45 protein-coding genes (2 of these 45 only partly in view) are annotated in these 57671 nt (G+C 71.5%); 10 read left to right on the plus strand and 35 right to left on the minus strand.

Annotated elements, in window-relative coordinates; translation table 11 throughout:
• A protein-coding gene (locus IF54_RS0107840; RefSeq protein ID WP_030315928.1) for a DNA-binding protein crosses the window boundary here: on the minus strand, positions 1-2178 show its 5' portion. It extends 1686 nt beyond the left edge of the window; the window shows 2178 of its 3864 coding nt (coding positions 1-2178); it begins with the start codon at positions 2176-2178; its stop codon lies off the left edge, out of view.
• A gap of 248 nt (positions 2179-2426) precedes the next feature.
• Between IF54_RS0107840 and IF54_RS0107845 the strand changes: the two genes are divergently transcribed.
• Positions 2427-3737, plus strand: coding sequence for a glycosyltransferase 87 family protein (locus IF54_RS0107845; RefSeq protein ID WP_030315930.1), 1311 nt, complete (start codon positions 2427-2429; stop codon positions 3735-3737).
• A gap of 218 nt (positions 3738-3955) precedes the next feature.
• Positions 3956-4738, plus strand: coding sequence for a serine protease (locus IF54_RS0107850; RefSeq protein WP_030315932.1), 783 nt, complete (start codon positions 3956-3958; stop codon positions 4736-4738).
• Positions 4739-5063: 325 nt separating this feature from the next.
• Here the strand turns inward: IF54_RS0107850 and IF54_RS0107855 are convergent, their stop codons facing one another.
• Complete coding sequence (locus IF54_RS0107855; RefSeq protein ID WP_030315934.1) at positions 5064-6446, minus strand: hypothetical protein; 1383 nt, start codon at positions 6444-6446, stop codon at positions 5064-5066.
• 95 nt (positions 6447-6541) lie between these two features.
• On the minus strand, positions 6542-9556 hold the full coding sequence (locus tag IF54_RS0107860) for a glycoside hydrolase family 3 protein (RefSeq protein WP_030315936.1): 3015 nt from the start codon (positions 9554-9556) through the stop codon (positions 6542-6544).
• Between the two features lie 183 nt (positions 9557-9739).
• Here IF54_RS0107860 and IF54_RS0107865 point away from each other — a divergent pair, with 183 nt between their 5' ends.
• The gene (locus IF54_RS0107865; RefSeq protein ID WP_030315939.1) at positions 9740-10240 is read left to right on the plus strand and encodes a hypothetical protein; all 501 of its coding nucleotides are present in this window, start codon (positions 9740-9742) and stop codon (positions 10238-10240) included.
• A 7-nt stretch (positions 10241-10247) separates the two neighbouring features.
• Here the strand turns inward: IF54_RS0107865 and cimA are convergent, their stop codons facing one another.
• From cimA to IF54_RS0107905, 8 genes are all read right to left on the minus strand, one after another.
• Complete coding sequence (cimA, locus tag IF54_RS0107870) at positions 10248-11852, minus strand: citramalate synthase (protein ID WP_030315941.1); 1605 nt, start codon at positions 11850-11852, stop codon at positions 10248-10250.
• A 482-nt stretch (positions 11853-12334) separates the two neighbouring features.
• Positions 12335-12937, minus strand: a complete 603-nt coding sequence (locus tag IF54_RS0107875; protein WP_030315943.1) for a TetR/AcrR family transcriptional regulator — start codon at positions 12935-12937, stop codon at positions 12335-12337.
• Positions 12934-13083 carry a hypothetical protein gene (locus IF54_RS42665; protein ID WP_159002095.1) on the minus strand — a complete coding sequence of 50 codons (150 nt, stop codon included), beginning with the start codon at positions 13081-13083 and terminating at the stop codon, positions 12934-12936. The genes IF54_RS0107875 and IF54_RS42665 overlap by 4 nt, the downstream gene beginning before the upstream one ends.
• Positions 13084-13092: 9 nt before the next feature.
• Positions 13093-14118, minus strand: coding sequence for an agmatine deiminase family protein (locus IF54_RS0107885; RefSeq protein ID WP_030315945.1), 1026 nt, complete (start codon positions 14116-14118; stop codon positions 13093-13095).
• A gap of 15 nt (positions 14119-14133) precedes the next feature.
• Positions 14134-15846, minus strand: coding sequence for an urease subunit alpha (locus IF54_RS0107890; RefSeq protein ID WP_030315947.1), 1713 nt, complete (start codon positions 15844-15846; stop codon positions 14134-14136).
• Positions 15847-15958: 112 nt separating this feature from the next.
• Positions 15959-16654 (minus strand): urease subunit gamma, encoded by a 696-nt coding sequence (ureA, locus tag IF54_RS0107895; protein ID WP_030315948.1) that lies wholly within the window; start codon positions 16652-16654, stop codon positions 15959-15961.
• 196 nt (positions 16655-16850) lie between these two features.
• Positions 16851-17939 (minus strand): branched-chain amino acid aminotransferase, encoded by a 1089-nt coding sequence (locus IF54_RS0107900; RefSeq protein WP_030315949.1) that lies wholly within the window; start codon positions 17937-17939, stop codon positions 16851-16853.
• A 254-nt stretch (positions 17940-18193) separates the two neighbouring features.
• Positions 18194-19237, minus strand: a complete 1044-nt coding sequence (locus IF54_RS0107905; RefSeq protein WP_030315951.1) for a 3-isopropylmalate dehydrogenase — start codon at positions 19235-19237, stop codon at positions 18194-18196.
• Positions 19238-19379: 142 nt separating this feature from the next.
• Between IF54_RS0107905 and IF54_RS0107910 the strand changes: the two genes are divergently transcribed.
• The gene (locus tag IF54_RS0107910; protein ID WP_030315953.1) at positions 19380-20942 is read left to right on the plus strand and encodes a purple acid phosphatase family protein; all 1563 of its coding nucleotides are present in this window, start codon (positions 19380-19382) and stop codon (positions 20940-20942) included.
• A gap of 173 nt (positions 20943-21115) precedes the next feature.
• On the opposite strand, the gene IF54_RS43880 is transcribed toward IF54_RS0107910, so the two are convergent.
• Together IF54_RS43880 and IF54_RS0107920 are read right to left on the minus strand one after the other, a co-directional pair.
• Positions 21116-21247 (minus strand): hypothetical protein, encoded by a 132-nt coding sequence (locus tag IF54_RS43880; RefSeq protein WP_020138683.1) that lies wholly within the window; start codon positions 21245-21247, stop codon positions 21116-21118.
• Positions 21248-21463: 216 nt separating this feature from the next.
• Positions 21464-22375, minus strand: coding sequence for a LysR family transcriptional regulator (locus IF54_RS0107920; RefSeq protein ID WP_051735359.1), 912 nt, complete (start codon positions 22373-22375; stop codon positions 21464-21466).
• 102 nt (positions 22376-22477) lie between these two features.
• Between IF54_RS0107920 and IF54_RS0107925 the strand changes: the two genes are divergently transcribed.
• Positions 22478-23467, plus strand: a complete 990-nt coding sequence (locus IF54_RS0107925; RefSeq protein ID WP_030315956.1) for an NADP-dependent oxidoreductase — start codon at positions 22478-22480, stop codon at positions 23465-23467.
• 31 nt (positions 23468-23498) lie between these two features.
• On the opposite strand, the gene IF54_RS0107930 is transcribed toward IF54_RS0107925, so the two are convergent.
• The 3 genes from IF54_RS0107930 to IF54_RS0107940 form a co-directional block, all read right to left on the minus strand.
• On the minus strand, positions 23499-24332 hold the full coding sequence (locus IF54_RS0107930) for an alpha/beta fold hydrolase (RefSeq protein WP_030315957.1): 834 nt from the start codon (positions 24330-24332) through the stop codon (positions 23499-23501).
• 66 nt (positions 24333-24398) lie between these two features.
• The gene (gene pruA, locus IF54_RS0107935; protein WP_030315958.1) at positions 24399-26030 is read right to left on the minus strand and encodes an L-glutamate gamma-semialdehyde dehydrogenase; all 1632 of its coding nucleotides are present in this window, start codon (positions 26028-26030) and stop codon (positions 24399-24401) included.
• A gap of 76 nt (positions 26031-26106) precedes the next feature.
• On the minus strand, positions 26107-27087 hold the full coding sequence (locus IF54_RS0107940; RefSeq protein WP_030315960.1) for a proline dehydrogenase family protein: 981 nt from the start codon (positions 27085-27087) through the stop codon (positions 26107-26109).
• A 128-nt stretch (positions 27088-27215) separates the two neighbouring features.
• On the opposite strand from IF54_RS0107940, the gene IF54_RS0107945 reads away from it, so the two are divergent.
• On the plus strand, positions 27216-28607 hold the full coding sequence (locus tag IF54_RS0107945; protein WP_030315961.1) for a PucR family transcriptional regulator: 1392 nt from the start codon (positions 27216-27218) through the stop codon (positions 28605-28607).
• Between the two features lie 36 nt (positions 28608-28643).
• On the opposite strand, the gene IF54_RS0107950 is transcribed toward IF54_RS0107945, so the two are convergent.
• The gene (locus IF54_RS0107950; RefSeq protein ID WP_030315962.1) at positions 28644-29234 is read right to left on the minus strand and encodes a TetR/AcrR family transcriptional regulator; all 591 of its coding nucleotides are present in this window, start codon (positions 29232-29234) and stop codon (positions 28644-28646) included.
• A gap of 76 nt (positions 29235-29310) precedes the next feature.
• Between IF54_RS0107950 and IF54_RS0107955 the strand changes: the two genes are divergently transcribed.
• On the plus strand, positions 29311-30840 hold the full coding sequence (locus tag IF54_RS0107955; RefSeq protein WP_030315964.1) for an MFS transporter: 1530 nt from the start codon (positions 29311-29313) through the stop codon (positions 30838-30840).
• An 8-nt stretch (positions 30841-30848) separates the two neighbouring features.
• On the opposite strand, the gene serA is transcribed toward IF54_RS0107955, so the two are convergent.
• The 6 genes from serA to IF54_RS0107985 form a co-directional block, all read right to left on the minus strand.
• Positions 30849-32438, minus strand: coding sequence for a phosphoglycerate dehydrogenase (gene serA / locus IF54_RS0107960; RefSeq protein WP_030315966.1), 1590 nt, complete (start codon positions 32436-32438; stop codon positions 30849-30851).
• A 230-nt stretch (positions 32439-32668) separates the two neighbouring features.
• Positions 32669-33667 (minus strand): ketol-acid reductoisomerase, encoded by a 999-nt coding sequence (ilvC, locus tag IF54_RS0107965; RefSeq protein WP_030315968.1) that lies wholly within the window; start codon positions 33665-33667, stop codon positions 32669-32671.
• A gap of 112 nt (positions 33668-33779) precedes the next feature.
• A complete protein-coding gene (gene ilvN, locus IF54_RS0107970) occupies positions 33780-34304 on the minus strand; it encodes an acetolactate synthase small subunit (protein ID WP_020139950.1) in 525 nt (174 codons plus the stop codon).
• A gap of 21 nt (positions 34305-34325) precedes the next feature.
• Positions 34326-36170: an acetolactate synthase large subunit gene (locus tag IF54_RS0107975; RefSeq protein WP_030315971.1), complete on the minus strand. Its 1845-nt coding sequence runs from the start codon at positions 36168-36170 to the stop codon at positions 34326-34328.
• Positions 36171-36377: 207 nt separating this feature from the next.
• Positions 36378-39365 carry a putative bifunctional diguanylate cyclase/phosphodiesterase gene (locus IF54_RS0107980; RefSeq protein ID WP_030315973.1) on the minus strand — a complete coding sequence of 996 codons (2988 nt, stop codon included), beginning with the start codon at positions 39363-39365 and terminating at the stop codon, positions 36378-36380.
• Between the two features lie 393 nt (positions 39366-39758).
• Positions 39759-40721, minus strand: coding sequence for a 2-hydroxyacid dehydrogenase (locus IF54_RS0107985; protein ID WP_199821188.1), 963 nt, complete (start codon positions 40719-40721; stop codon positions 39759-39761).
• A 76-nt stretch (positions 40722-40797) separates the two neighbouring features.
• Between IF54_RS0107985 and IF54_RS0107990 the strand changes: the two genes are divergently transcribed.
• Together IF54_RS0107990 and IF54_RS0107995 are read left to right on the plus strand one after the other, a co-directional pair.
• On the plus strand, positions 40798-41796 hold the full coding sequence (locus IF54_RS0107990) for an aldo/keto reductase (RefSeq protein WP_030315977.1): 999 nt from the start codon (positions 40798-40800) through the stop codon (positions 41794-41796).
• Between the two features lie 430 nt (positions 41797-42226).
• Positions 42227-43402 carry a PQQ-dependent sugar dehydrogenase gene (locus tag IF54_RS0107995; protein WP_030315978.1) on the plus strand — a complete coding sequence of 392 codons (1176 nt, stop codon included), beginning with the start codon at positions 42227-42229 and terminating at the stop codon, positions 43400-43402.
• Here IF54_RS0107995 and IF54_RS0108000 read toward each other — a convergent pair.
• The 7 genes from IF54_RS0108000 to IF54_RS0108030 form a co-directional block, all read right to left on the minus strand.
• Positions 43395-43628, minus strand: a complete 234-nt coding sequence (locus IF54_RS0108000; RefSeq protein ID WP_030315979.1) for a DUF6191 domain-containing protein — start codon at positions 43626-43628, stop codon at positions 43395-43397. The genes IF54_RS0107995 and IF54_RS0108000 overlap by 8 nt on opposite strands.
• Positions 43629-43662: 34 nt before the next feature.
• On the minus strand, positions 43663-46722 hold the full coding sequence (locus tag IF54_RS0108005) for a helix-turn-helix transcriptional regulator (protein WP_030315980.1): 3060 nt from the start codon (positions 46720-46722) through the stop codon (positions 43663-43665).
• 140 nt (positions 46723-46862) lie between these two features.
• The gene (locus tag IF54_RS0108010) at positions 46863-47051 is read right to left on the minus strand and encodes a hypothetical protein (protein ID WP_030315981.1); all 189 of its coding nucleotides are present in this window, start codon (positions 47049-47051) and stop codon (positions 46863-46865) included.
• 196 nt (positions 47052-47247) lie between these two features.
• Positions 47248-47850 (minus strand): hypothetical protein, encoded by a 603-nt coding sequence (locus IF54_RS0108015; protein WP_030315982.1) that lies wholly within the window; start codon positions 47848-47850, stop codon positions 47248-47250.
• A gap of 35 nt (positions 47851-47885) precedes the next feature.
• Complete coding sequence (locus IF54_RS0108020) at positions 47886-48458, minus strand: GNAT family N-acetyltransferase (protein ID WP_030315983.1); 573 nt, start codon at positions 48456-48458, stop codon at positions 47886-47888.
• Complete coding sequence (locus IF54_RS0108025) at positions 48436-50679, minus strand: MMPL family transporter (protein WP_030315984.1); 2244 nt, start codon at positions 50677-50679, stop codon at positions 48436-48438. The genes IF54_RS0108020 and IF54_RS0108025 overlap by 23 nt, the downstream gene beginning before the upstream one ends.
• Positions 50680-50884: 205 nt before the next feature.
• Positions 50885-51202: a hypothetical protein gene (locus IF54_RS0108030; protein ID WP_030315986.1), complete on the minus strand. Its 318-nt coding sequence runs from the start codon at positions 51200-51202 to the stop codon at positions 50885-50887.
• A 139-nt stretch (positions 51203-51341) separates the two neighbouring features.
• Between IF54_RS0108030 and IF54_RS0108035 the strand changes: the two genes are divergently transcribed.
• Complete coding sequence (locus tag IF54_RS0108035; protein WP_030315988.1) at positions 51342-52145, plus strand: SAM-dependent methyltransferase; 804 nt, start codon at positions 51342-51344, stop codon at positions 52143-52145.
• An 83-nt stretch (positions 52146-52228) separates the two neighbouring features.
• On the opposite strand, the gene gatB is transcribed toward IF54_RS0108035, so the two are convergent.
• The 5 genes from gatB to IF54_RS0108060 form a co-directional block, all read right to left on the minus strand.
• A complete protein-coding gene (gatB, locus tag IF54_RS0108040; protein ID WP_030315990.1) occupies positions 52229-53743 on the minus strand; it encodes an Asp-tRNA(Asn)/Glu-tRNA(Gln) amidotransferase subunit GatB in 1515 nt (504 codons plus the stop codon).
• A gap of 15 nt (positions 53744-53758) precedes the next feature.
• Positions 53759-53998 (minus strand): hypothetical protein, encoded by a 240-nt coding sequence (locus tag IF54_RS0108045; protein ID WP_020139935.1) that lies wholly within the window; start codon positions 53996-53998, stop codon positions 53759-53761.
• Positions 53995-55497 carry an Asp-tRNA(Asn)/Glu-tRNA(Gln) amidotransferase subunit GatA gene (gene gatA, locus IF54_RS0108050; RefSeq protein ID WP_030315992.1) on the minus strand — a complete coding sequence of 501 codons (1503 nt, stop codon included), beginning with the start codon at positions 55495-55497 and terminating at the stop codon, positions 53995-53997. Before gatA ends, IF54_RS0108045 begins: the two co-directional genes overlap by 4 nt.
• 5 nt (positions 55498-55502) lie before the next feature.
• Entirely contained in the window at positions 55503-55799 is a 297-nt protein-coding gene (gene gatC / locus IF54_RS0108055) for an Asp-tRNA(Asn)/Glu-tRNA(Gln) amidotransferase subunit GatC (protein WP_007384860.1), read from the minus strand.
• 169 nt (positions 55800-55968) lie between these two features.
• On the minus strand, positions 55969-57671 hold the 3' portion of the coding sequence (locus tag IF54_RS0108060) for a putative bifunctional diguanylate cyclase/phosphodiesterase (RefSeq protein ID WP_030315995.1). It continues 532 nt past the right edge of the window; the window shows 1703 of its 2235 coding nt (coding positions 533-2235); the start codon falls outside the window, past its right edge; its stop codon occupies positions 55969-55971.

Here is a 57671-nt window from a genome sequence, read left to right on the forward strand (position 1 = left end):
CGGGGTCTGCATGGCGTCCACGCCGGGGAGTGTCCTGGTCACCCGTCCGGTCCCCACGTCCCACAGCTCGACGCGGTCCCCGGCCAGCAGCGCGAGGGTCCGGCCGTCCGGGGCGACGGCGGCCGGGACGCCGTCCATCAGCTTTCCGGGGCCCGGCACGGAGCGGGTGAGCCGCCGGGTGCGCAGGTCCCAGATCCGGACCCGGTCCGCGGTGACGGAGACCACGGACCGGCCGTCCGCCGTCAGCCGGTGCACGTCGTTGCCGGAGCCGTCGAAACCGGCGTCCGCGCCCGGCACCGCGAACACGTCCTCGTCCCTCTGGGCCATCGCCCCGATCAGCGCCGACCGGGTCTCCGTCGTGTCGGCGAGCCGGGCGGCGGCCACGCTGAGCCGCATCGCGGTGCGCGGGTCGGAGTACCGCATGCCGTCCGCCACGGCGGCGATCCGACGGGCCTCGGCCTCCACCTGGCGGCGGTCGCTCGTCCGGTTCTGCTGCCAGGCGGCGGCCCCCGCGACCAGCGCGAGCACGAGCAGCGCGGCGAGGGCCCCGACGAGTCCGCGGCGCCTGCGGCGCTCACCCCGGCGTGCGGCGCTGCTCGCCGTGAGGAAGGCCCGCTCCTGCGCGGTCAGCGAGGCCCCGGCCAGCTGTTCCCCGGCCGTGGCCAGCCGGGTGCCGCGGTACAGGGCGCCGGGGTCCCGCCCCAGGTCGTCCCAGGCCCGGGCCGCCTCGGTCAGCCGCCGGTGCGTCCGCAACTGCTCCCGCTCCTGCTCGATCCACCCCGACAGCCGGGGCCAGGCGGTGATCAACGCCTCGTGGGCGAGATCGACGGTGCCGTGATCGAGGGTCAGCAGCCGGGCACGGACGAGACGGTCCAGGACAAGGGCTGTGTCGGGGGCGCCGGGAGGGCCTGCGGACGTCGGGCCGGGGGGCCGATCGGCAGCGCCCGGCTGCCCCTGCGCACCCTCCGTCGGTGTCGTGAAGTCGAGTTCCGTGCGGTCGATCGGGCGGCGGGTGTCCTGTGATCCCTCGCCGGGGGTGATGAGGCGGAGCAGGACGAGCCGGGCGAGTTCCGCGTGGTGCGGGGAGAGGTCCGCCCAGACCTCCTCGGCGCTCTGGGCGATGGCCCCGCGGACACCGCCCGCGGCCTCGTACGCCTCCTCGGTCAGCGCCCGGCCCCGGCGACGGCGCCAGGTCTCGCGCAGGACGTGCGACAGAAGTGGCAGTCCCCCGGGCTCGTCGGCGATCTCGTCGACCAGGCGCGCGGTGAGGGCCCGTTCGACGATGTACCCGGCGCTCTGGGCCGGCTTGACGATGACCTCGCGCAGCTCGGCCGGGTCCATCGGGCCGACCAGCAGCCCGGCCTCGCCCAACACGTCCGCCAGACCCCGGTGTTCGGCGCAGCGGCCGTAGAAGTCCGCCCGTACGGCGATGACGACCCGCAGTCCGCTGCCGGGCTCCCGGGCGGCGAGCAGCCGGTCGAGGAAGGCACGGCGTTCGTCCGGGTCCCGGCAGAGGGTGAAGACCTCCTCGAACTGGTCGACGACGACCAGGATGTCGCCCGCGGGCCCTGGCTCACCCGCCGCGACCGACGCGTCCGCCACCCCCGGCGCCCCCGCCGGTCGCAGCGCATCCGCGTGGGTGCGGGCCGGGTTTGCGCCCGGGGTGAGGACGCGGATCGCGGCGAGGTCGCGCTCGGCGCGCAGGGCGGGGATGAGTCCGGCCCGCAGGAGGGAGGACTTGCCGCTGCCGGAAGGGCCGAACACCGCGGTGAAGCGCCGGTCCCGGACCAGTCGGCACAGCGCCGTGACCAGCCGGTCGCGCCCGAAGTACCGGTCGTGGTCGTCGGGTTCGAAGCGGGCCAGGCCCTGGTAGGGCGGCTCCACGTCGTCGTCCAGGCCGACGGCCGCCTCGCGGACCTCCCGCTCGGCCTCCTTCCAGCGGCGCTCCCACTCCCCCGGGTCGCCGCCGCAGGCCGTGGCGTAGGCCAGGGTCACCTGGAGCGAGGGCAGTTGCTCGCCGGCCGCGGCCTGGGAGAGCGCGGTCACGGAGAAGTGCGCCCGGCGGGCGAGTTCGCGGTAGGTGGGGCCGCCGGCCTCCTGGCGGAGCTTGCGCAGTTCGTAGGCGAACCTCGGCACCGGTCCCGCGGCCGGATCGACCGGGGTCTCCCGACGGCCCATGTGCGCTCGTCTCCCCCGTGTCCACGCCCCGTGATGCGGACGCCTGTTCGTCGCGGCCACCCTAAGGAACCGTCCGGACCCCCCGCAAGGTTCCGCCGCCCCTGTCACCAGGGGCTTTCGTTTTGTTCAGGGTGGCGGCCGGGGGCTGCTGAACAACGCGCCGCCCGCTGGACTCGTGGTCACGGGCCTTGTTCCGGAGGCCGTACCGCAGCGTGCGGTCCCCGCGCTCAGACGCCATGAGAGACGACATGACCCTCATCGACAGGGCGGCGACGCCGGCCCCGCACACGGCCCGAGGTGTCCTCACGGGGGTGGGACACCTCGGGCAGACCTCCCCGCCCGTGCCACCTGGCGGACGGCTTGCCTCCCTCGCCCGCCGGATGTGGGCGTACTGGCTCGGGTGCGCGGGCTTCGCGCTGATCCTCGCGACGACGACGGGGCTCGGCCCGCACCGGGTCTGGGGCGCGTGCGCGGCGGTCGGATACGGCACGGCCGCGGTGTTCGCCGTACGGAACTCGCCCCGCCGCGCCGCTTGGGCCGCGCTCCTGGGAGCGGTCCTGGTGCCGCTGGCGGTGCTCGTCGTCTCGGGCGAGGCCCAGTCGGAGGTCGGGGTCGTCGAGCGGTCGGGGGCGCTGCTGCTGCACTCCGGCAGCCCCTACCTTCCGCATCCCGTCCACACGGTGGACTACGACCCGTACCTGCCCGGCATGGCGCTCTTCGGCGTTCCTCGCGCGCTCTTCGGGAACGGTCCGCTCACCGATGCCCGTGTCTGGTTCTGCCTCACCTTCCTGGCCTGCATGGGCGTCGCCGCGGGCTTCGGCCGTCGGCACCGCCGGTCGGACGGGGTGCTGTCGCTGGCCGCGTTCCCCGCGGTGGCCCTGCCGCTGGCCGTGGGCGGGGTGGATCTGCCGGTGGTCGCGCTGATGTGCCTGGGTCTGGCGCTGGCGGGCCGGGGCGGTTCGGGCACGGCGGCCGGTGTGGCCATGGGGGCGGCGGCCGCGCTGAAGTGGACGGCCTGGCCGTTGCTGCCGGTGGGTCTGGTGCTGCTCGCGATCACGGCGGGGCGCCGCACTGCGCTGCGGGCGGGTGTGGCCGCGCTGTCGGTCGCGGTCATGGCGGTCGTGCCCGTAGCCCTCGCCGATCCACACGCCTTCGTCGAGCACGTGGTGCTCTTCCCGCTCGGTGAGGGCGGCGTCCGCTCTCCGGCGACCAGCCCGCTGCCGGGCCGTCTGCTGGCCGAGTACGCCCCGGACGGTGCCGTGCTCGCGACGGGCGGGCTCGTCGTCGCCGCCGTGGGGGTGGCGGTGTCGCTGCTGATACGACCGCCCCGGACCGTCCGCGCGGCGGCTGACCGGCTGGCGGTGGGCCTGGGCCTCGCCATCTGCCTGATCCCGGCGACCCGCTTCGGCTACCTCGTCCTGCCGTTGGTCCTCGCGGGCTGGTTCCGGTACCCGACCGAAACGGGTGGCGCTTCCTCCGCCGAGGTGGTGGACCTCGCTGAGTGTCCAGCCCCGAAGCGCCCGGAATCACGCCACGGGCTCTCCGGTGGCCGCGCGTGACACCTTCCTGACGCTTCGGCACCCCTGCTGCCCGAAGGTCTCCCCCGCACCCTCGCCGGCCAGGCGCTTGGCTGAATCGCGCCCCTTGTGCGGGAGTTCACGGGATTCTCATAATCCATCAGCAGATTTGACCGGCCCATGTCAGAACTTGGGCGTCCCTTTGCCGCCCAGATTTGGCATGCGCTCGCCAAAGCCACCCCCACCTGGAAGGCAGCACCATGAAGAGACTCGTCACAGCCCTCAAGAGATGTCTGGCGGTCGGAGCCGCCGCGCTCGCGATCGCCAGTCTCCAGCCCCTCTCCTCCGCGCAGGCCGCCCCCGCCCCCGTCGTGGGCGGCACCCGTGCCGCGCAGGGCGAGTTCCCGTTCATGGTCCGGCTCTCCATGGGCTGCGGCGGGGCCCTGTACACCCAGCAGATCGTGCTGACCGCCGCGCACTGCGTGAACGGCACCGGCGCCAACACCGGCATCACCGCGACCGCCGGCGTCGTGGACCTCCAGTCCACCAGCGGCCGGGTCCAGGTCAGGTCGACCTACGTCTACCGGGCTCCGGGCTACAACGGCGACGGCAAGGACTGGGCGCTCATCAAGCTCGCCCAGCCCATCAACCTGCCCACGCTGCCCATCGCCACGAGCACGCAGTACAACACCGGCACCTTCACCGTCGCGGGGTGGGGCGCGGCCACGCAGGGCGGTGCCCAGCAGCGGTATCTGCTCAAGGCGACCGTGCCGTTCGTGAGCGACGCCACCTGCCGGTCCTACAGCGGGTACAGCGGGCTCATCGCGAACGAGGAGATCTGCGCGGGGTACGCGGCCGGCGGGGTGGACACGTGCCAGGGGGACTCCGGTGGGCCGATGTTCCGGCGGGACGCGAACAACGCGTGGATCCAGGTCGGGATCGTGAGCTGGGGCATCGGCTGCGCCAAGCCGAACGCGCCCGGGGTCTACACCGAGGTGTCCACGTTCGCCTCGGCGATCGCCTCCGCGGCGGCGTCGCTGTGAGGTGACGGGGTTCTTGACGCGGGTCCGGTGCGGTGTGCCGGGCCCGTGGTTTTTCGCCCCCGCCGCCCCTACCCGTCCCGTCCTCCAGGGGGCGGGCCCCCTTCGACCCCCGTTTCGGGGGCGCTGCCCCCGGACCCCCGCTCCTCAAACGCCGGAGGGGCTGAAGTGCCCGAGCGGTTCCGGAGGGGCTGAAGTGCCCGAGCGGTTCCGGAGAGGCTTAGTGCCCCAGCGGTTCCGGAGGGGCTGAAGTTGCCGAGCGGTTTCGGAGAGACTGAAGTGCCCGAGCGGTTCCGGAGGGGCTGAATAGCGCGAACGGCTGGGAACCTCAGAAGCCTCCCCCTCCGAAGTCCCCGCCGCCGCCGAAATCGCCGCCTCCGCCGAAGTCTCCGCCTCCGAAGTCCCCGAAGTCGCCCGCGGCGAAGTCCGAGCCCGACAGGTCTCCGCCCTCGTAGCCGGTGCCGAAGTCGCCGTAGCCGGAGCCGTAGTCGGCCGCGTAGGCGGGGGTGGCCATCATGGAGCCGAGGACCGTGCCGACGAGCAGGCCGGGGAGGATGCCGCCGCCGAAGTAGCCGCCCGCCCAGGGGCCGTAGGCCGGGCCCGCGTCCCAGTAGGGGCGGCGGCCCTGGTCGGTGTCGACCTCGCGCATCACCGGGTCCCGGCCGTCGGACAGCCGGGTGGCGTCGGCCGCGCACACCGGCACCTCGCGCGCGGCACCGCCCGGCGGCGTCCACGTGGCGTCGGTGACGGAGGGGCCGTGGCGCGGGTCGAAGAAGCAGGGCACCCGGCGTTCGGGCAGCGGCCGGCCCTCGCGGCGGGCGGCGAGCTGGGCCAGCGAGAAGCGGCCGTCCTCCAGGGCCTGGGTGACCCCGCGCACGTCCTCGGGCCGGGTGGCCGCCGCCATGAGCGACTTCGCCTGGTCGTAGGCGTCGAGCGCGCGCTCGTAGTCGGCACGCATCACGTCGTCGGCGCCCGCCTCGGCCGGGTGGAAGTCCAGGCGGTCCAGTTCCTCGCCGAACGCGGTGATGTCCTCGTCCACCACCACCCGCAGCTTCTCCAGCGCGGCCCGCTGCTCCTCGGCGTGCCGGCGCCGGTTGCGGCGCACCAGCGTGTACGCGCCCGCGCCGCCCGCCACCAGGACGGCGCCGACGGTGATCAGCGCGGTGCCGGACATCCCTCCGCCGTCGTCCTGCGCGGACCGCCAGGTCGACGGGGCCGAGCCGCCCATGTTGGTGACCGCGGCGGAGGTGAAGTCGGTGAGCTGGGTGCGGGTGTCCTCGCCCTGGACGGTGGTCACCAGGTTGCGTACGGCCGTGTTCGGCAGGACCACGGAGTCGGCCCGGGCGTCGAAGGCGTCGCCGAGGCGGACCGCGTACAGGCCGGTGATGCCGGTCGCCGTGCGCAGCTTGGTGAACAGGTCCTTCTTCGGGTAGTCGGCGGGCAGCACCGCGACGAACAGCGGTCGGTCCGCCTTGGCGATCCGGTTCGCGAGGGCGTCCGCGTCCTTGGCGGACAGCTGGGCCGCGGCGGCCGGGTCGACGTAGACGGGATTCTTCCGCAGGGCCTGCCCGATCTCCGAGACGCTGGTGCCGGAGTCGGCCGAGGCCGGCGGGGTGCCCGTCGACAGGACGGCCAGAGCCGCCACCACCAGGGCGAGGAGCAGCCCCGGGAGACTTCGGGTCCGTACTACGGCCTGTGCGCTGGCCTTCATACCTCGACGCTACCCGAAGCCTCCCGGATGAGACCTCCGCGAAGGGCCCCGCCCGAAACCGCGGGGCCCTTCCCTCGAGATCCCCTCAAGCTCCCTCAGGCCGCCCGGTACGCCTGGGTCAGCTTCGCCACCGCCTCCCCGTAGCGCCCGGTCAGCAGCAGATGGTCGGCGTCGGCGAAGGGCCCGGCCACGGCGGCCGTCATCCGCCCGGCCGCCCGCTGCTGGACGATCAGCCGGGCCTCGGCGACGAGTGCGCGGCCCGTCCCGTCGGCGCCGGCCCGCTCGGCCCTGCTCGCCGCGGCTCCGAGCGCCTTCAGGGTGGTCTGCCCGCCCTTGGGGACCTTGGTGAGGGTGGTCAGGCCCCAGCCGTAGGGGAACTGCGGGTCGTACGCCGGGTCGCCGACGTTGATCGGCAGCTGGGCCTGTGACCGGGGCCAGGTGACGGGCAGCCGGCCGGTGAAGGGCCGCCTGCCGTACAGGACGTCCGCGACGCCGTCGCCCTCGGTGCCCGGCAGCCAGGAGGCGACCAGGGCGTCGATGGCGCCGAGCCGGTCGCCGATGAGCTGCGGCCGCCCGGAGACGATCAGCACCGCGCACTTCATCGCCGCGCACACCTTGTCGACGGCTGCCTGGTCGGCGGCGGACAGCGCGAGGTCGTGGCCGTTGCCCACGTCCCCGACGCCCTCGGCGTACGGGGTCTCGCCGACGACGACCACGCCGACGTCGTAGCCGCTCAGCGGTGCGGAGGCGTCCTTGGAGTACGTCAGCGCCGCGGAGTTCTTCCGCATGGCCTCCAGGATCGTCGTCCCGGGTGTGATGGCGCCGGACGAGCCCTGCCAGGTGACCGTCCAGCCGCCGGACTGGTTGCCGATGTCGTCGGCGTCGGACCCGGCGACGTACACCTTCTGGGACTTCCGCAGAGGCAGTACGTCGCCCGCGTTCTTGAGCAGCACCTGCGACGCGGCGGCCGCCTCGCGTGCCACGGCCCGGTGACCGGCGGAACCGATCTTCGAGGCGCCGCCGGTGTCGGCGTAGGGCTTCTCGAAGAGGCCCAGCCTGAACTTCTGGGTGAGGATGCGGGAGACGGCGTCGTCGATCCGCTGCTCGCTGACGCGCCCGGCCCGCACCTCCTGGATCAGCGCGGCGTGGAAGTCCTTGTAGGCGTAGGGGGCCATGACCATGTCCACGCCCGCGTTGACGGAGGTCCGGACGTCGGAGGCGTAGTCCCCGGGGATCTGGTCGATGCCGTTCCAGTCGCTGATGACGAAGCCGTCGAAGCCCAGCTTCTGTTTCAGCACTCCGTCGATCATGTCGGCGCGGGCGTGCATCTTGACCGGGCCGAGGCCGTCGCCGACGACGTCGAGGGAGGAGTAGGACGGCATGACCGTGCCGATGCCCCGCTTCACGGCCTCCTTGAAGGGGGCGAGATGGACGGCTTCGAGCTGCTGCCGGGTGACCGTGGTGACGCCCTGGTCGATGGTGTACGTCCCCGTCGTGGACGAGCCGTAGGCGGTGCCGCCGTCGCCGACGAAGTGCTTGGCGGTGGCGAGGACCTTGTCGTTGCGGTCGAGGTCCGTGCCGTTCCTGGCCCCTTGGAGGCCCTGGATGATCGTCTCCATGGACTCGACGAGGGCCGGGTCCTCGCCGAAGGACTCGTAGGAGCGGCCCCAGCGTTCGTCGCGGGTGACGCAGAGGCAGGGCGCGAAGTCCCAGGGGACGCCGGTGGCGCGGACCTCGGCGGCGGTCACGGCCCCGGTCCGCTGGACGAGTTGGGGATCACGCGTGGCGCCGAGTCCGATGTTGTGGGGCATGACGGTGGCGCCGACCAGGTTGTTGTGACCGTGGACCGCGTCGACGCCGTAGATCAGCGGGATCTGGAACCGCGTGGCCCGCGACCGGAGTTGGAAGGAGTCGATCATCTTCGCCCAGGCCTCGGGGGTGTTGGGCGTGGGGGTCGAACCGCCGCCGGACAGCAGCGAACCGAGGTCGTAGGCGGTGACGTCGGCCCCGCCTCCGACGGCTCCGCGCTCGGCCTGGGTCATCTGCCCGGCCTTTTCCGCGAGGCTCATCCGGGAGAGCAGGTCGGCGACCCGTTTCCTCACGGGGAGCTTGCTGTTCAGATACGGCAGTCCGTGCGCGTCGACGACGACCTGCGGAGTCTCGGCGGGCGGCTTGGCGCCGGTGACGGTGAGCTTGAGGGGGATGGTCTCGGCGGACTCGGCGCCCTTGTCCTTGAGGGTCGGGACCTGGATGGTCCTGGTCGCGCCGGAGGCCGTACCCGCCGGGAAGGTGAGGGTGCCGGAGACGGGGGCGTAGTCCTTGCCGGGAGTGGCGGTGCCGCCGGCCGTCTCGTAGGCGACCGTCACGGGGTCGCCGAGCGGGGCGGAGCCGGTGGTGGCCACGGTGACCTTGATCCTCGCGGTCCCGCCCTCCCGGACCGGGTGCACGACGGAGTCGGTGCTGACGCTCGCGCGCAGCGACTGGTCGGCCCGGCCGTACAACTCGACGCCGTCCATGGCGAATCGGCCTGGCGTGCCGACCGGGAGGGTGACTGCGTAGCCCCAGGTCCCGGTGAGTCCGAGGACCTGGTCGATGCCGCCGACGGGCTGGTAGTCGGTGCGGTAGGTGAAGTCGGTGAAGGGGAGCTCGATCTGCTTCCAGCCGGTGAAGTCGTCGGTGAAGGAGGTGGTCCACAGCTCGGAGGCCTCGCCATTGGCGCCGCCGTCCTTGAGCTCGAAGGCGACCTTCTTGCCGTTGTTCTGTCCCTCCCACCAGAAGCGGACGCCCTTGCGGGCGGACCAGTCGTGGGCGGGCTCGGCGAAGGCGAAGTCGTGGGTGAAGCCGCCGTAGCCGCTGATGTCGTAGGTGCCGGCGAGAACCTTGTCGCCCTCGGGGGCGTCGCTTCGTGTGCTCAGCTGAAGGGCCGGCGGGTCGTCGTTGTCGCCGCCCCAGGTGAAGATGCCGCCCGCGGGCGGGCTCGCGAAGGGGACCTCGCCCTCGAAGCGGTCGACGGGGATCGGGGGCGGATCGTCGGCCGCCGCGCGGGCGACCGCCACGGGCAGCAGGGAGGTGAGCAGGGCGGCGGAGACGAGCAGGGCGGTTCTTCGCATGGACCTTCCCTCGGCTCTCAGTGGTGCACACAGGACTTACGTCACGGCGTGAGTGAACTGAGAGCACACAGATCCGTCAAGGCACTCCGTCGGCCATCGCGTGCCGGGCGAGTTGTACGACCGCAACCCGACCGGTGCACAACAGTGGTCGCAGGGCGGGTCGTTCGTTGCTGTGCTGGAGACATGAGACGGGGTGTCGTCGCGGTCGCCGGAGTGGTCGCCGCCGTAGGGCTGTTGAGCGGGTGCGGGGCCGAGATCCTGCCGTTGGTCGCGGTGCGGGTCGATGACGCGGGCGCGGCCGAGGTCGTGCTGCGGCCGTGCGGGGACGACCTGGTGACGGGGCCTTCCCTGGAGGGCGTGCCCTCGGACCTCTTCGGTCAGGAGGACTCCGGGCGGAACGTGTCCGGGTGGGAGGCGCCGGGCAGCCGGCGTCCGGTGGACGCCGAGTTCCCGATCTTCTCGCCGCCCGGCGCCTGGCATGTCCTGCCGGTCGGCGAGCAGCGGCTGCTGCCCGGACACACCTACCAACTCGCCTTCGGCAAGGACGAGTACAACTACGAGTACACCGGCATCGTGACCTTCACGGCCGCCGACCTCGCACGCCTGACGCCCGGTCAGGTCTGGGCCGACGACCGGGCGATGAGCCTCGGCGAGTTCGAGAGGCTCGCCGAGGGCTCCTGTTGAGCGGGGGCTACTCCGCGGGCTCCACCCCGGCCCGCAGCAGGCCGTACGTGTAGGCGTCCTCCAGGGCCTGCCAGGACGCGGCGATCACGTTCTCCGCGACGCCCACCGTGGACCACTCGCCGGAGCCGTCCGACGTGGAGATCAGGACGCGGGTGGTGGACTGGGTGCCGTGCACGCCCTCCAGGATGCGGACCTTGTAGTCGACGAGCTCGAGCTTGGCGAGCTGCGGGTAGATCTTCTCCAGGGCCACGCGCAGGGCACGGTCCAGGGCGTTCACCGGGCCGTTGCCCTCCGCCGTGGCGACGATCCGCTCGCCCTTGGCGAAGAGCTTCACGGTGGCCTCGTTGGCGTGGCTGCCGTCGGGGCGGTCCTCGACGATCGCCCGCCAGGACTCGACGGCGAAGTACTTCAGGGGCCTGCCCTGGACCTCGGCGCGCAGCAGGAGTTCGAAGGAGGCGTCCGCCGCCTCGTAGGTGTAGCCCTCGAGCTCGCGTTCCTTGACCCGCTCCACCACCCGGCCGACCAGCTCGCGGTCGCCGCCGAGGTCTACGCCGAGTTCCTTGCCCTTGAGCTCGATGGAGGCGCGGCCCGCCATGTCGGAGACCAGCATCCGCATGGTGTTGCCGACCTGCTCGGGGTCGATGTGCTGGTACAGGTCGGGGTCGACCTTGATCGCGGAGGCGTGCAGGCCGGCCTTGTGGGCGAAGGCCGAGACGCCGACGTAGGGCTGGTGGGTGGAGGGGGTGAGGTTGACGACCTCGGCGATGGCGTGCGAGATCCTCGTCATCTCGCGGAGCCTGCCGTCGGGGAGGACCTTCTTGCCGTACTTCAGCTCCAGGGCGGCGACCACCGGGAACAGGTTGGCGTTGCCGACCCGCTCGCCGTAGCCGTTGGCCGTGCACTGGACGTGGGTCGCGCCCGCGTCCACCGCGGCGAGGGTGTTGGCGACCGCGCAGCCCGTGTCGTCCTGGGCGTGGATGCCGAGCCGGGCGCCGGTGTCGGCGAGGACGGTGGCGACGACCGCCTGGATCTGGGCGGGGAGCATGCCGCCGTTGGTGTCGCAGAGGATGACCACGGAGGCGCCGGCCTCCGAGGCGGCCCGTACGACGGCCTTCGCGTACTCGGGGTTGGCGCGGTAGCCGTCGAAGAAGTGCTCGCAGTCGACGAAGACGCGGCGGCCCTGCTCGCGCAGGTAGGACACCGTGTCCCGGACCATCTCCAGGTTCTCGTCCAGGGTCGTCCGGAGCGCCAGCTCGACGTGCCGGTCGTGGGACTTGGCGACCAGGGTGATCACCTCGGCACCGGAGTCCAGGAGGGCCTTGACCTGCGGGTCCTCGGAGGCCTTCGCCCCGGCCCGGCGGGTGGCGCCGAAGGCGACCAGCTGGGCGTGCCTGAAGTCGATCTCCTGACGGGCCCGCGCGAAGAACTCGGTGTCCCGCGGGTTGGCGCCGGGCCAGCCGCCCTCGATGAAGCCCACGCCGAAGTCGTCCAGGTGCCGTGCGATGGCCAGCTTGTCCGCGACGGTGAGGTTGATGCCCTCCCGCTGGGCGCCGTCGCGCAGGGTGGTGTCGAAGACGTGGAACTGATCGTCGAGCTCGCTGGTTGCGGTCATGGTCTGAAGGCTCCTGAGAATCGGATCTCGGTCGTACCGGAATGACCGGCTCCACCGCCCCCACATACTCCCTCGCGCTCTCGCCTCCGGCTGCGGGTGGGCCAGAAAAAGCGAAAAACCCCTCGCGGGTGCGAGAGGTCTGCGCGCGGGTCGAGGACGACGGTGTCCACCCGTACCTGGTCGTACGTGGCGGTCACTGCGGACCGGCGCGCCTGCTGCCAATAATCATGGCGAACGAGAGCACGGGGGCAGTCTGGCACAGAACCGCCCCCGTGCTCACCCTCCGTCTCAGGATGCGAACAGTGCGCTGGTCATCGCGGGCAGTGTGCGAGCCATCGCGGGCAGTGTGCCGGTCATCGCACGTTTCCCCTGGGATCCCGTTGACGCACTCCCCCGGCCCCGCGCCGAGGGCTGCCACCGAGGCGAATGCACCACCGACCACAGGGTCAATCGGCCTTATTGCGTACACCCCGGGCGGATGGTCACGCGTCCGCGAGGAGGCTCTCGTCCAGGAACTCCCGTACGTGGCCGAGAATCGTCCCCCGGTCCGTGCCGCGCAGCCCGATCGCCACATGGATGGAGAACCCGTCGAGCAGGGCCCGCAGCCGGGCCGCGAAGCGGTCCGGGTCCACGGCCCGGAACTCCGTCCGCGAGACCCCCTGCGCGATCAGGGCGACCAGGTCGCGGTGCCAGGCGTCCTCGATGGCGGCCTGCCGGTCACGCGCGTCGGCGTCGGCGTTCTGCGAGCGGTTCCAGACCTCCAGCCAGAGGGTCCAGTGCGGGTCGCGGTGGCCGTCGGGGACGTACAGGTCGACGTACGCGTCGAGCCGTTCGCGGGCGGTCGCCGTGCGGGTCAGCAGCCGGGCACGCTCGACGCCGAGCCGCCCCTCGCTCCACTCCAGGGTCTGGAGCAGCAGCTCGTCCTTCGTGCGGAAGTAGTAGAGGAGGTGACCGCTGCTCATGCCGACCTCACGCCCGAGGGCCGCCATGGTGAGCTTCTCCAGCCCCCGTGCGGCGATCATCTCCATGGCGGCGGCGAGGATCCGCTCGCGAGGCGGGGCCGGGGTGCGGCGCGGGGTGCTCATACGGCGATCACGCGCGCGGCGTCGGGCCGGAAGTCCGTCTCGTACGGGTCGGTGCCGTCGAACGCCGGGCGCGGCGGCAACTCCGGCAGGAGCCGCAGCGGCTCGGTCAGGCGGGTTCCGCAGGCGGCGCAGGTCAGCACGTTCACCTCTCTGTTCTACCGGACCGTCGTCCTCGGCTGCTGCTGGGTGATGCAGTGAATGCCGCCCCCGCCCGCGAACACGGTCCGGGCGTCGACCAGCGTGACCGTCCGCTCGGGGAACAGTCGCCGGAAGATGCCGGCCGCCTGCTCGTCGCGCGGGTCGTCGAAGCCGCAGAGCACGACGCCGCCGTTGCAGAGGTAGTGGTTGATGTAGGAGTAGTCGACCCAGTGGCCGTCGGCCTCCAGGACGGTCGGCGCGGGCACCTCGACGACCTCCAGGCGGCGGCCCCGGGCGTCGGTCGCGGACCTCAGGAGCCCGATGACCTCCTTGGTCACCTCGTGGTCCGGGTGCGCCGGGTCGGGTTGGTGGTGGGCCACGACCACGCCCGGGCGGGCGAAGGCGGCCACGATGTCGACGTGTCCCTGGGTGCCGTACCTGCCGTAGTCGCCGGCGAGGCCACGCGGGAGCCAGATCGCCTTGGTGGTGCCGAGCTTGGCGTGGATCTCCGCCTCGACCTGTTCCCGGGTCCAGCCGGGGTTGCGGCCGGCGCCGAGCTGGACGGTGTCGGTGAGCAGGACGGTGCCCTCGCCGTCGACGTGGATCGCGCCGCCCTCGTTGACCAGCGGGCTGCTGAGCACCGGTACCCCGGCGAGGTCGGCGACCTGACGGGCGATCTTCGCGTCGTGCTCCCAGCGGGCCCAGTCCTGGCCGCCCCAGCCGTTGAACACCCAGTCCACGGCGCCGAGTCGGCCTTCCCCGTCGTGGACGAAGGTCGGGCCGATGTCCCGCATCCACGCGTCGTCCAGCTCTCGCTCCACCAACTCGACGTCTGGGCCCAGCAGTTCACGCGCGGAGGACGCGTGGCCTGGGCCGTGCACCACCGTCACCGGCTCGAAGCGGCGCACCGCGCGGGCGACGGAGGCCCAGGCGGTGCGGGCCCCGGCCAGCTCCTCGTCGTCGGTGAAGGTGGGGTTGGGGCCGGGCCAGGCCATCCAGGTGCGCTCGTGCGGGGCCCACTCGGGCGGCATGCGGTAGGTCATGATGGTCCACGGGTCCTAGAGGAAGTACAGGCGGTTGAGGGAGACGGAGTCGGCCGGCTCGGAGTGCAGCGGCTCGCCGTCCAGCGTCACCAGGCCGGTGCGCTGGTCCACGTCCACCGCTCCGGTACGGGAGTTGAGGCGCAGGTCGGCCGGTCCGATGCCGCGGGTGCCGCGGACGGCGACCCTTCTCCTGCGGGTCGGCATCAGGTCGTGGCCCTGGTCCAGGGCGGCCTGCGCCACGAAGGCGACGGAGATCTCGGCGGGGGTGGCTCCGTGCGCCCCGAACTGCGGCCCCAGCACCAGGGGTTCACAGGTGTCGGTGGCCGCGCCCGGGTCGCCGACCACGCCGTAGGCCGGGAAGCCGGACTTCAGGACCAGTTGCGGCTTGGCGCCGAAGTACTCCGGCCGCCACAGCACGAGGTCGGCGAGCTTGCCGACCTCGATCGAGCCGACCTCGTGCGAAAGGCCGTGCGCGATGGCCGGGTTGACGGTCAGCTTGGCGATGTAGCGCAGGACGCGTTCGTTGTCGTGGCCGTCGTCCGGAGCACCGAACTCGGCCTTCATCTTCCCGGCCATGGCGAAGGTACGGCGGACCGTCTCCCCCGCGCGCCCCATGCCCTGCGCGTCGGACGAGGTGATGCCGATCGCGCCCAGGTCGTGCAGCACGTCCTCGGCCCCCATGGTCCCGGCGCGGATGCGGTCGCGGGCCAGGGCGGCGTCACCGGGTAGGTCGGGCTTGAGGCCGTGGACGGAGACGATCATGCCGTAGTGCTCGGCGACGGCGTCCCGGCCGAAGGGCAGGGTCGGGTTGGTGGAGGAGCCGATGACGTTCGGGACGCCGGCCATCTTCAGCACGTTCGGCACGTGGCCGCCGCCGCAGCCCTCGATGTGGAAGGCGTGGATGGTCCGGCCCTCCAGCACTCTCAGGGTGTCCTCGACGGACAGGCACTCGTTCAACCCGTCGCTGTGCAGGGCGACTTGGACGTCGTGCTCCTCGGCGACCCGCAGGGCGGTGTCCAGGGCGCGGGTGTGCGCGCCCATGTCCTCGTGCACCTTGAAGCCGGAGGCGCCGCCCTCGGCGAGGGCCTCGACCAGGGGGGCCGGGTCGGAGGACGAACCCCGCCCCAGGAAACCGATGTTGACCGGCCAGGCGTCGAAGGCGCCGAAGGCGTGCTTGAGGGCCCAGGGCGAGTTGACCCCGACGCCCCACACGGGCCCGAACTCCTGCCCGATGATCGTGGTCACCCCGGACGCCAGCGAGGCCTCCATGATCCGCGGCGACAGCAGGTGGACATGGGTGTCGACGGCTCCGGCGGTGGCGATGAGCCCCTCGCCGGACACGATCGACGTGCCGGTGCCGACGACGACGTCCACCCCGTCGAGGGTGTCGGGGTTGCCCGCCCGCCCGATCGCGCAGATCCGCCCTTCCCGGATCCCGATGGAGACCTTGCGGATGCCCAGCACGGCGTCGATCACGACGACGTTGCTGACCACGACGTCACAGGTCTCCCGCACGGCGGCGGCCTTGAGGTGCAGCCCGTCCCGCGCGGTCTTGCCGAACCCGGCGAGGAACTCGTCGCCGTACCGCTGCGCGTCCTCCTCGACCAGGATCACCAGCCCGGAGTCCCCGAGCCGCACCCGGTCACCGGCCCGGGGGCCATGGGTGGCGGCGTACTCCCGGGGCGTGAGCCGGCTGGCTTCGGCGGGATGCCCACCGGGACGACTCATCGAACGACCTCCTCGGAGCGGGCAGCCAGGTCGGGGAGTGCGAGGGCGGGGGCGGAACATGCATCGCCCCCGAAAACAGGGCCCTGCGGGCGGTGTACCGCGACGGCCCGCCTCATCGCGCAACCTCCTCGTCCCGCACGCCCAGATATCCGCAGGCCGCAGCCCTCCGCAGGGCCTCTTCCCTCGCTCCCGGTGTGTCCAGCGGGCCGTCGACGAGGCCCGCGAAACCGATGGCGACGCGCTCGCCGCCGATGGGCAGCAGACCGACCCGCACGCTCTCGCCCGGCCCGAAGCGCACGGAGGACCCGGCGGGGACGGCGAGCCGCATCCCGTAGGCCGCGGCCCGGGGGAAGTCGAGCCGCGGGTTGGCCTCGAAGAAGTGGAAGTGGGAGGTGACGGAGACGGGCACAGTGGCCGTGTTGGTGACGGTCAGCCGTACGACCGCCTCCGGTTCGGCGTGCGCCGGACCCGGCAGCAGCGCGCCCGGGGCCGCGTCGCCCAGGCCTCCGCGGATCGGGGCGCTCACGACCGCGAGCCGTGAGCCGTCCTCGAAGACCGCCTCGACATGCACCTCGGTGACGACGTCCGCGACGCCGGGCAGCACGTCGTCAGGCCCGAGCACCGACCTCGCCCGCTCGACGGCCTCGGCCAGCCGCACCCCGTCCCGGGCGGCCTCGCACACGGTGTCCGCGATGAGCGCGGTCGCCTCCGGGACGTTCAGCCGCAGGCCACGGGACCGGCGCGCCCTGGCCAGCTCGGCGGCCCCGAACAGCAGCAGCCGGTCGCGCTCGGTGGGAGTCAGCCGCATGTCGCCCCCTTCACTTAGAACGCTGCTCTAACTTTTAGAGCGCCACTCTAAACGACGGACCCCCGGACATGGCAACGGCCCCGGCTTCCGTCGTGACGGAAACCGGGGCCGGCCGGGTGGGAGCGCGGAGGGCTCAAGCCCGTTCGGGGCCCGGCCCAGCTCGGGGCTCGACTCGTGACTGAACCCCGCTCATGGCTCAGCCCAGCTTGTGCATCCAGCCGTGCTTGTCCTCGGCCGTGCCGCGCTGGATGTCCAGCAGGGCCCGGCGCAGCCGCAGGGTGACCTCGCCGGGCTCGCCGCCGGACTGCTGCCACTCGGCGCCCGCGCGCTTGACCGTGCCGACCGGGGTGATCACCGCCGCCGTACCGCAGGCGAAGACCTCGGTCAGGGTGCCGTTCTCGGAGTCGCGCTGCCACTGGTCGACGGAGACGCGGCCCTCCTCGGAGCTGTAGCCGAGGTCGCGGGCGACAGCGAGCAGGGAGTCGCGGGTGACGCCCTCAAGGATCGAGCCGGTGAGGGTGGGGGTGACGATCCGGTCCCCGTACACGAAGTACAGGTTCATGCCGCCGAGCTCCTCGACCCAGGTGTGCTCGACCGCGTCGAGGTAGCAGACCTGGTCGCAGCCCTTGGTGGCGGCCTCGGCCTGGGCGAGGAGGGACGCGGCGTAGTTGCCACCGGTCTTGGCGTCGCCCATGCCGCCCGGGACGGCGCGGACGCGGTCCTCGGAGAGCCAGATGGAGACCGGCTTGACGCCGCCCGGGAAGTAGGCACCGGCCGGCGAGGCGATGACCAGGAAGAGGTACTCGTTGGCCGGCTTGACGCCCAGGCCGACCTCGGTGGCGATCATGAAGGGGCGCAGGTAGAGGGATTCCTCGCCGCCGTGCGCCGGGACCCAGGCTTCGTCCTGCTGGACCAGCACGTCACAGGCCTCGATGAAGGTCTCGACGGGCAGCTCCGGCATGCCGAGCCGGTGCGCGGACCGCTGGAAGCGCTCGGCGTTCTTCTCGGGCCGGAAGGTGGCGACGGTCCCGTCGGGCTGGCGGTACGCCTTGAGGCCCTCGAAGATCTCCTGCGCGTAGTGCAGGACCATGGTGGCCGGGTCGAGGGAGATCGGCGCGTACGGGACGAGCTGCGCGTCGTGCCAGCCACGGCCCTCGGTCCACTTGATCGTCACCATGTGGTCGGTGAAGTGGCGGCCGAACCCGGGGTTGGCCAGGATCGCCTCGCGCTCCGCGTCGGAAAGTGGCGAGGCCGAGGGCTTGAGCTCGATCGTGGGCGTCGTCATGAGTGGTTGTCCTTCACCGGTTGGGTAGTGACGGGCCGCGCTCACGCCCCTTTACTGTCAGTGACCAGTGCTAGGACGTCCGAGCATTCCCTCATTCCGCGGCTCCTCGTTCGATTATCGCAAGCGGGGAGCCAGGGAAGAAACGGCGTGAAATGCGACCCGGGGGATGATGGTGGCACCCGGCGGGGGACATGCGAAAGCCGCCGGGTGCGGGTGACCCGGCGGCTTCGAATGGTTTCGAGTGGTCCGCCCGGTCAGCCGGCTACTCGTACGGCCAGCGCGTCACCGATCTCCGACGTGGAGCGGGCCGGCTTGCCGGTGCGCTCGGCGAGGTCGGCGGAGACCGCCTCTTCGATGCGGGCGGCCTCGGCCTCGTAGCCGAGGTGACGCAGGAGCAGCGCGACGGACAGGACCGTGGCGGTGGGGTCGGCCTTGCCCTGGCCCGCGATGTCCGGGGCCGAGCCGTGGACGGGCTCGAACATGGACGGGAACTCGCCGCTCGGGTTGATGTTCCCGGAGGCGGCGACGCCGATGCCGCCGGAGACGGCCGCGGCGAGGTCGGTGATGATGTCGCCGAAGAGGTTGTCGGTGACGATCACGTCGAAGCGCGCGGGATCGGTGACCAGGTAGATGGTCGCCGCGTCGACGTGGATGTAGTCGGTGGTGACCTCGGGGAACTCCTTGGCCACCTTGTTGAAGACGTTCGTCCACAGGTGCCCGGCGAAGGTCAGCACGTTGTTCTTGTGGACCAGCGTGAGCTTCTTGCGCGGACGGGCCTGGGCGCGGGCGAAGGCGTCCCGCACCACCCGCTCGACGCCGAAGGCCGTGTTCACGGAGACCTCGGTGGCGACCTCGTGCTCGGTGCCCTTGCGGATCGTGCCGCCGTTGCCGGTGTAGGGGCCCTCGGTGCCCTCGCGGACGACGACGAAGTCGATGGCCGGCTCGCCCTTGAGGGGCGTGTCGACACCCGGGAGCAGCTTCGACGGACGCAGGTTCACGTGGTGGTCGAAGGCGAAGCGGAGCTTGAGGAGGAAGCCGCGCTCCAGCACACCGGAGGGAACCGACGGGTCACCGATGGCGCCGAGCAGGATCGCGTCGTGCTTCTTCAGCGCGTCGAGGTCCGCGTCGGTGAGGGTCTCACCGGTGGCGTGGTAGCGCCGGGCGCCGAAGTCGAAGTCCTTGGTCTCCAGCTTCACATCCTGCGGAAGGACGGCGGAGAGGACCTTCAGACCTTCGGCCACGACCTCCTGGCCGATGCCGTCACCGGGAATCACTGCGAGATTGATGCTGCGAGACATGCGGGAACCCTACTCCTCGTCCCATGGGATGACACGGCCTGTCCGCGATACGGACAGCACGGAAAGGCCGGGCGTCAGCCCTTCTCCTGGCGTTCACCCCTAGGTGTGAGGGCCGTTGGGCTTGGCTGGGAACTTCACCACCATGGACCTTCCCGACTTCGGCATTCCGCCCCAGCTCGCGCGCCGGATGAGCATGGCCGAGCAGCACGAGTACCTGCGGACGAAGCTGACCCGGCGCCGCACGCTGGTCACCGCGGGCGCGGTCGCGGGCGGCCTGCTGACCGGTTGTTCCGCCGCGGGGACGGCCACCCGGGGAACGGCCGCTGCGGGCAGAGCCACCCCCTCGGTTCATGGTTCCGCCGTCGCCCCCTTCGGCCGTCACCTCGCCTTCGGCGCCGACCCGAAGACGCAGATGCGGGTCTCGTGGCAGGTCCCGCTCGCGGTCCGCAAGCCGTACGTCCGCGTCGGCCTGCGCCCCGACGACCTGAGCCGGAAGATCGAGGCCGAGCTGCGCGACCTGCACACCCCGGGACAGACCGGCGTCCGCCTCGCCCTCGACCAGTACTACCTGCACGCGGCCCTGGACGGACTGCGCCCCGGCACCACGTACTACTACGGCGTCGGCCACGAGGGCTTCGACCCGGCGGACGCCGCACACCGCGCGACCGTCACCAGCTTCCGTACGGCCCCGGCGAGCCCGGAGAGTTTCGTGTTCACGGCCTTCGGCGACCAGGGCGTGGGCACGGCCGCGGCCGCCAACGACAACCTGCTGCTGCGCCAGAAGCCCGCCTTCCACCTCCACGCCGGCGACATCTGCTACGCCGACGCCAACGGCCAGGGCCTCACCTCGGACGGCTACGACCCGGGGTTCTGGGACCTGTTCCTCAAGCAGAACGAGGGGGTCGCGCGGAGCGTTCCGTGGATGGTGACGACCGGCAACCACGACATGGAGGCCTGGTACTCACCTGACGGCTACGGCGGCCAGCTCGCCCGCTGGACCCTCCCGGACAGCGGCTTCGACCCGCGCTCGGCGCCGGGCGTCTACTCCTTCGCGTACGGCAACGTCGGCTTCGTGGCACTGGACGCGAACGACGTGTCGTACGAGATCCAGGCCAACCTCGGTTACACGGACGGGAAGCAGACGGCATGGCTGGACCGGCGGCTCGGTGAGCTGCGGGCGGCCAAGGGAATCGACTTCGTGGTCGTCTTCTTCCACCACTGCGCGTACTCGACGTCCTCGCACGCCTCCGACGGCGGGGTACGGGCGCAGTGGCTGCCGCTGTTCGAGAAGCACCAGGCCGATCTGGTGATCAACGGGCACAACCACGTGTACGAGCGGACCGACGCGATCCGCGGCGGCGAGGTCGGCCGCAAGGTGCCGGTCGGCGGGGCCACGGACCCCACGCGGGACGGCATCGTCCACGTGACCGCGGGCGGCGGTGGCCGGGATCTGTACGGCTTCCCCGCGGGTGTGAAGGAGAGCTACGAGGGGCGGGTGCACGACCACGAGTCGGTGGAGACCTTCCACTGGACCAGGTCGAGGCAGGCCCACAAGGAGACCGTGGAGTGGTCGCGGGTGCGCTACCGCGGGTTCTCGCTGCTCTCCGTGGAGGCGCACAGCGGGGCGCGACCGAGCCTGACGGTGTCGGCGCTCGCGCAGGACGGCAAGCGCGTGGACCACTTCGAGGTGCGGCGCGGGGCGTGAGCACGGCCTCGCGCATGGACCGTTTCGAGGTGCGGCGCGGGGCGTGAGCACGGCCTCGCGCATGGACCGTTTCGAGGTGCGGCGCGGGGCGTGAGCACGGCCCGCGCCGCACCTCGTGCGGGTGCGGCTCCCGGCTTCGGCTGTCTGGACGCGAGTCCCGGGCGCGAGAAGGGTCAGTGGCCGGTAGAGCCGCCGTTGTCACGGCGGTCGAGGGCGCGCTGGAGCGCCGCGGCGGCGTTCTTGCGGTCGGAATCGCTCGTACGGGAGATGTGACGGACTCGACGGCGGGCGGTCGTCTCGGCCATGAGAAATCGACTCCTTCGAAGTACCTGGGAAGGGGATTACGAGACGCCGGAAGGGGCGGGGAGCACTGGCCGCAGGGGTTGCCTGCATCGGGCCCGGCTCACGACCGCCATTCGCTTGATCGAGCGAGACGTTCGGCTCCTACAAAGCTAAGGGAGGAGGGCCTGTCTGTCTCCACAATTACTCGGACTTCCTACTATCTGAGACGGTGAAGTGGATCACCCCGCGCTGACCTGCACTTTCGCCGTTGCCCTGAGTTCCCGGACCAGCGCACGGACGGCCGCCGTGCCCGCGAGCTCCACGGTGGTGACGTATCCGACCCGGCGGGTGGGCCGCTCGGGTCCGAGGTCGGTGATCCGGGTGCCGGGCGGGACCGCGGTGAGGGAGAGCGCGGGCATGATCGCCATCCCGAGCCCGCTGCCCACCATCGACAGCACGGCCCCGTCGTCCTCCGCCCGGACGGTGGCGGCGGGGATCCAGTCCTGCGCGGCCCACCAAGCGCGTGTGGAGGAGGAGCAGTTCTCCTTCCAGTCGACCAGGGGCAGCGACCGCGGGTCGGGGTGCGCGGCGGGGTGCACGAGGGCGTACGGCTCTTCGAGGAGTACGTCCCCGACGAGCCCCGGCGCCGGACGCGTGCCGGTCCCGAGGGTGCCGGTACCCAGGGTGGCGATGCCGAGGTCGGCCCGCCCCTCGGCCACCTCCCCGGCGGTCCCGGGGCCGATCTCCCGTACGACAGTGACCGTCGCCTCGATCCCCGGGTGCCGTGCCGACAGGCGCTCCAGGACGGCCGGCAGCAGGTGCAGGGCCGCGCTGCGGAAGGCGGCGATGCGCAGGGGGCCGGTGATCCCGGCCGTCGGCGTGTCCCGGGCCTCCCTGACCAGGGCCTCCAGCATCCGCAGGACCCGGCGGGCGTGCGCCACGGCCCGAGCGCCGGCCGGGGTGGGACGGGCCCCGTACCGCCCCCGCTCGAACAGCACGACCCCCAGCTTGCGTTCGACGCCGCGTACGGCGTGCGAGACGGCGGACTGGGTGGTGCCGAGGCGGGGCGCGGCCGCGGAGAAGCCGCCCTCCTCGGCCACGGCCACCAGGATCCGCAACTCCTGCGGAGCGAGATCGACGGCACTGCTCACCCTGTCCCCCACCTGCGCCTATGAGAGCGGTTCATGGATCCGCCCGTTCCATGAGCCCAACCCCCTGACCGGCCCGGCACATTCCTTCCTACCGTCCCGGACATGACCGCGCTCACCGTGCACCAGACCTCCCGCCCGACCGGCTTCCCGGCCCCGGAACACTTCCGGTTCGTGGAGTCGGAGATCCCCGCCCCCTCCCCCGGCACGGCTCTCGTCGAGAACCTCTACTGGTCCGTCGACCCCTACCACCGCGAAATGATGGACGGCGACTTCGAGTTGAACGCCCCGCTGGAAGGACGCTCCCTCGGCAGAGTCGTCGCCTCACGCGAACCGACCTTTCGGGAAGGCGAGTTGCTCGTGCACCGCAAGGGCTGGCGAACGCACTCGGTGGTGAGCCCGGCCGAGGTCAGACGTCTGCCCCACCACGAAGGCGTGCCGCTCTCCGCGTACTTGAGCGTGCTCGGCGGCACCGGCCTCACCGCGTACGTCGGCCTCACCCGCGTCGCCCGGCTCCGCGAGGGCGAGGACCTGTTCGTCTCGGCGGCGGCCGGCGGGGTCGGAACGGCTACGGGCCGTTTCGCCCGGCTGCTGGGAGCGGGGCGGGTGATCGGCAGCACCGGCTCGCCGGACAAGGTCCGCCACCTCACCGAACAGGTCGGCTACGACGCGGCGTTCGACTACCGCAGCGGCCCGGTCGCGGACCTCCTCACGAAGGCCGCGCCCGACGGCATCGACGTGTTCGTGGACAACGTCGGCGGCGAGCACCTGGGCGCGGCGATCGGCGCGCTGCGGGATCGCGGGCGGGTGGTGCGCGTCGGCACGGTCGGCCAGTACAACACCCCGGACGCACCGCCGGTCGTCTTCGACCACGCGGACGTGGTGGAGAAGAGCCTCCGCCTGGAGGGCTTCCTGGTACGCGACCATGCCGACGTGCAGGAGGAGTTGTACGAGTTCGCGGTACCGCACCTGCTAGACGGCACCCTCACCCCCGACGAGACCGTGCTGGACGGCTTCGAGCGCATAGTGGAGGCGTTCCTGCTGATGCTGCGCGGCGGGAACACGGGGAAGATCCTGGTGCGGGCGCTGCCTTAGGGTCGCCGCCGCAGGGGCGCTGCCCGTAGGGTCACCGCCTCGGGCCTTGGGACCGTGGCGTCAACGCCCCCGCCACGGCCTCCCGGAAGGCGTCCGGGGCCTCCGCCCACGGCACGTGCCCGGTACCCGGCAGCACCGTCCGCCGTACACGCGGCAGCGCCTCCGCCAGGGAGTCCACCGCCGAGCGCGGACGGATGTCCTCGGCGCCGTCGACGATCAGGACGGGCACGTCGAGGTCCCGGCAGGCCGCCCGGAGTTCAGGGGTGCCCCAGGCCCGCTCGGTCTCAATGTTCAGGGCGCTGTTGCACGCGTAGTTGATCTCGAACCAGGGGTCGGCCATCCGACGGGCCTGCTCCAGGGCCCGCTCACGGTCCGCGAAGTCGGCCGACCACTGGAGGACCACCTGCTCGCGCTCGTCCCCAGGTGGCTCCTGCCCGTCCAGGCGGGACGCCAGGTTCTCCTTGTAGGCGGCGTGCCAGTCGGACACCGGGCCGATCCCGTTCCCGCTCACGTAGACCAGCGTGCTCACCCGCTCCGGGTGGGCCAGCGTGTAGCTCAACGCCGGCTGCGCGCCCCAGGAGTGGCCGAGCAGGGCCGTCCGGTCCAGGCCGAAGTGCCGGCGTACGGCGTCCAGGTCGGCGACGAACCGGTCGGTCGTCCAGGGTCCGTCGCACCGCTCGGAGCGGCCGCAGCCGCGCTGGTCCCAGCGGATCACCGAGGTCCGGTCGTCGAACATCGCGGCCACGTCCTCGAACATGTCCCACAGACCTGGTCCGCCATGGCACAGCACCAGCGGGTCAGCTGAGCCGGGAGCGCCCGAACGCTCTGCCCACAGTCGTACGCCATCCTCGGTGATCACGGTCATGTCCGCATGGTGCGCGCACGAAGGAGCCGGGCAACAGCCCGGCCCCTCAGGGTGACTGACGGGACGTCAGCCCATGTGCGGGTAGCCGTACTCGGTCGGCGGGACCAGCGTCTCCTTGATCGCGCGGGTCAGCGTCCAGCGCTGGAGGTTCTGCGGGGCGCCGGCCTTGTCGTTGGTGCCGGAGGCACGGCCGCCGCCGAAGGGCTGCTGGCCGACGACGGCACCGGTCGACTTGTCGTTGATGTAGAAGTTGCCGGCCGCGTAGCGCAGCTTCTCCATCGTGTACGCGGCGGCAGCACGGTCCCCCGCGATGACCGAGCCGGTCAGGGCGTAGTCGGACGCCGACTCCATCTGGGTCAGCATCTCCTCGTAGCGGTCGTCCTCGTAGACGTGCACCGCGAGGAAGGGGCCGAAGTACTCGGTGGTGAAGACCTCGTTCTCCGGGTCGGTGCACTCCACGACGGTCGGGCGGACGAACCACCCCACCGAGTCGTCGTAGGAACCGCCCGCGACGATCGTGCAGGTCGGGTCCGACTGGGCACGGTCGATCGCGGCCTTGTTCTTGGCGAAGGCACGCTCGTCGATGACGGCGCCGATGAAGTTCGACAGGTCGGTGACGTCACCCATGGCGATGCCGTCGACCTCGGCGGCGAACTCCTCGCGGAAACCGCTGTTCCAGATCGACGCCGGGATGTAGGCCCGGGAGGTGGCGCTGCACTTCTGGCCCTGGTACTCGAAGGCACCGCGGGTCAGGGCCGTCTTCAGGATCGCGCGGTCGGCGCTCGGGTGGGCGACGACGAAGTCCTTGCCGCCGGTCTCGCCCACCAGGCGCGGGTAGGAGCGGTACTTCTCGATGTTGTTGCCGACCGTCTTCCACAGGTACTGGAAGGTCTTGGTGGAGCCGGTGAAGTGGATGCCGGCGAGGTCCCGGTGCTCCAGGGCGACCTTGGAGACCTCGATGCCGTCGCCGGTGACGAGGTTGATGACGCCCTTGGGCAGGCCCGCCTCCTCCAGGAGCTGCATCAGCAGCACGGCGGCGTGGGTCTGCGTGGGGGACGGCTTCCAGACCACCACGTTGCCCATGAGCGCGGGCGCGGTGGGCAGGTTGCCCGCGATCGCCGTGAAGTTGAAGGGCGTGATCGCGTAGACGAAGCCTTCGAGCGGGCGGTGGTCGAGACGGTTCCAGACGCCCGGGGAGTTCGCCGGGGGCTGCTCGGCGAGCAGGTCACGGGCGTACTTGACGTTGAAGCGCCAGAAGTCGACCAGCTCGCAGGGCGTGTCGATCTCGGCCTGCTGGGCGGTCTTGGACTGGCCGAGCATGGTGGAGGCAGCGAGGGTCTCGCGCCAGGGGCCGGCGAGGAGTTCAGCGGCGCGCAGGATGATCGCGGCGCGGTCGTCGAAGGACATCGCACGCCAGGCGGGCGCGGCGGCGAGGGCCGCGTCGATGGCGTCCTGGGCGTCCTGCTGGGTGGCGTTGGCGTAGGTGCCGAGGCGGGCCTTGTGGTTGTGCGGCTGCACGACGTCGAAGCGCTCACCGCCGCCCATCCGCTTCTCGCCGCCGATGGTCATCGGCAGGTCGACCGGGTTCTCGGCCAGTTCCCTGAGCTTGGCCTCCAGCCGGGCCCGCTCGGGCGAACCGGGGGCATAGCCGTGCACCGGCTCGTTGACGGGGGTGGGGACCTGGGTCACAGCGTCCATGGGTTCCGTAACTCCTTGTGCTTGAGCGGGTGTTCGGGATCAGCCCTTGCTGACCAAGCTGCGGGGGCGAGGCCGGTCAGCCTCGCGAGACCATGCTGCGGGCGAAGAAGCGCAGGTTCGCCGGCTTCTCCGCCAGCCGCCGCATGAAGTAGCCGTACCAGTCCGTGCCGTAGGCCGTGTAGACGCGCATGCGGTGACCTTCGGCGGCGAGCCGCAGGTGCTCGTCGCTCCTGATCCCGTACAGCATCTGGAACTCGTACTCGTCCGGCTTGCGGCCCGTCTGCCGGGCGAGTTCCTGGGCGATGGAGATCAGGCGCGGGTCGTGGGAGCCGACCATCGGGTAGCCCTCGCCCGCCATGAGGATGCGCAGGATCCGGACGTACGCCTTGTCGATCTCGTGCTTCTGCTGGTAAGCGACCTCGGCGGGCTCCTTGTAGGCGCCCTTCACCAGCCGCACCCGGCTGCCGGCGGCGGCGAGGCGGCGGGCGTCGGCCTCGGTGCGGAAGAGGTAGGCCTGGATGACACAGCCGGTCTGCGGGAAGTCCTTCCGCAGCTCCTCGTGGATGGCGAACATCGAGTCGAGGGTGGTGTGGTCCTCGGCATCGAGCGTGACCGTGGTACCGATCGCGGCGGCGGCCTCGACGACCGGCCGGACGTTGGCGAGCGCCAGCTCGTGGCCGCCGTGGAATGCAGGGGCGGGCCCGGAGGGCCCTTCGAGCAGGGCGGTGGTGGGCGACGGGAGGGTCTGGCCGAACATCGACAGCTTGACGGACATCTCCACCCGCTCGCCGAGCCCGAGATCGCGCAGCCGGTCGACCAGTGCCAGGTAGGCGTCCCGGGCCGCGCCCGCCTGCTCGGGGGTGGTGATGTCCTCGCCGACGACGTCCATCGTCAGCTCCAGGCCGCGGCCGGTGAGCTCCTCGATGATCGGCACCACGTCGTCGACGCTCTCACCCGGGATGAAGCGGTCGACGACCTGCTTGGTCACCGGGGCCGCCGAGATCAGGCGTCGCATCCGGTCGCTGCGCGACGCGGCGAGAATCACGGGACCCAGCACGGGGCACCTCCACAAACCAGCAGACAGGACCACCGTGAAACCTAAGGATCCCTCCGATCGTCGGCCATCGACAGCTGTCACGCATCCGTGCCGCAGATCTCAGACAGATGTATGAAGCGCCCGGTTCCATGGGGGAGAATGCCCGGGTGACGACGGATTCCCGAGGCGACTACCAGGAACTGGTCGACGAGATCTCGGAGCTCCTGGGCGTTCCGGCGACCCTGGAGAACCGGGACTTCGAGCTGATCGCCTTCGGCGCGTACGACAGCGAGGACGAGCTCGATCCGTCGGCGCTGGACCCGGTCCGCACCCGCTCGATCCTGACCCGTCGTTCCACGGCCGCGGTCCGGACGTGGTTCGAGGGCTTCGGCATCACACGCGCGACCGCCCCGGTCCGGATCCCGCCGACCCCGGAGGCGGGCGTGTACCGCGGCCGGATCTGCCTTCCCGTACGGCACCGGGGGGTCGTCCTCGGTTACGTCTGGCTCCTGGACTCCGAACCCGGTGCCCCCGGCCCGACCGACCCGCAGCTGGACGCGGCCATGCGGGTGGCGGCCCGGATCGGCGCACTGCTCGCGGACGAGGCGCAGCACGGGGCCGACCTCAGCCGGGAGCTGCGGGCCGTGCTGACCGCCGAGCGCGGCTGGCGGGCCGACATGGCGGTGGCCGCCCTGCGCACCGCACTGGGTCCCCGGGGCGACGGCCCGTACGCCGTGGTGTGCGTCGCGCCCTGGCCCTCCGCCGACCCGGACGACGCCCCGTCCGCCCGTACGGTCCCCCACGCGACGGCCCTCTGCACGGTCCCCTGGGGCCCCACGGCCCAGTGGCTGGCGGCCCTGATCCGCCTGCGCGCGACGGACACCCTGACCCCGGCGACCTCGGCGGCGACCCGACTGCTGGAGCGGGCACGGGGGGTGGAGGGGGGTGGGGCCGGGTCCGACACGAGCACGCAACGCACGCCGGGCACGCAAGCCACTCCGGGCACACACGGCACCTCGGACGCGCATGGCACCTCCGGCACGCATAACACCCCCGGCATGCACGGCACCCCCGGCACACCAGGCACCCCAGACACCCCCGGCACCTCGGGCGCGGCGGCCGCCCCCCTCACCGTCGCCGCCGGCATCGCCTCCCCCCGGGTGACCCTCGCCGACCTCGCCGCCGCCTGGCAGGAGGCGTCGGCCGCAGCCAGGGCCGCGCTGGCGGAGCCGGGGTTCGGCCCGGTGGCGGAATGGTCGCGGATCGGCCCGTACCGTCTCCTCACGTCCCTGCCCCCGGAGACGGCCCAGGACCCCGCCGTACGCCCTCTCCTCTCCCCCGCCCACCGCGAACTGGCCCGCACGGCCGAGGTCTACCTCGACTGCGCGGGCCAGGCCGCCCGCACCGCCGCAGAACTCGGCATCCACCGCCAGACCCTCTACTACCGCCTCTCCCGCGTGGAACAGCTCACCGGCCTGGACCTGGACGACGGCGAACACCGCCTGCTCCTGCACATGGCCCTCAAGGGGGCGCGACTCTAGACCCGGCCGGCGGCCCTGCGGGCACCGGGCCGGCCGTCAGCTCCTCGTCGTGCCCTCGATCACCCGGCGCAGGCCCTCCGTGAGCTGGGTGGCGTTCGTCGCTGTTTCCGGGTTGAAGAGCCACTGGACCATGAGGCCCTGGAGGAGGGTCTGGTAGAAGCGGCCCTCCGTGTCGACGGCGTCCTTGCCCTGCTGTTCCTCCGGTACGCCGTTGAACAGCGGGAGGAGACCCGAGCGGCCCTGTTCCTCCGCCTCGACGAGCATCCGGCGCACCTCCGGCATCCGGTCGCCCTGGATGATCAGTTCGAAGCTCAGCATCCAGAGCGCCCGCGATTCGCCGACCGCGTCGACGATGTGGGTCCACACCTCCTGGAAGCGCTCCAGCGATCCGGGGGCCGTGGCCATGGCCTCCCGCCCTGCCCGGCCGGGGTCGAAGCGGTCGCCGGTCGCCTCGACGAGCGAGACGTAGGCCTGCACCAGAAGCGCGTCCTTAGAGCCGTAGTGGTAGCCGATGGACGCCAGGTTCGTCCCCGACTCCTTGACGATGTCCCGTGCGGTCGTCCGCAGGAACCCCTTCTCCAGCAGACAGCGCTTCGCGCCTTCGAGCAGATCCTCGCGGTGTCCCATGCGCCCACCCTATCTAGACAAGCGATTTATACAAGCGTCATAGACAAGCGTTTAATACGCTCGTATAGTCCTCGGCATGACGAACCCGACTCCCACCGGCCCTCTGGCCGGACGCCGCGAATGGACCGCACTCGTCGTCCTGATGCTGCCGCTGCTCCTGGTCTCGATGGACGTCTCCGTCCTCTACTTCGCGGTCCCCGCGATCAGCGCCGACCTGGAGCCGAGCGGCACCCAGCAACTGTGGATCTTCGACATCTACGCGTTCGTCCTGGCCGGCCTGCTGATGACCATGGGCTCCCTGGGCGACCGCATCGGCCGCCGCAAGCTGCTCCTGATCGGCGCGTTCGCCTTCAGCGCGGCCTCGCTGGCGGCGGCGTACGCGCACAGCGCCGAGATGCTGATCGCGGCCCGCGCGGTCCTCGGCATCGGCGGCGCGACCCTGATGCCCTCGACGATGGCCCTGATCCGCACGATGTTCACCGACCCGGGACAGCGCGCGAAGGCGATCGGCCTGTGGTCCGGAGTGATGACGGCGGGCATCGCGCTCGGCTCGGTGATGAGCGGACTGCTGGTCCAGTACTTCTGGTGGGGCTCGATCTTCCTGGTCAACCTGCCCGTGATGGCCCTGCTGCTGGTCCTCGGCCCGCTCCTGCTGCCCGAGTCCAAGGACCCCGCACCCGGCCGCTTCGACTGGTGGAGCGTCCCGCTGTCCATGGCCGCCGTCCTGCCCGTCGTCTACGGTCTCAAGGAGATCCCGTCCGAGGGCTGGCACGTCGGATACGTCGTCTCGATCACCGTCGGCCTGCTCTTCGCGGCCCTCTTCGTGCACCGCCAGCGCACCACGGCCTCACCGATGATCGACCAGGCACTGTTCCGCGGCCACGGCTTCGCGCCCTCCGTCGTGCTCAACCTGATCGCCTCGTTCGCCATGATGGGCTCGGCGTACTTCACCACCCAGTACCTCCAGTCGGTGCTCGGCAAGAGCGCCCTGGAGGCGGCCCTGTGGGCGCTGCTGCCCTCGGTGCCGATCGGCGCGGCCGCCCCGACGGCGACCGCGCTCGTCCAGAAGGGCGTCAACCGGGCCTACGTCGTCACCGCCGGCTTCCTGATCGGCGCGGTCGGCTACGCACTGCTGGCTTTCGCGGGCACCGACTCCCTCTGGCTGGTCCTGGTCGCCTGCGGTGTCCTGGCCTGCGGGATCGTCGTGGTCATCTCGCAGATCACGGACCTCGCCCTGAGCAGCGCCCCGGTGGAGCGGGCGGGCTCGGCGTCCTCCCTGATGGAGACCGCCGGCGAGTTCGGCGGCGCCCTCGGGATGGCGGTCCTCGGCTCGATCGGTACGGCGATCTACCGCCACGACATTCCGGGTTGGGCCCCGGACGCGGCCCGCGAGACGCTGGGCGGGGCGCTGTCCGTCGCGGACCGGGTCCCGGGTCTGGCGACGGCGGCGAGGGAGGCCTTCACCCACGGGATGCAGGGGGCGGCGATCGCAGGGGCGGTGCTGCTGGTGGGGGCGGCGGGGCTGGCGGCGATGACGCTGCGGCGGATTCCGGTGCACAGCAAAACGCCGGACGAGCCGAGTTCCCTCAGCCCGTCCGGCGTGTGAGACAGATGTCAGACCAGGTTCACCGCACGCGCGGACGTCGCACCGATCTCCTCGGCCACCTCGGTCAGCACACCCGCGGGCACGGTGTCGTCCACGGTGAGAACGGCAAGCGCCTCACCACCCGCAACGGCCCGAGAGACCTGCATACCCGCGATGTTGATGCCCGCCTCGCCGAAGATCCGCCCGACCGTACCGACGACACCCGGCCGGTCCTCGTACTTGAGGACGACCATGTGGTCGGCGAGCGCGAGGTCCACGTCGTACTCGCCGACCGCGACGATCTTCTGGAGGTGCTTGGGACCGGCGAGCGTGCCGGAGACCGACACCTCCTCGCCGCTGCCGAGCGTGCCGCGCACGGTGACGACGTTGCGGTGGTCGGCCGACTCCGAGCTGGTCGTCAGCCGCACCTCGACACCGCGCTCCTGCGCGAACAGCGGGGCGTTGACGTACGACACGGTCTCGGCGACGACGTCCTCGAAGACACCCTTGAGGGCGCTGAGCTCCAGCACCTTCACGTCGTGCTGGGTGATCTCGCCGTACACCTCGACGTCGAGGCGGACCGCGACCTCGCCCGCGAGCGCGGTGAAGATGCGGCCGAGGCGCTCGGCGAGCGGCAGGCCCGGCTTGACGTCCTCGGCGATGACACCGCCCTGGACGTTGACCGCGTCCGGCACGAGCTCACCGGCGAGGGCGAGGCGCACCGAGCGGGCCACGGCGATACCGGCCTTCTCCTGCGCCTCGTCGGTGGAGGCACCGAGGTGCGGCGTGGCGACGACCTGGTCGAACTCGAACAGCGGGGAGTCCGTGCAGGGCTCCTTGGCGTACACGTCGAGACCGGCACCGGCGACCCGGCCCTCCTTGAGGGCGGAGTACAGCGCCTCCTCGTCGACGATCCCGCCCCGGGCCGCGTTGACGATGCGCACGCTCGGCTTGACCTTGCGCAGCGCCTCGTCGCCGATGAGGCCGACGGTCTCGGGGGTCTTGGGCAGGTGCACGGTGATGAAGTCGGAGACCTCGAGCAGCTCGTCCAGCGACAGCACCTTGACGCCCATCTGGGCGGCGCGGGCGGGCTGGATGTACGGGTCGTAGGCGACGACCTTCATGCCGAAGCCGGACATGCGCTGAGCGACCAGCGCGCCGATGCGGCCGAGACCGACGACACCGAGGGTCTTCTCGGCCAGCTCGACACCCGTGTACTTGCTGCGCTTCCACTCGCCGTTCTTCAGCGCGGCGTTGGCCTGCGGGATGTGGCGGGCGGTGGCGACGAGAAGACCACAGGCCAGCTCGGCGGCGGTCACGATGTTCGAGGTGGGGGCGTTGACGACCATCACGCCGGCCTTGGTGGCGGCGGAGACGTCGACGTTGTCCAGGCCGACGCCGGCTCGTGCGACGACCTTCAGCTTGTGCGCGGCGGCGATGGCCTCGGCGTCCACCTTGGTGGCCGAGCGGATCAGGATCGCGTCGACGTCGGCGATGGCCGGGAGCAGTTCGGCTCGGTCCGCTCCGTTGCAGTGCCGGATCTCGAAGTCCGGACCAAGCGCGTCCACGGTCGCGGGCGACAGCTCTTCAGCGATGAGTACGACAGGTTTCGAGCTCACGTGAGTCCTCACAAGTCCAATGCGGACGGCCGTCCCGACGGCCGCAGGCGGTGGAGGGTACTGGCCGCGTGGAAGACGCACGACACTGTGGGCCTGACGCGTATGTTGTGCGCCAGTGTAGTGGCGCGGTCGGGGGCGTCATGCGCTCCCGCGGAAGGATCACCCGGACGTGATCCGCCAGGTTGGACAACGGGACCGGAGCTGACCGCTCCGGCCCCGTCAGCGGAGGCTTACGCCTCCTCGTCGACCCACGACATCAGCTTGCGGAGCTGCTTGCCCGTGGTCTCCAGCAGGTGCTCGGAGTCCTGCTGCTTGTACTCGTTGTACTTCTTCAGACCGCCGTGGTACTCGGCCATCCACTCGCGCGCGAAGGTGCCGTCCTGGATCTCGGCGAGGACCTTCTTCATCTCGGCCTTGGTGGCGTCCGTGATGATCCGCGGGCCGGTGACGTAGTCGCCCCACTCGGCGGTCTCGGAGATCGACCAGCGCATCTTCTCCAGGCCGCCCTCGTACATGAGGTCGACGATGAGCTTCAGCTCGTGCAGGCACTCGAAGTACGCGATCTCCGGCTGGTAGCCGGCCTCGGTCAGCGTCTCGAAACCGGCCTTGACCAGCGCGGCCGTACCACCGCAGAGAACGGCCTGCTCACCGAACAGGTCGGTCTCGGTCTCCTCGGTGAAGGTCGTCTTGATGACGCCGGCGCGGGTGCCGCCGATGCCCTTGGCGTACGACAGCGCGAGCGCGAAGGCGTTGCCGGACGCGTCCTGCTCGACGGCCGCGATACACGGAACGCCGCGGCCCTCCTCGTACTGGCGGCGCACGAGGTGACCGGGGCCCTTGGGGGCGACCATGCAGACGTCGACGCCCGCCGGCGGCTTGATGAAGTCGAAGCGGATGTTCAGGCCGTGGCCGAAGAACAGCGCGTCGCCGTCGTTCAGGTTGTCCTTGATGGACTCCTCGTAGACCTGGGCCTGGATCGGGTCCGGGACCAGGATCATGATGACGTCGGCCTCGGCGGCGGCCTCGGACGGCGTCACCACGCGCAGGCCCTGCTCCTCGGCCTTGGCCTTGGACTTGGAGCCCTCGTGCAGACCGACACGCACGTCGACACCCGAGTCACGGAGCGACAGCGCGTGGGCGTGGCCCTGGCTGCCGTAACCGATGACCGCGACCTTGCGGCCCTGGATGATGGACAGGTCGGCGTCGGCGTCGTAGAACAGCTCGGCCACTTTGGGTTCTCTCCTTGTGTGCAGGTGTTGCGTCCCACCGTATGACGGCGGGGTGGGATGAAGTCTCGGGGTCTCGGTATACGGGCGGCCGGGTGGCCGCCCGTACCCGGCGTCACGCGCTGCGGTCGAGGGCGCGCAGCGAGCGGTCGGTGATGGAGCGGGCGCCGCGGCCGATCGCGATGGTGCCGGACTGGACCAGCTCCTTGATGCCGAAGGGCTCGAGCATCTTCAGCATCGCGGACAGCTTGTCGCTGGAACCGGTGGCCTCGATCGTGACGGCCTCCGGGGAGACGTCGACGGTCTTGGCGCGGAACAGCTGGACGATCTCGACGATCTGGGAGCGGGTCTCGTTGTCGGCGCGCACCTTCACCAGAACGAGTTCACGGTGAACGGCCTGTCCCGGCTCCAGCTCGACGATCTTCAGCACCTCGACGAGCTTGTTGAGCTGCTTGGTGACCTGCTCCAGGGGCAGCGCGTCGACGCTCACCACGATCGTGATGCGGGAGATGTCGGCGTGCTCGGTCACCCCGACCGCGAGCGAGTCGATGTTGAAGCCGCGGCGCGAGAAGAGGGCCGCGATCCGGGCCAGGATGCCCGGCTTGTTCTCCACCAGGACGGAGAGCGTGTGCTTGGACATGATCTTTTACGTCTCTCTCGCTCAGTCGTCTTCGTTGTCGCCGAAGTCGGGGCGGACGTCCCGGGCGGCCATGATCTCGTCGTTGGAGGTGCCGGCGGCGACCATCGGCCACACCATCGCGTCCTCGTGGACGATGAAGTCGACGACGACGGGGCGGTCGTTGATGGAGTTGGCCTCCGCGATGACCTTGTCCAGGTCCTCCGGGCGTTCGCAGCGCAGGCCCACGCAGCCCATCGCCTCGGACAGCTTCACGAAGTCCGGCACGCGGGTGCCCTTGGCGTCGGGGTTGACGTCCTCGGGACCGCTGTGCAGCACGGTGTTGGAGTAGCGCTGGTTGTAGAAGAGGGTCTGCCACTGGCGGACCATCCCGAGAGCGCCGTTGTTGATGATGGCGACCTTGATCGGGATGTTGTTCAGGGCGCAGGTGGTGAGCTCCTGGTTGGTCATCTGGAAGCAGCCGTCGCCGTCGATCGCCCAGACGGTGTTGCCCGGCATACCGGCCTTGGCGCCCATCGCGGCCGGGACCGCGTAGCCCATGGTGCCGGCGCCGCCGGAGTTCAGCCAGGTCGCCGGCTTCTCGTACTGGATGAAGTGCGCGGACCACATCTGGTGCTGGCCGACGCCCGCGGCGAAGATCGTGTCCTCGGGGGCGAGCTGTCCGATCCGCTCGATGACCTGCTGCGGGGAGAGCGACCCGTCGGCCGGCAGGTCGTAGCCGAGCGGGTAGGTCTCGCGCCACCGGGACAGGTCCTTCCACCAGGCGCTGTAGTCGCCCTGGTGGCCCTCGCTGTGCTCCTTCTGGACGGCCTGGATCAGGTCGGCGATGACCTCGCGGGCGTCCCCGACGATCGGCACGTCTGCGGCGCGGTTCTTGCCGATCTCGGCCGGGTCGATGTCGGCATGGACGATCTTGGCGTTCGGGGCGAAGCTGTCCAGCTTGCCGGTGACGCGGTCGTCGAAACGGGTACCGAGGGCGACGATCAGGTCGGCCTTCTGGAGCGCGGTGACGGCGGTGACCGAACCGTGCATGCCCGGCATTCCCACGTGCAGCGGGTGGCTGTCGGGGAACGCGCCGAGCCCCATCAGGGTGGTGGTGACGGGAGCTCCGGTGAGTTCTGCGAGGACCTTCAGCTCGGCGGTCGCGCCGGCCTTGATGACACCGCCGCCGACGTACAGGACGGGCCGCTTGGCCTGGGTGATCAGCTTGGCGCCCTCGCGGATCTGCTTGGCGTGCGGCTTGGTCACCGGGCGGTAGCCGGGCAGGTCCATGACCGGCGGCCAGGAGAAGGTCGTCTTCGCCTGGAGGGCGTCCTTCGCGATGTCGACCAGGACCGGGCCGGGGCGGCCCGTGGAGGCGATGTGGAAGGCCTGCGCGATGACCCGCGGGATGTCCTCGGCCTTGGTGACCAGGAAGTTGTGCTTGGTGATCGGCATGGTGATGCCGACGATGTCCGCCTCCTGGAAGGCGTCCGTGCCGATCGCCTTGGAGGCCACCTGCCCGGTGATCGCCACGAGCGGCACCGAGTCCATGTGGGCGTCCGCGATCGGGGTCACCAGGTTGGTCGCGCCGGGGCCCGAAGTCGCCATGCAGACGCCGACCTTGCCGGTGGCCTGCGCGTAACCGGTGGCCGCGTGGCCCGCGCCCTGCTCGTGACGGACCAGGACGTGCCGCACGCGGGTGGAGTCCATCAGCGGGTCGTATGCCGGAAGGATGGCACCGCCGGGAATACCGAATACCGTCTCGGCGCCGACCTCCTCGAGAGAGCGGATGAGGGACTGCGCGCCCGTGACGTGCTCGGGGGCGGACGGCTGTCCTCCGGATCGGGGCCGCGGCTGCGGATGGGCCCCGGTGGCCTGCTCGGTCATCGTCATTCTCTTCTCGATGCTGAGGGTGTGAAGCTGAGGTGGGGAGGCTGGGCAACAAAAAACCCCTCGTGCCGTAAGGCAAGCGAGGGGAGCGCGCCGGGTGGGGATCGCTGAGCGGTCTGTGGCTCAGCGTCAGCCGACGCGCTTTCCAAGTACGAGAATTCGGGTGCGCATGAGACTGACCCTCCCCCCGGCACGCACTCACTGTCAAGTGGGTGGGACGGGAGTCTCATTATGTGAGCGGAGGGTCGTCCCACCACCGAGTACCGCCGTCATGCTTCCGGTGTACACCCCCACGCCCCCTCCGGCGAACGCCGGTTCGGCGGGACCGTGCGGGACCGGGTAGTGGCCCGAGGCCAGAGCGCGGCGGAGCCGGTACTCGTCGAGCGGTCCCGAGAACGCCATGCCCTGCCCGTGGGTGCAGCCCATCGCGCGCAGGGCGACCACCTGCTCGGGCAGGTCCACCCCGTCGGCCACGGACTGGAGCCCGAGGTCCCCGGCGATTCTGAGCAGCCCGCTGGTGATCTTGTGCAGGCGCGCGGACTCCACGACGCCCTCGACCAGGCTGCGGTCGAGCTTCAGCACGTCGACGGGGAGCCTGCGCAGCGCGGTGATCGCCGCGTAGCCGCTGCCGAAGCCGTCCAGAGCGATCCGGACCCCGACGCGCCGGATCGCGGTCAACCGGCGCTCCAGCTCGTCCAGGGAGACCCGGGGGTCGGTGTCGGAGAGCTCGATGAGCAGCGAGCCCGACGGCAGGCCGTGCCGGGTCAGCAGGGCCTCCACGGAGCCCAGGGGCAGCGAACGGTCCAGCAGCCGCTGGGCGTTCATCCGGACCGCGACCGGCACGGTGAGTCCGTTCGCGGCCCGTTCGGCGGCGTGTTCGACGGCCTCCTCCAGGATCCAGCGGCCGAGTTCCTGCGTCCGGTCGCTGTCCTCGGCCACCCGCAGGAACTCGGCGGGGGTGAACAGCACCCCCTGCGAGGACCGCCAGCGCGCCTGGGCGCTGACGGAGGTGATCCGGCCGTCCTCCAGGGACACCACGGGCTGGTGCAGCAGGGCGAACTCGCCGTCGTGCAGCGCTGCACGCAGGCGCGTGGCCAGCTCCGCCTTCCGTACGACGTCCTGCTGCATCTGGGGCGCGTACAGCTCGACCCGGCCCTTGCCGCCCGCCTTGGCGCGGTACATCGCCAGGTCCGCGTTGCGCAGGAGCTCGCCCGCGCCGAGGCCGGGTTCGGCGAAGGCGACGCCGATGGAGGCGGCGACCCGGACATCGTTGCCGTCGATGAGGTAGGGCTGCGAGAGCGTGATTCTGAGGCGGTCGGCGAGTTCCAGGATGTTGCCCTCGCGGGCCGTGCGGTCCCGGGTGCCGTCCCCGACGATCAGGGCGGCGAACTCGTCCCCGCCGAGCCGGGAGGCGGTGTCGCCGTGCCGGACCGAGTCCTGGAGTCTGCGGGCGGCCTGGACGAGCAGTTCGTCCCCGGCCTGGTGCCCGATCGTGTCGTTGACGGCCTTGAAGCCGTCCAGGTCGATGAAGAGGACGGCGGTGCCACGGTCGGAGGAGCGGCGGCCGGACAGGGCCTGCTGGACGCGCCGGGTGAACAGGGCGCGGTTGGGCAGGTCGGTGAGCGGGTCGTGCTCGGCGTTGTGCTGGAGCTGCGCCTGGAGGCGCACTCTCTCGGTGACGTCCCGGCTGTTGAAGATGAGGCCGCCCTGATGGCGGTTGACGGTGGACTCGACGTTGAGCCAGCCTCCGTCGCCGGACCGGAAGCGGCACTCGATGCGGGTGGTGGGCTCCTCGAGGGGGTTGGCGGCGAGGAAGCGGCGCACCTCGTGCACCACGCAGCCCAGGTCCTCGGGGTGGATGAGACCGGCCAGTTCGGTGCCCACCAGGTCCTCGGCGGGGCATCCGTAGACGCCTGCGGCGGCCGGGGAGACGTACCGGAGGATGCCGTTCGGGGCGGCGATCATGATGACGTCGCTGGAGCCCTGCACCAGGGAGCGGAAGTGGTTCTCCTTCTGCGCGAGTTCCTGGGTCAGGGTGATGTTGTCGAGCAGCATGATCCCCTGGCGGACCACGAGGGCGAGCACGACGGTACCGCCGGTGAGCAGCACCACGCGGTCCACGCTGCGGCCGTTGAGGACGTTGTAGAGGATCCCCAGGGTGCAGACGGCGGCCGCCAGATAGGGGGTGAGCGCGGCCAGCGACCCGGTGATGGGGCGGGTGGCCGGGTACCGGCCGTGGTCACCGCCCTGGGCGGAGGGGTGGTGCTGGATCCCGAACCGGTGTCTGGGCAGGTGTTCGTGGACCACGCGCGTGCGCCCCGCCGGGGGCTTCCGGTCGGGCTCCGGGCGCCGCGGGGCGGCCCAGGGGGCGTAGGCGAGCAGCAGGGAGCCGGCGAACCAGCCCGCGTCCAGCAGCTGGCCCGAGCGGTAGTTGTTGTGCAGCAGCGGCGAGGTGAACAGGGCGTCGCACATCACGGTCAGGGCGAGCGCGCCGATCGCGGTGTTCACCGCGGTGCGGTTGACCGCCGAGCGCCGGAAGTGCAGCGCGAGGACCATGCTGACGAGGGCGATGTCGAGCAGCGGGTACGCCAGGGACAGCGCGGTGTGCGCGACGCTCGGCCCCTCGGACTTCGCCGCCTGGGCGAGGGCGAGGCTCCAGGAGAGCGTGAGCAGCGAGCCGCCGATCAGCCAGGCGTCGAGGCCCAGGCAGACCCAGCCGGCCTTGGTGACCGGGCGCTTGGCGAGGACCAGCAGGCCCACGATGGCCGGCGGCGCGAAGCAGAGGAAGAAGGCGTCGGCGCAGGAGGGGCTGGGCACGGGCCGTCCCAGGACGACCTCGTACCACCCCCAGATCAGGTTGCCGAGGGCCGCCATCGCCGAGGAGAGCGCGAAGAGCAGCCAGGCGGGTCGAAAGCGGACCCGACGCCCGCGGGCGTACAGGAAGCAGGACACGGCGGCGGTTCCGGCCGCGGCGCTCAGCCCGAAGTCACCCATGATCAGGGCGGCTTCGCGCGATCCCCAGTCGAGCGCGGAACCGATGGCGTACCCCGCGCAGACCAGGGCTAGGAGGAGTTGGTGGACCAGGCGCGTCCCGTCGCGGGAGGCCGGTGGCCGGTTGGGCTGCGCCCCCCGCGCGGGCTGGACCCGCAGCGCTCCGTCGAGTGTGGTCGTGGGAGACGAGGGCGAGGTCACCGGGTCCTCCCGGTCCGCACCGCTCCGGGGTCCCGGGGGTCCGGGTGCGCCGGGTGCGCATGCCGCCTGCGGCTGTTGGGCCTGCGGTGGTGATGGCTGTGGTGGCCGCCGTGACCGGCGTGATGGCCGCGTCTGCGCGCGGCTGTCTGCCAGGGTCGCCGTCGGCGGCTCCGCCGCGTCGGATCGCTCGTCCATAGGCCGTGCATCGCCCGTCGCCCCCCTCACAGTCTGCAATGTCCATCCCCGGCGCCGAACGGTGCGCGGCGCAGCCCCTGTCCGGACGATACACCAGTCTCGTCACTCAGGGACATAGTTCCTCTACGCTCCGTGACGATCAGGGGAGTTGGGAGCGCGGACCGCGTCCGAAAGGTTGCGGAGGATACCGAAAACGGACTACTCGCCTGCTGTGCCCGTCGTAAGGATCACGTTCCGCAGCGGCTCGTGGTTCACGAAGCGGTTCAACTGGTCCGTCAGGAGCCTCTTGGCCCGGGGCAGGAAGGCCGAGCTGGGTCCGCCGACGTGCGGGCTGATGAGGACGCCCGGCGCGTGCCAGAGGGGGTGCCCCGGGGGCAGCGGCTCGGGGTCCACCACGTCCAGGGCCGCCGTGATGCGTCCGGTCTCCAGCTCGGCGAGCAGTGCCTTGGTGTCCACGACCGGGCCGCGGGCGACGTTCACCAGCAGGGCGCCGTCCTTCATCCGGGCCAGGAACTCCGCGTCCACCAGACCGCGCGTGGTGTCGTTCAGCGGGGTGGAGAGGATGACGACGTCGGCCTCGGGGAGCAGGGCGGGCAGCTCGGTGAGCGGGTGCACCGGGCCGCGCTCCGTGGTGCGCGCGGAGCGCGCGACGCGCGCCACCCGCGCGACCTCGAAGGGCACGAGCCGGTCCTCGATCGCGGCGCCGATCGCGCCGTAGCCGATGACGAGCACGTTCTTGTCGGCGAGCGCGGGATGGAAGTCGCCCTGCCAGTGCTCCTGTTGCTGCGCCCGGACGAAGCCGGGGACGCCGCGCAGGGAGGCGAGGGTCAGGGTGAGGGCCAGTTCGGCGGTGCTGGCCTCGTGCACACCGCGCGCGTTGCAGAGCCGGACGCCGGGCGGCAGGTCCGACAGCCGTGGCAGGACGTCGTCGACACCGGCCGTGAGCGTCTGGACGACTTGGAGGTTCGGCATCTGTGCCAGCGGCCGTACCTTGACCGGCTGCCGCTTCATGTACGGCACGACGTACAGGACGCAGTCCGCCGGGTCGCCGGGGTACTCCTGATCGCCGTCCTCACCCCCGTCCCAGAACCGGTAGACGGGCCCCTCGGGGAGCCCTGCGATCTCGTCCGGCGGGATGGGGAGCCACACGTCAGCAGTCATGCCTGGAGGCTATGTCAGGCGGCCGGTGACCCAGAGGTTAGGTTGGGGGCTCGGGGAAAGAGAGGGTCACGGGCAGGTGGAGCGCAGGACGATCGGCGCGGCGGCGCTCGCGGTGGGAGCCGTCGGACTCGGGTGCATGCCGATGAGCTGGGCCTACAGCGGCTCGCGGCAGCGGGGCGACGAGTCGGTCAGGGCCGTGCACCGGGCGCTCGATCTGGGCTCGACCCTCCTGGACACGGCCGACATGTACGGCCCCTTCACCAACGAGCTGCTGCTCGGGCGGGTGTTGAAGGAGCGGCGCGAGGACGCGTTCGTGTCGACCAAGGTCGGGCTGCTGGTGGGCGAGCAGCACATCGTGGCCAACGGCCGCCCCGGCTATGTGAGACGGGCCTGCGACGCGTCCCTGCGGCGGCTCCAGACCGATGTGATCGACCTGTACCAGCTGCACCGCGAGGACCCCGAGGTGCCGGTCGAGGAGACCTGGGGCGCGATGGCGGATCTCGTACGGGCCGGAAAGGTACGGGCGTTGGGGCTGTGCGCGATGGGGGCGCGGGGCGGCCGCCGGTCCGGGACCAGGCTGCACGACGCGACGATCCGGCAGTTGCGGCGGGTCCAGCAGGTCTTCCCGGTGAGCGCGGTGGAGGCCGAGCTGTCGGTCTGGTCGCGGGAGGCGATGGAGACGCTGCTGCCGTGGTGCGCGGAGCGCGGCATCGGGTTCCTGGCGGCGATGCCGCTGGGCAACGGATTCCTGACCGGCACCCTCACCCCGGGCCAGGGCTTCGAACCGGACGACGTCCGTGCCCGTCACCCCCGCTTCACCGCCGAGATGATGGCCGCGAACCAGCCGGTCGTCTCCGGCCTGCGCCGCGTCGCGGCCCGCCACGGGGAGTCGGTCACCCCGGCCCAGGTGGCGCTGGCGTGGGTCCTGGCCCAGGGCCCTCACGTGGTCCCGGTCCCGGGCGCCAAGCGGGAGCGGTGGGTGACGGAGAACGCGGCGGCGACGGATCTGCGGTTGACCGCACGGGACCTGACGGAGCTGGCGGAACTGCCGCCCGCGCTGGGGTCGTGGGACTGAGCGGGACGGGCCGCTGCGCGGGGCTCGGCAGGCGGCTGTTCGGGGTGAGGCTCGGCGGGCAGCTGCGCGCGGTGGGCCGCGGACGTGGCAGGCAGCGGGCAGAGGGCAGCGGAGCGTGGCAGGCGGCGGTGGGCGCTAGCGACCGACAGCGGACGTGGCAGACGGCGGTGGGCGCTAGCGACCGACAGCGGACGTGGCAGGCGGCGGTGGGCGCGCGCGGCCGACAGCGGACGTGGCAGGCGGCGGTGGGCGGCGCGCGGCCTGGCAGGCGGCTGCGTGCGGCGGCAGCAGAACGAGGCAGGCGGCTGTGCGGCCGGGCGCGGGCTGCGGCTCCCTGCGGGGATCGGGTCGTGCATCGGGTCGTGGAGATCGGGAACCTGTGGGGCGCGAGCGGTGTATGACAGGTAGAACCCGCCGCTTCGAAGGGACCATGATCGTGCATCGTCGAGCTGTGACGGCCGTGCTGGCCGCGACCACGCTCCTGCTGACGGCCGGCTGCTCCTCCGACGGCTCGGGAGACGACACCCCGGGCGGCGGCAGCGGCCCCGCGTCCAGTGGTACTGCTCCGGGCTCCTCCCCCACCCGGCAGGCGGCCGAGGCGACCCCTCCGGCGAAGGGCTCGGTGAAGGTGCTGCGCACGGTCACGGAGGGGCTCAAGACCCCGTGGGGCCTCGCTCCGCTCCCCGACGGCGACCTGCTCGTCTCCTCCCGCGACGACGGCACGATCACCCGCGTCGACGGCCAATCCGGCAAGAAGACGGAACTGGGCGAGGTGTCCGGGGTCTCCGCGGCCGGCGAGGGCGGCCTCCTCGGCATCGCCCTCTCCCCGGAATACGCCTCCGACCACATGGTGTACGCCTACTTCACCTCCGACTCGGACAACCGCGTCGTCAGGATGGTCTACGACGAGCGGAAGTCGCCCGGCGAACAGCTCGGCGCCCCCGACACCGTCTTCAAGGGCATCCCGAAGGGCTTCATCCACAACGGCGGCCGGATCGCCTTCGGCCCGGACAAGATGCTCTACGCGGGCACCGGCGAGAGCGGCGACACCGGCCTGTCCCAGGACCGCAAGTCCCTGGGCGGCAAGATCCTGCGCCTGACCCCGGAGGGCGACCCCGCCCCGGGCAACCCGTTCCCCGGCTCCCCGGTGTACTCCTACGGCCACCGGAATGTGCAGGGCCTCGCCTGGGACGCGAAGCAGCGGCTGTTCGCCTCGGAGTTCGGCCAGGACACCTGGGACGAACTGAATGCCATCAAGCCCGGCGGCGACTACGGCTGGCCGGACGCCGAGGGCCGCTCCGACGACAAGAAGTTCCAGAACCCCATAGCCCAGTGGCACACCGACGACGCCTCCCCCAGCGGTGTCGCCTACGCCGAGGGTTCCGTCTGGATGGCCGGGCTCAAGGGCCAGCGCCTGTGGCGCATCCCGCTGAACGGCACGGAGGCCTCCGCCGACCCCCAGTCCTTCCTGAAGGGCGAGTACGGCCGGCTGCGCACGGTGGTCTCCGCGGGCGGGGACAAGCTGTGGCTCGTCACCAGCAACACCGACGGCCGCGGCAGCCCGAAGGACGGGGACGACCGGATCCTGGAGATACAGGTCAGCTAGCCGGACGCTCGGCCTCGCCCGCCCTGCCTTCCTCGCCCTCCTCGGGGACCGTCCCGCGTTCCTCGGGCCTGGGGAGGCGGACGACGACCTTCCCGGAGGTGAGGTCTATCGGTCCGCGCCCGGGGTCGCCGTCGCCGACGTCCTCCCGGGTCAGCTCCAGCCGCTTCTGTTCGTCGTGGGTGTGCTTGCGGCCGGGTGCGAACAGCTCCTCGAACATGTTGAACATGCGGCCTCCCTGCCGGTCTCCTCCACCGTACGCCTCACTCTGTGACCGGCGCGTGGAGAGCCCTCTCGGGAAACAGTCCCAGCCGGTGCGCGACCGCCGCGGCCTCGCCCCTGCCGGAGACGGCGAGCTTGGCGAGGATGTTGGAGACGTGGACGCTGGCCGTCTTCGGGGAGATGAAGAGTTCCTCGGCGATCTGACGGTTGGTGCGGCCGAGGGCGACCAGGCGCAGGACGTCGCGTTCCCGGCCGGTGAGGCCGAGGGAGCGGGCCGGGTCGTCCGGCTCGGGCGACTGTGCCGCGCTCAGGGTGAGGCGGGCGCGCTGGGCGAGGAGGGTGACCGCGTCGGCGAGGGGCCGGGCGCCGAGGTGGTCGGCGGCGGCGTGGGCGAGGCGCAGCAGTTCGGTGGCCCGGTCGCGGTCGGGCTGCTCGGCACCGCCGGGTGCGGACAGCAGGGCCTGGGCGAGCCGGTGGCGGACGCGGGCGAGGTCGTAGGGGCGTTCCAGGGGTTCGAAGGCGGTGACCGCCTCGGACCAGTGGTCGGGGGTGTCGGCGCTCTCGGCGCGCAGGAGCTCGGCGCGCAGCCAGCGTTCGTGCGCCAGCCAGACGGGGGCGTTGGTGGCGAGAGGCCTGGCGGCCTCGCGGATGCGGTCGAGGATCTTCGCGCGGTTCTGTTCGGCGACGGGCAGGCCGAGGGAGTCGGCCTCCATGGTGGCGGCGGTCAGGAGCAGGGGCCAGGCGTAGCGCTGGGTGCCGGGGGGGAAGCCGGTGTCCAGGACGCGTTCGAGTGCGGCGCGGGCGTCGAGGAGACGGCCTTCGCCGGCGGCGACCCCGATGGCGAGGTCGGAGAGGGGGAGGTCGTGTTGCGGTGCCCGGTCGTGGGAGCCGAAGTAGCCGCGGGCCGCGGCGAGATGACGTGCGGCCTCGGCGAGCTCACCGCGGGCGAGGGCCAGGGCGGCCCGGTTGGCGGCGTGGAAGCCGCGGGGCCGGGCGCTGCGGCCGACGAGTTCCGCCCTGACGGCGGCGTCGGCCGCCTGGTCCCAGCGGCCCAGGGAGTAGAGGGACTCGGCGAGGTTGCCCCAGATCCAGGCCTCCTTGTCGGACAGGCCGAACTTGCGGGCGTAGTCGAGCCCTTCCTCCAGGATCGGGATGGCTTCCCGGGAACGGCCGATGGCTTCGAGGGAGTTGGGCAGGTTCACATAGACGCGGCTGGCGACGGTGGAGAGCCCGTCGTCCAGGGTCTGGCGCAGGATCTCGAACATCTCGGCCAGGCCGGCCTCGACATCGCCGGACTCGACGGCCAGACCCGCATTGGTGAGGCATGCGTTCATCTCGATCTCGCGGGCGCCGACCATGCGCGCGTACTCCACGGCGCGTTCGGCGGCCGTGACGGCCTCGGGCCCTGGGCAGTGCACCATGGACCAGTTCGCGAAGTTGGACAGCACCTCCGCGTGCACCTCCGACGGCGGCAGCCCGCGGACCAGTTCCTCGGCGGTGGCCAGTTCCGTCCAGCCGTCGCCCCGGGCCAGGCCCTGGACGAGATGGGAGCGCTGGACCCAGAACCAGGCGGCGCGCAGGGGGTCGCCGTCGTCCTCCAGGAGGTGCAGCGCCCGCTTGGTGATCTTCAGGGCGCGTTCCCGTTCGCCGCCGAGGCGTCCGGCGACGGCGGCCTCGGCCATCAGGTCGAGGTAGCGCAGCGGGGCGGTGGCGGGGTCGCAGCCGCAGGGAGGGTAGACCTCGGTGAAGTCGACGGGCCGCAGACCGGCCCGGACGTCCTCGGGGGCGGTGTCCCACAGCTCCATCGCGCGTTCCAGGAGCCGCAGTTGTTCGGCGTAGGCGTGCCGGCGGCGGGCGGTGACGGAGGCGTCCAGGACGGCGGGCAGGGCCTTGGCGGGGTCATGGGCGTGGTACCAGTAGCTGGCCAGGCGCATGACGCGTTCGTCGGCGGGGACCAGCGTGGGGTCGGCCTCCAGGGCTTCCGCGTAGCGCCGGTTGAGGCGGGAGCGTTCGCCGGGCAGCAGGTCGTCGGCGACGGCCTCGCGGACCAGGGAGTGCCGGAAGCGGTATCCGTCGCCGTCGGGTGCCGGGCTGAGGATGTTGGCGTTCACGGCGGCCCGCAGCGCCTCGATGAGATCGTCCTCGGCGAGCCCGCTGACCGCGGCGAGCAGCCGGTACTCCACGGTGGAGCCGCCCTCGGCGACGACCCGGGCGACCCGCTGGGTGCTCTCGGGCAGGCCCTCCACGCGGACCAGGAGCAGGTCGCGCAGCGAGTCGGTGAGGCCGGTGCCGCAGCCCTCGGTGGCGCACACGGCGAGTTCCTCGACGAAGAAGGCGTTGCCGTCGGAGCGTTCGAAGATGTCGTCGACCTGGGCGGGGTTCGGTTCGGTGGCGAGGATGCCGGCTATCTGGCGGCTCACCTCGTCCCGGGTGAAGCGGCCGAGTTCGATGCGGCGGACCGTGCGCAGCCGGTCGAGTTCGGCGAGCAGGGGGCGCAGCGGATGGCGCCGGTGGATGTCGTCGGCGCGGTAGGTGGCGAGGACGACCAGGCGGCCGGTGCGCAGGGTGCGGAAGAGGTAAGCGAGGAGGTGGCGGGTGGAGGCGTCGGCCCAGTGGAGGTCCTCCAGGGCGACGACCACGGTGCGTTCGGCGGCGACGCGCTCCAGGAGGCGGGCGGTGAGCTCGAAGAGGCGGGCCAGGCTCTCCTCGTCGTGCCGGCCGGTGCGCCGGGCGGGGAGTCCCTCGCCCATCTCGGGCAGCAGCCGGGCCAGTTCCTCCTCCTGGCCGGCGGCCGCGGCGGCGAACTCGGCGGGCAGGGCGCGGCGCAGGGCGCGCAGCGCGGTGGAGAAAGGGGCGAAGGGCAGTCCGTCGGCGCCGATCTCGACGCAGCCGCCGAGGGCGACGACCGCGCCCTGCCGGCAGGCCGCGGTGGCGAACTCCTCGACGAGCCGGGTCTTTCCGACACCGGCCTCACCGCCGAGCAGCAATGCCTGCGGCTCTCCCGCGGCGGCGCGGGAGAGCGCTTCGTTCAGGCTGTTCAGTTCTTCGGTGCGGCCGACGAACACGGGACTGACGGACCTGGTCTGCACGGGCCCGAGCATGACACGCGGGTCCGACAGCGTGGCACCGGTTTTCGGGGCGGGCCGGGTGTCCCGGCCCGCCCCGGTCGCCGGGAGGACGGCCGCGGTGGTGACCGCGGGGACGGGCAGAGCCGTACGGCCGTCCTCTCTTCCCCCGGCGCTCACGCCGTGCGGAGGAACCGGTGCCGCCGGGGGCGACCGGTATGCGAATCGGTCTCCGCGGTGCGCTCGGCGGCTTCGCGGCGGGCGGCGCGGCGGCTGCGCAGGGTCTCGCGGACGAGCCGCTCGTGCTCGGCCTGGCGGATCAGTTCGGCGGATCGGTACTGGGAGAGCTGGTACTCGGCATACATGGCGTCGTCCTTGTCGGAGTCGGTTTCCGGCTTCGCTTTCTGCGATGCCTCCACCTTCGTCTCCGAGGGGGGTCCGCCACATCGGGAGAGTTCCGCATCTTCGCCTCCCGTGGGGGCCTTAGACGCGCGAGAGGGGCCTCAGGGGCTCCGTAAGGTACCTACGGGTGGTCTGAGGCCCCTCGTGACCTGCGCTGATTCAGCTCGTGGACGGCAGGCTGAGCAGGAGGTCCGTGTACTTGAGGACGGCCAGGAGAAGTCCGACGACGCCGAGCGCGACACCGCCCCAGGCGACGGACTTGATCCAGCCGGCCTGCGGCTTTCCGGGGGCGCCGAAGGCCGGGCGGGCCAGCACCGCGACACCGACGATCAGCGCGATCAGCGCGAAGACGCCGCCCCACAGCGCGGTGGCCTTCCAGGCGTCGCCGTAGCCCTCGTCGAGGAGCTTCGCCACGTCGGAGGAGGTCGCGGTCTGCGCGTGCAGCTGGCCGACGAGCGACTGCCGCGCGGACGCCACGGTGCCGACCCAGCTGCCGGTCAGGGAGACCAGGCCGAGCGCGGCGGAGACGACGGCTCCCGCGCCCTGGCCGACGCCGGTGGGGCCCTCCTGCCGGGCGGCCTCGGGCAGCTCCTCGCCGTCCTCGCCGTCCTCGTCGTCGATCTCGTCGGTGGCGGTGACCTCGGCCGGGCCGGCCTCGGCCTCCGTCACCTCGTCGGTCTTGGCGACGTTCACCTTCTCCTCGTCGTTGGTGGCCTCGGCGCCCGTCGCGGCGCCGGTCTCGTCAGCTGTCTTCGTTCCCATGTCGGGCACCGTACGGATCCTGTCTGAGAGGTCTCTTAATGATCGCTGTGAGCGGCACGCCCGCGCGCTTCACGCCATTCGGGGGCCAGGATCGACCACACCTCCAGGTCGTGCCGCACGCCACGATAGGGGTAGGCCTCGCGCCGTACACCATCGCGGGTCATGCCCAGGCGCCGGGCGACGTTCAGGCTGGGGGTGTTGGCGGCGGAGGCGACCCACTCGATCCGGTGGATGCCGCGCTGGTCCACGGCGTGGTCGATCAGTGTCCGCGCGGCCCGTGTGACCAGGCCACGCCCCGTGCCGGCGGGCTCCAGCCAGCAGCCGACCTCGGCGTTGCCGTTCTCGGCGTCGAAGTTGAGGAAGAGCACACCGCCCACGAGCCTGCCCTCCAGCCACAGGCCGTGCAGGGAGCCGGTGTCGGCGGCGCGCATGTCGGCATAGCGCTGGAGCACCTCGCGCGCACCCTGTGCGTCGGTGGCCTTGGCGGCGAAGGGGATGTACTGGTTGATGAACTCCCGCCCGCGCTCCAGGTGGGCCAGGAACTCCTCCGCGTGCCAGGGCTCCAGCGGCCGCAGCTCGGCGTCCTCACCCAGGGATATCGCGTACATCCTCGTCCCGCTCCCTCTCCATCCGCTCCACGACGTCCTGTTCGACGACATCGGTGAGCCTCTCATGGGCGGCTCGGCACTCGGGCGGCTCGATGCTGATGCGGGGCATGCGGCGGTCCAGCCAGCCGGGCAGCCACCAGTTGGCGCCGCCGAGCAGGTGCATGAGGGCGGGGACGAGGAGCGTGCGCAGCACGAAGGCGTCGAGGGCGACGGCGGCGGCGAGCGCGATGCCGAACATGGCGATCACGCGGTCGCCGCTGAGCACGAAGGCGAGGAAGACGGAGATCATGATGACCGCGGCGGAGTTGATCACCCGGCTGGTCTCGGCGAGGCCCACACGCACGGCCCGCCGGTTGTCACCGGTCTCCAGCCACTCCTCGTACATCCGGCTGACCAGGAAGACCTGGTAGTCCATGGAGAGCCCGAAGAGGACGGAGACCATGATCACCGGGAGGAAGGGTTCGATGGGTCCTGCGCGCCCGAGTCCGAGCAGCTCGCTCCCCCAGCCCCACTGGAAGATCGCCACGACCACGCCGAAGGCGGCGGCGACCGCGGCCACGTTCATCGCGGCGGCCTTGAGCGGAATGCCGACGGAGCGGAAGGCGAGCAGGAGCAGCAGACAGCCCAGGCCGATGACGACGCCGACGAAGAGGGGCAGCTTGCCGACGATGACGTCCGCGAAGTCGTCGTACGACGCCGTCATCCCGCCGACGTGGATGTCGAGCGTGGTGCCGGTCTCGGCGCGGGGCAGCACCTCGGTGCGCAGCCGTTCGACGAGATCGCTGGTCTGCCGGGACTGCGGGGCGGAGTCGGGGACGATCGTGAAGTAGGCGAGGTCGCCGCCGGTGTCGTAGGTCACCGGGGTGGTGGAGGCGATCCCCTCGGTGGTGCGCAGGGTGGCGTCGAGGTTGTCGAGGAGCAGCTTGTCCTCGGCGCCGTCGACACGGGTCACCAGGGTGAGGGGGCCGTTGACGCCGGGACCGAAGCCGTCGGCCAGGAGGTCGTAGGCCTGCCGGGTGGTGGCGGACTTGGGGCCGTTGCCCTGGTCGGAGGTGCCGAGGCGCAGGCCCAGGGTGGGCAGGGCGAGGACGGTGATGACCAGCAGGGCGATCGCGCCGAGCAGCTTGGGGTGCCGTTCCACGAAGGCGGACCAGCGGTGGGCGAATCCGGTGGGCAGTTCGGGCTCGGGGCCGTGCTCGGCTAGCCGGCGTCGCTCGCGGCGGCTCAGGGCGCGGGTGCCGATGAGGGAGAGCAGGGCGGGCAGCAGGGTGACGGAGGCTGCGACCGTGAGCACCACGGTCAGGGAGGCGGCTATCGCGACGCCGTTGAGGAAGCCGAGCCGCAGGATCAGCATGCCCAGCAGGGCGATGCACACCGTCGCACCCGCGAAGACGACCGCGCGGCCGGTGGTGGTGACGGCGTTCTCGACGGCCTCGGTGACGCTCAGGCCGCGTTTCAGGCCGCGCCGGTGTCTGGTGACGATGAACAGCGCGTAGTCGATGCCGACCCCGAGCCCGATCAGCATGCCGAGCATGGGCGCGAAGTCGGCGACGGTCATGGCGTGCCCGAGGAGCCCGATCCCCGCGTAGGCGGTGCCCACGCCGACCAGGGCGGTGGCGATGGGCAGCAGCGAGGCGGCGAGCGAGCCGAAGGCGAGGAACAGCACCAGGGCGGCCACGAGGACGCCGACGACCTCGGCGACGTGCCCGCCCTTGGACTCGGTGAGGGCGACGGCGCTGCCGCCCAGTTCGACCTGGAGCCCGTCGGCCTCGGCGTCCTTGGCGGTGTCCACCACGGCCTGCGCCTGGGACTTGTCGATGTCCTCGGCGGAGTGGGAGAAGGTGACGCCGGCGTAGGCGGTGTGTCCGTCGGCGCTGATCAGACCGCTGCCCGCGGAGTCGTAGGGGCTGACCACGGAGGCCACCCCGGGCAGGTCCGCGATCTTCTCCAGGGTCGTGGTCATGGTCTGCTCGACGTCGGCGTCCCGGACCGAGCCCGAGTCGACATGCCAGACGACGGTGTCGCTGTCGCCGCCGAGCTGCGGGAAGCCTTCCCGCAGCAGCTGGGTGGCGCGGCCCGACTCGGTGCCCGGGACCTCGTAGTCGTTGGAGTAGGCGGAGCCCGTGACGGCGGCGGCCGCGCTCACTCCGCCGAGGGCGAGGAGCCACAGGAGGACGACGACCAGACGGCGTCGGACACACCAGCGTGCGAGGGCTGCCACGAACGTGCTCCCAGGGGTGGAGATTTGTGGATCTTTGACCGGGAACAGTCGTCCATGTGAGGAACGGCCCGCAAAGAACGCATGAGCAATATATGGACCACTCTCGCAGGCGAAAGTGATCGTTTATTGCGATCGTGCGCTTATTCACAAGAGTGGGAGACAGATCACAGGACAGTAACGGTCACTCTGTCACGCCTGCCCGACCTCAGTCGAACTGGTCGCCCAGTGCCATCACCATCACGCCCGCGATCAGCAGCCACAGCGCTCTGCGGGTGCGCCCGCGGGAGCCCAGCACGGCCGCCAGCGCGCACACCGCAGCGCCCAGGGCGTAGGCGGCCGGGACCAGCGCGGGGGCGGAGCCGCTCAGCCGCAGCGCCGCCGCGGCCAGGCCGGCGAGGGCCAGCAGGGCGCCGGTGCCGGAGGCCGACCAGCGGGCCCGCCGGGCGTCCAGCACCTCGTCGTCGTACTCCTCCTGCATGCCGGACGGTATGCCGGACGGCTCGGAATTCGCAGGACCGTTCATGGCGGGCGAGCGTAGCGTGTCCCTCGGAGAATCCCAGGGCTTGTCCGCCCCCGGCCGAAGCAGGTGCATTGTTTGAGCGTCCGACCGAGCTCCTCCGTATCCCTTTCCGCTTTTCCGGACTCAAGGAGCCCGTTCACCGATGCCAGACATCACCGGGAGGACCTCGGATGAGGACCTTTCCCAGCGACTGACCCATGCTCGCTTCCCCCGCAGCAACAGCTACGACGCCCGCTGGGTCGTCGAGAACCAGATGGGCCCGAACGCGCTGTGGCTGCTGGAGTGGCTCGCGCCCGCTCTGGGCCTGGACACCCTGCGCCCCGGCGCCCGTGTGCTCGACCTGGGCTGCGGCCGGGCCATGACCTCGGTCTTCCTGGCCAGGGAGTACGACGTCCAGGTCACCGCGGCCGACCTGTGGGTCAAGCCCGACGAGAACGCGCAGCGCATCGCCGAGGCCGGTGTGGCCGACCGGGTGCTGCCCGTGTACGCCGAGGCGCACGACCTGCCGTTCGCCGAGGCGAGCTTCGACGCGATCGTGAGCATCGACGCGTACCAGTACTTCGGCACGAACGATCTCTATCTGCCCACGCTGACCCGGCTGTTGAAGCCGGGCGGGAAGATCGGGATCGTCGTACCGGCACTGCGCGAGGAGATCGACGGCGTGGAGCCGCCGGAGCACCTCGCGCAGTGGTGGGAGCCGGACTTCTGGTGCTTCCACACCGCCGACTGGTGGCGCCGCCACTGGACCCGCAGCGGGGCCGTCGAGGTCGAGACGGCCGACTGGCTGGACGACGGCTGGCGGGACTGGCTGTTGTGGGTCGACGTGGTCGCCGAGGAGAGCCCCCAGGAGTTCCACCGCACGATGGCCCGCTGGGTCCGCGACATGGTGCGCGCCGACGAGGGCCGGACGTTCGGTTTCGTACGGCTCGTAGGACGCCGTAAGTAGCCGTACGGCCTCGTCGCAGACGCCGTGAGCAGCCGTACGGCCCCGGAGGACATGTCCTCCGGGGCCGTACTCGGCGCTTGGGCTCAGCCTTCGCCGACGCCCAGCTTCTCCAGGATCAGTTCCTTGACGCGGGCCGCGTCGGCCTGACCGCGGGTGGCCTTCATGACCGCGCCGACCAGGGCGCCGGCCGCGGCGACCTTCCCGGAGCGGATCTTGTCGGCGATGCCCGGGTTGCCGGCGATGGCCTCGTCGACGGCGGTGCCGAGGGCACCCTCGTCGGAGACGACCTTCAGACCGCGCTTGTCGACGACCTCGTCCGGGGTGCCTTCGCCCGCGAGGACGCCTTCGATGACCTGACGGGCCAGCTTGTCGTTCAGGTCGCCCTTCGAGACCAGCTCGGTCACCCGGGCGACCTGCGCCGGGGTGATGGCCAGCTCGTCGAGCGCCTTGCCGGACTCGTTGGCGCTGCGGGCGAGTTCGCCCATCCACCACTTGCGGGCGGAGGCCGCGTCGGCACCGGCGTCGATCGTGGCGACGATCAGGTCCAGGGCACCGGCGTTGAGGATCGCCTGCATGTCCAGGGCAGTGATGCCCCACTCCGCGACCAGGCGGTTGCGGCGCACCAGCGGCAGCTCGGGCAGAGCGGCCCGGATCTCCTCGACCCACGCGCGGGAGGGAGCCACCGGAACGAGGTCCGGCTCGGGGAAGTACCGGTAGTCCTCGGCCTCCTCCTTCACGCGGCCCGAGGTCGTGGACCCCGTGTCCTCGTGGAAGTGCCGGGTCTCCTGGATGATCGTCCCGCCCGAGGACAGGACGGCCGCGTGCCGCTGGATCTCGAAGCGGGCGGCGCGCTCGACGGAACGCAGCGAGTTGACGTTCTTGGTCTCGCTGCGGGTGCCGAACTTCTCGGTGCCGTGCGGGCGCAGCGACAGGTTCACGTCGCAGCGCATCTGGCCCATCTCCATGCGGGCCTCGGAGACGCCGAGCGCCCTGATGACCTCGCGCAGCTCACGGACGTAGGCCCGCGCGACCTCGGGAGCACGCTCGCCCGCGCCCTCGATCGGCTTGGTGACGATCTCGATGAGCGGGATGCCGGCGCGGTTGTAGTCGAGGAGCGAGTGCGAGGCGCCGTGGATACGGCCCGTGGCGCCGCCCACGTGGGTGGACTTGCCGGTGTCCTCCTCCATGTGGGCGCGCTCGATCTCCACACGGAAGGTCTCGCCGTCCTCCAGCTGCACGTCGAGGTAGCCGTTGAAGGCGATCGGCTCGTCGTACTGGGAGGTCTGGAAGTTCTTCGGCATGTCCGGATAGAAGTAGTTCTTCCGGGCGAAGCGGCACCACTCGGCGATCTCGCAGTTCAGCGCGAGACCGATCTTGATCGCCGACTCGACGCCGATCGCGTTGACGACCGGGAGCGCGCCGGGCAGGCCGAGGCAGGTGGGGCAGGTCTGCGTGTTGGCGTCCTGACCGAGCTCGGTCGAACAGCCGCAGAACATCTTGGTCTTGGTGCCGAGTTCGACATGGACCTCGAGGCCCATGACGGGGTCGTACGACGCGAGAGCGTCCTCGTACGACACCAGGTCGGTCGTGGTGGTCACGGTGTAACTTCCCTCTCAGCCCAGCAGGACGTCGTCGTCGCCCAGCCGCTTCAGCTCGCGGTACAGGACGGCGAGGCCGGTGACGACGGCGACGGCGGCCACGGTCGCGTCGACCAGGACCAGCGTGTCGTTCTCGGCGCGCGCCTTCCTGAGCCGCTTGGCGACACCGATGGCGCCGAACGCCGTGGTGGCGATGGACAGGTACGTGCCGGACTTGGACTTCTTGAAGTCCTTCGCCTTGGTCAGCTTGCTCACAGCGACGGTGCCTCCTCCAGGAGCGGGTGGCCCCACCTTTCCACGAAGGCGGCCTCGACGGCGGCGCCGACCTTGTAGAGGCGGTCGTCCTTCAGGGCCGGCGCGATGATCTGGAGGCCGACGGGCAGGTTGTCCTCGGGCGCCAGACCGCAGGGCAGCGACATGGCCGAGTTGCCCGCGAGGTTGGTCGGGATGGTGCACAGGTCGGCCAGGTACATCGCCATCGGGTCGTCGGCGCGCTCGCCGATCGGGAAGGCGGTGGTCGGGGTCGTCGGCGAGACGATCACGTCGACCTGCTCGAAGGCCTTCTCGAAGTCGCGCGTGATGAGCGTGCGGACCTTCTGCGCGGAGCCGTAGTAGGCGTCGTAGTAGCCGCTCGACAGGGCGTACGTGCCGAGCATGATCCGGCGCTTGACCTCGGGGCCGAAGCCCTCCGCGCGGGTCAGCGAGGTGACCTCCTCGGCGGAGTGCGTGCCGTCGTCGCCGGACCGCAGGCCGTAGCGCAGGCCGTCGAAGCGGGCGAGGTTGGAGGAGCACTCGGACGGCGCGATCAGGTAGTACGCGGAGAGCGCCAGGTCGAAGGACGGACAGTCCAGCTCGACGATCTCGGCGCCCAGCTCCTTGAGGAGGGCGACGGACTCGTCGAACCGCTGGATGACACCGGCCTGGTAGCCCTCGCCGCGGAACTGCTTGACGACACCGACGCGCATGCCCTCGACGCTGCCGTTGCGGGCGGCCTCGACGACCGGCGGGACCGGCGCGTCGATCGACGTCGAGTCCAGCGGGTCGTGTCCGGCGATGACCTCGTGGAGCAGGGCCGCGTCCAGGACCGTACGGGCGCAGGGGCCGCCCTGGTCGAGGGAGGAGGAGAAGGCGACCATGCCGTAGCGGGAGACCGCGCCGTAGGTCGGCTTGACGCCGACCGTGCCGGTGACGGCGGCCGGCTGGCGGATGGAGCCGCCGGTGTCGGTGCCGATGGCGAGGGGCGCCATGTGCGCGGCCAGCGCGGCGGAGGAGCCGCCGCCGGAGCCGCCGGGGATCCGGGTGAGGTCCCAGGGGTTGCCGGTCGGGCCGTAGGCGCTGTTCTCCGTCGACGACCCCATGGCGAACTCGTCCATGTTGGTCTTGCCGAGGATGACGACGTCTGCGGCCTTCAGCCGCTTGGTGAGGGTCGCGTCGTACGGCGGGATCCAGCCCTCGAGGATCTTGGAACCGACGGTCGTCGGGATGCCCTCGGTGGTGAAGATGTCCTTCAGCGCGAGGGGCACGCCGGCCAGCGGGCCGAGCTTCTCGCCCCGCTCACGCTTCTCGTCGACGGCACGCGCCTGCGCGAGGGCGCCCTCGCGGTCGACGTGCAGGAAGGCGTGCACCTTCTCGTCGACGGCCTCGATCCGGGCCAGGTGGGCCTCGGCGACCTGCACGGCCGTGAGCTCACCGGAGGCGATCCTCGTGGCGGTCTCGGCGGCGGTCAGCTTGATGATGGTGACGTGGTCCGTCATGGTGATCAGTCCTCCCCCAGGATCTGCGGCACCTTGAAACGCTGCTGCTCCTGGGCCGGGGCGCCGGAGAGCGCCTGCTCGGGGGTGAGCGACGGACGGACCTCGTCCGCCCGCATGACGTTCGTCAGCGGAAGCGGGTGCGAGGTCGGCGGTACGTCTTGGTCGGCGACCTCACTGACGCGTGCGACCGCGCCGATGATGTCGTCCAGCTGTCCCGCGAAGTGCTCGAGCTCTTCGGGCTTCAGCTCCAGACGCGCCAGCCGTGCGAGGTGAGCGACCTCCTCGCGCGTGATGCCAGGCATGCAGCGATCCTCTGGGGTGAGTGTGTGTGGTTTGGGGCCAATCCTAGGGGTCGCGGGGCTCGGGCCGTTAAACGGTTTGCCGGGCCGCGGCCGCCGACGGTGATCGAGCCCCACAAGGGCCACCCGCACCCGACCCCGAAACCCGCACGGGCGGTGCGGGTGGGAACGGCTACTCGGCGGCCGGCAAGGCCGCCCGAGGTCGCTGCCAGCCCCGCGATCCCCGGGCCAGCAGCCACGCCGTCGTCTCCTCCGGCGGCATCGCCGCCGCCACCAGCCAGCCCTGTACGGCGTCGCAGCCCATGTCTCGCAGACGCTCCCAGGTCTCGTCGTCCTCGACGCCCTCGGCCACCACCAGGAGGCCCAGGGAGTGGGCCAGGTCCACCGTGCAGCGGACGATCTCCGCGTCCTCGGTGTCGACGGCCAGCTTGGCCACGAAGGAGCGGTCGATCTTCAGTTCGCTGACGGGCAGGCGGCGCAGGTGGACCAGGGAGGAGTAGCCGGTGCCGAAGTCGTCGAGGGACATCTTGACGCCGTGGCCGGTCAGCGCGGCGAGGGTGTCCCCGGCCCGTGAGGGGTCCTCCAGGAGGACGTGCTCGGTGATCTCCAGTTGGAGCGCTCCCGCGGGGACGCCGTGCCGGGCGAGACGCGCGGCGACCGAGCCGGCGAAGCCGGGGGTGTGGACGTCCCGCGGGGAGACGTTGACGGCGACCGGGACGAACAGGCCCTGCGTCCGCCACTCGGCGACCTGCGCGAGAGCGGTGTCGAGCACGTACTCGGTGAGGTACGGCATCAGCCCGGAGGACTCGGCGATCGCGATGAACTCGTCCGGCGGCACCTTCCCGCGTTCCGGGTGCACCCAGCGCACCAGGGCCTCCAGACCGGCCACCTGTCCGTCGAAGCGGACCTTGGGCTGGTAGTGCAGCTGCACCTCGTGCGCGTCCAGGGCGCGACGCAGATCGCCGAGGAGACCCAGGCGGTCGGGGGTGTTGGAGTCCCGCTTGGACTCGTACACCTCTACGCCCGTGCGGTCCCGCTTGGCCTGGTACATCGCCACGTCCGCCCGCCGGAGCAGGCCCTCGGCGTCCAGAGCGTGGTCGGGGAAGACGGCGACGCCGGCGCTGGCCTCCAGGACGAGGGTGAGTCCGTCGAGGTCGAGCGGGGAGCTGAGGGCGGCGACCAGGGTGCGGGCGACGCGGGTCGCGGAGGTGGTGGAGTCGGCGACCGGCAGTAAGACGGCGAACTCGTCGCCGCCGAGCCGGGCCGCCTCCGCCCCGCGCGGCAGGGCGATCCTCAGCCGTTCGGCGATCTGGAGGAGCAGCCGGTCACCGGCGAGGTGGCCCAGGGTGTCGTTGACCGAGCGGAAGCGGTCCAGGTCGATGACCATCAGGGCGGACCGGGCGCCGATGCGTTCGGCGTCGTCCAGGGCGCTCCAGATGCGCTCCAGGAGCCACTGCCGGTTGGGCAGTCCGGTCAGCGGGTCGCGCAGCTGTTCCTCGGCGCGGGCCCGGGCCATCCAGAGCGTGGAGTCGAGGGCGATCAGCGGGATCGCGAACAGCGGGAGCAGCAGGGGCTTCGCGGCGGCGACCACGCAGACCAGCGGGGCGATGCCGAGCAGCGCGACCGCGACCAGGCCCTGTCTGACCAGGGCGGTGCGGGCCATGGTGGGCAGTCCCGCGTGGCGTGCGGAGTGCAGGTACCAGCCGAGCGCCCGGGTGACCGCGAGGTAGGCGGCCGCGACGAGCATCACCTCGGGGCCGGTGTAGAACGTCCAGCTGTCCGGGTTCCACGGGGTCTCGACGGACGGGGACTGGCCGAACACGGCGAGGACGAGGGCGCCGGTGGCTATGCCGAGGATGTCCACCGCGCCGTGCA

Origin of the sequence: Streptomyces sp. NRRL B-3229, assembly GCF_000719505.1 — a bacterium.
Classification (GTDB): domain Bacteria; phylum Actinomycetota; class Actinomycetes; order Streptomycetales; family Streptomycetaceae; genus Streptomyces; species Streptomyces griseorubiginosus.

Excerpts from the sequence above, each read along its gene's own strand:
- IF54_RS0107845 (WP_030315930.1), top strand. The coding sequence starts at position 2,427 with ATGACCCTCATCGACAGGGCGGCGACGCCGGCCCCGCACACGGCCCGA.
- IF54_RS0107850 (WP_030315932.1), top strand. The coding sequence starts at position 3,956 with ATGAAGAGACTCGTCACAGCCCTCAAGAGATGTCTGGCGGTCGGAGCC.
- IF54_RS0107855 (WP_030315934.1), bottom strand. The coding sequence starts at position 6,446 with ATGAAGGCCAGCGCACAGGCCGTAGTACGGACCCGAAGTCTCCCGGGG.
- IF54_RS0107860 (WP_030315936.1), bottom strand. The coding sequence starts at position 9,556 with ATGCGAAGAACCGCCCTGCTCGTCTCCGCCGCCCTGCTCACCTCCCTG.
- IF54_RS0107865 (WP_030315939.1), top strand. The coding sequence starts at position 9,740 with ATGAGACGGGGTGTCGTCGCGGTCGCCGGAGTGGTCGCCGCCGTAGGG.
- cimA (WP_030315941.1), bottom strand. The coding sequence starts at position 11,852 with ATGACCGCAACCAGCGAGCTCGACGATCAGTTCCACGTCTTCGACACC.
- IF54_RS0107875 (WP_030315943.1), bottom strand. The coding sequence starts at position 12,937 with ATGAGCACCCCGCGCCGCACCCCGGCCCCGCCTCGCGAGCGGATCCTC.
- IF54_RS0107885 (WP_030315945.1), bottom strand. The coding sequence starts at position 14,118 with ATGACCTACCGCATGCCGCCCGAGTGGGCCCCGCACGAGCGCACCTGG.
- IF54_RS0107890 (WP_030315947.1), bottom strand. The coding sequence starts at position 15,846 with ATGAGTCGTCCCGGTGGGCATCCCGCCGAAGCCAGCCGGCTCACGCCC.
- ureA (WP_030315948.1), bottom strand. The coding sequence starts at position 16,654 with ATGCGGCTGACTCCCACCGAGCGCGACCGGCTGCTGCTGTTCGGGGCC.
- IF54_RS0107900 (WP_030315949.1), bottom strand. The coding sequence starts at position 17,939 with ATGACGACGCCCACGATCGAGCTCAAGCCCTCGGCCTCGCCACTTTCC.
- IF54_RS0107905 (WP_030315951.1), bottom strand. The coding sequence starts at position 19,237 with ATGTCTCGCAGCATCAATCTCGCAGTGATTCCCGGTGACGGCATCGGC.
- IF54_RS0107910 (WP_030315953.1), top strand. The coding sequence starts at position 19,380 with ATGGACCTTCCCGACTTCGGCATTCCGCCCCAGCTCGCGCGCCGGATG.
- IF54_RS43880 (WP_020138683.1), bottom strand. The coding sequence starts at position 21,247 with ATGGCCGAGACGACCGCCCGCCGTCGAGTCCGTCACATCTCCCGTACG.
- IF54_RS0107925 (WP_030315956.1), top strand. The coding sequence starts at position 22,478 with ATGACCGCGCTCACCGTGCACCAGACCTCCCGCCCGACCGGCTTCCCG.
- IF54_RS0107930 (WP_030315957.1), bottom strand. The coding sequence starts at position 24,332 with ATGACCGTGATCACCGAGGATGGCGTACGACTGTGGGCAGAGCGTTCG.
- pruA (WP_030315958.1), bottom strand. The coding sequence starts at position 26,030 with ATGGACGCTGTGACCCAGGTCCCCACCCCCGTCAACGAGCCGGTGCAC.
- IF54_RS0107945 (WP_030315961.1), top strand. The coding sequence starts at position 27,216 with ATGGGGGAGAATGCCCGGGTGACGACGGATTCCCGAGGCGACTACCAG.
- IF54_RS0107950 (WP_030315962.1), bottom strand. The coding sequence starts at position 29,234 with ATGGGACACCGCGAGGATCTGCTCGAAGGCGCGAAGCGCTGTCTGCTG.
- IF54_RS0107955 (WP_030315964.1), top strand. The coding sequence starts at position 29,311 with ATGACGAACCCGACTCCCACCGGCCCTCTGGCCGGACGCCGCGAATGG.
- ilvN (WP_020139950.1), bottom strand. The coding sequence starts at position 34,304 with ATGTCCAAGCACACGCTCTCCGTCCTGGTGGAGAACAAGCCGGGCATC.
- IF54_RS0107975 (WP_030315971.1), bottom strand. The coding sequence starts at position 36,170 with ATGACCGAGCAGGCCACCGGGGCCCATCCGCAGCCGCGGCCCCGATCC.
- IF54_RS0107985 (WP_199821188.1), bottom strand. The coding sequence starts at position 40,721 with ATGACTGCTGACGTGTGGCTCCCCATCCCGCCGGACGAGATCGCAGGG.
- IF54_RS0107995 (WP_030315978.1), top strand. The coding sequence starts at position 42,227 with ATGATCGTGCATCGTCGAGCTGTGACGGCCGTGCTGGCCGCGACCACG.
- IF54_RS0108000 (WP_030315979.1), bottom strand. The coding sequence starts at position 43,628 with ATGTTCAACATGTTCGAGGAGCTGTTCGCACCCGGCCGCAAGCACACC.
- IF54_RS0108005 (WP_030315980.1), bottom strand. The coding sequence starts at position 46,722 with ATGCTCGGGCCCGTGCAGACCAGGTCCGTCAGTCCCGTGTTCGTCGGC.
- IF54_RS0108010 (WP_030315981.1), bottom strand. The coding sequence starts at position 47,051 with ATGTATGCCGAGTACCAGCTCTCCCAGTACCGATCCGCCGAACTGATC.
- IF54_RS0108015 (WP_030315982.1), bottom strand. The coding sequence starts at position 47,850 with ATGGGAACGAAGACAGCTGACGAGACCGGCGCCGCGACGGGCGCCGAG.
- IF54_RS0108020 (WP_030315983.1), bottom strand. The coding sequence starts at position 48,458 with ATGTACGCGATATCCCTGGGTGAGGACGCCGAGCTGCGGCCGCTGGAG.
- IF54_RS0108030 (WP_030315986.1), bottom strand. The coding sequence starts at position 51,202 with ATGAACGGTCCTGCGAATTCCGAGCCGTCCGGCATACCGTCCGGCATG.
- IF54_RS0108035 (WP_030315988.1), top strand. The coding sequence starts at position 51,342 with ATGCCAGACATCACCGGGAGGACCTCGGATGAGGACCTTTCCCAGCGA.
- gatA (WP_030315992.1), bottom strand. The coding sequence starts at position 55,497 with ATGACGGACCACGTCACCATCATCAAGCTGACCGCCGCCGAGACCGCC.
- gatC (WP_007384860.1), bottom strand. The coding sequence starts at position 55,799 with ATGCCTGGCATCACGCGCGAGGAGGTCGCTCACCTCGCACGGCTGGCG.